The organism is Sphingomonas palmae, assembly GCF_900109565.1.
Lineage (GTDB): Bacteria > Pseudomonadota > Alphaproteobacteria > Sphingomonadales > Sphingomonadaceae > Sphingomonas > Sphingomonas palmae.
This window is the reverse complement of record NZ_FNZZ01000005.1, coordinates 1-57,158: the sequence shown is the minus strand read 5'-3', so window position 1 is coordinate 57,158 and position 57,158 is coordinate 1. Positions and strand designations below refer to the sequence as shown.

Sequence of the window (57,158 nt, the reverse complement as noted above, 5' to 3'; positions counted from 1 at the left end):
CACGTGCTCGAGCACCACATCGTCCTGGATGATCGACACCGGCTGCGACGCGCCGAGGTAGAAATCGATGTTGCCCAGACCGCGGATGTAGAAGCGCGGGAAGATGCGCCCGGTCGTCGTCTCGGCGTAGAGGCCGGGTACGCGGCCGGCGAGCGACAGGATGTCCTCGCCCGCCGACTGGAACGTACGCAGGTCGTCGCCGCCCACCACCGCGACCGACACCGGCACGCGCTGGAGGTTCTCCGACCGACGCTCGGCGGTGACGGTGATCTCCTCCAGGCCATCGCCATTGTCGCCCGGCGTCGCCGTGGCGGCATCGACTGCGGGCGGGGTGGAGGTCTGCACCGTCTGCGCGGCCACGGGCGCGGCGAGCGTCAGCATGCCGGCGGCACCGGCGAGCAGGAGCGACTTGGACGTCACGATGATCTGTTTCCCTTTTGCGTGAACCGCGGGTGTGAAGCGCGCAGCACCGCTGGCCCGTACGACGAGAAGTCGTACGGATTCTGGTCGGTGATTCGCGGCTTCCCCCGCTTCGTTGAAGTGCCTGGCAGCGGATTGTGTCGGACGTGTGAAAGGTGTCGGAAGATTGCTGAACCGCACACATTCCCGCGCGCTGTTGCCGGTCGGGCACAGCGCCGCCGCGAAACTGCCTGATCCCGGTCAATCACCAGTACTGTGCGCTTCTACAGCGCTGGACAGCGCACGCGTCACGACCTAGCCGCGACCTTTGCCTTTCAAGAAAGCGCCCGCGCGCGTGCCATCCGTCAGGCGACATATCGCGATCGTCGCCCCGCCCACCGCGGGACATCTGAACCCGTTGCAGGTGCTGGGCCGCGAACTGTCGGCGCGCGGCCACCGCGTCTCGCTGGTCCACGTCGACGGGGTCGAGCGGTTCGTCTCCGACCCGAGCGTCGGCTTTCACGCGATCCCCGGTACGAGCGCGCCGATGCTCGACGCCTATCTCGACCTGCTCGGACGTCCGACCGGACCGCGCGGACTGCCGCGGATGATCGCGGCGACCGCGCAGATGACGGCGCAGCTGCTCGACGGCGTGCCGGCGGTGCTGGAGCGGATCGGTGCCGAGGCGGTGATCGCCGACACGGCCGAGCCCGCCGGTGCGTTGATCGCCGCGCGGATGCGCCTGCCACTCGTCGCGAGCGTCACCGGGCTGCCGCTGCTGCGCGAGGAGGACGTTCCGCCGCCGTTCCTCGGCTGGCGCTTCCGCCCCGACGCGGTCGGGCGCAATCGGAACAACGGTGGCTATCAGGTCGCCGACCTGCTGCTGCGCCCGATCACGCGCGTGCTGGACGAGACGCGGCGTACGTGGGGCCTCGGGCCTGAGGGCGAGCCACTGGCGTGGGTGGCGCAATGCCCGCGCGCGCTCGACTACCCGCGTGCGCGCTTGCCCGCCACGTTCAGCTACGGCGGACCCTGGCGTGGCCCCGAAGAGGGTGCCGTCGACCTGCCGCACGACGACGAACGCCCGCTGGTATTCTGCTCACTCGGCACGCTGCAGGGTTCACGCCGCGCGCTGTTCGCGGTGATGGCGCGCGCGTGTGCGCTGGCCGGCGCACGCGCGGTGATCGGACACGGCGGCGGGCTCTCGCCGGCGGGCGAGGCCGCGCTGCCGGGCGACCCGCTGGTGCGCGCGTTCTGGCCGCAGGCGGCGGTGCTGCGCCACTGCGCCGCGGCGGTGCTGCACGGCGGGTTCAACACCGTGCTCGACGCGCTGGCGGCAGGGGTGCCGATCGTCGCGCTGCCGATCGCGTTCGAGCAGCCGGGCACGGCCGCGCGCGTCGCCTGGTCGGGTGCGGGGCGGGTCCTGTCGCCCCGTGCCTTGCGTGCCTCGACGCTCGCTGCGGTACTCGGCGCGGTGATCCACGATCCCGGCTACCGCGATGCCGCACGGCGGATCGGTGCCGAGATGGCGCAAAGCGGCGGCGCGACCGCCGCCGCGGCGCGCGTCAGCGCGGCGCTTGCGTGATCCGCGACCGTACACCCGGCAGCCGCCACCACGGCGTGCGCGGGCTCAGGTGATGCTCGTGATGATAGGCACCAAAGTGGAAGCAGGTCGCGACCGACGCCAGCGGTGACAGCGCACTGCTGCGCGCATTGTGGTGATCGGCGAAGGGCGCGTCGTCGTGCCGGTGCGGCAGATAGGTGCCGAAGAAGAACAATTGCGCCAGCGCGAGCAGCGCGGGCACCGCCCAGAACGCGACGATGTTCACAAGCGACGCGCCGAGCAGCAGGTACAGGATCGCCGCCAGCGTGATCCGCGCGATCTGCCCGTGCGTGTAATAGCCCGAGAAGAACCGCACGAACCACCGCAGCGCGTGCCGCGGTGCGCCGGCGTGGAAATCCGGGTCATGCTCGGTTCCCGGTGCGGCATGGTGCGCGTGATGCTTGGGGTGGAGCGCGCGGTACGACAGCGCGGCATACGCGCCGAGACATAGCGTTCCGACCACGCGGTTCGCGCGCGGGTGCCCGGGTGCGAACGAGCCGTGCATGCAATCGTGCGCGACGATGAACAGCCCCGTACTGAGCCACGCCTGCGCGACGACAAGCAGCGCCGCGACCGGCGCCGTGGCAAAGCTCCACGACCAGAAGAAGATGCCGCCGACGTGGATCGCCAGCCACGCCGCGCCGATCGCCCCGGCGAGCAGGGCGCTTGTGCGCGTGTCGCGGCTGGTGGTGCTAGCCGATGCCATGTTCGATCCGGGTTTCAAAGGGTTGCGCCAAGTCGCGCGGCTGCGCAACCCCCGGGCGAACGGCGCTTCGCCGGCGAACCAGCCGCGGCGCGACCGCCAGCGCGAGCGGCGCGAGCGCGAGCCCGCCCAGCACGTCGATGCCGTAATGCCCGCCGAACAGCGGCGTCGCGATGATCGTCACGCCCGCCCACACCGGCGCAACGAAGCGCCACACCGGCGTGTCGCGCTGCGCCCACGACAGGATCACCGGCAGCGTCGCGTGGAAGCTCGGAAAGCTGACGATCCCCATCAGCTGAGTGAGGTCGAGCACGCGCCACGTGCCGTCGCGCAGCCCCGCGATCATTCCTCGCTCGATCCACGCGATCGACGGCCACAATCGCGTGTAATGCGCGGGGTCGAACACATTTCCCATCGCGGGCATCCACCACGAGATCAGGATGGTCGCGAACCCCGACAGGATCGCCGCCGCAATCGCGACGCGCAACCGGTCGAACTGCGCGTAGGCGCTCATCGCCACGATGCAGGTCACCATCTGGAGCGTCAGGCTGTGATAGGCGAACGCGCCGATCCACAGTGCGGCGGGCGCTTGGTCGGCGGCGGTGAACACCGCGGGCCAATCGAAGCCGAGCGCGCGGTCGGCGGCGGCGAGACGCGCGTCCCACAATGCGCCCGCCCGTGCGGCGAGCGCGTAGGCGAGTACGACCCCGAACAGCGTGAACAGCGTCATCTGCAGGAACGCGATCGATCCCGCGGCGAGGCGCGGCCGGTTGCGCCGCCGCCCAAACCACGCCGCACCGCCGAGCAGCGCCAGCCCGACCACGGGCGGCACCGCACGCCACGCATCGATGCGAAAGCCCAGTCTGCTCGCCGCAGCGAGACAGGTCGCCGACATCAGCGCGAGCATCCACCACGCGGCGGTGTCGCTCGTCGTCGCGACGAACGGATCGGTTTTCGGCAATCGCACGGGCGAAACCCTACACCGCGGCGGGCCGCGCGGGAACAGCACGTAGCCTCGCACGCTTCGCAGGGGTGGTCAGGATTTCGCGCCGTTCGTCGACGCCGTTCGATGGCGCCATCCACACCGTCTATCCTGGCGGAACGGTCGCGCTGCCTCACCGTCGCCGGTGTTGAGATATTGCAGAGGGACTGAGATGCCGATTGTCGATACCGATTTCGTGACGATCGCCTACGAGGATCGCGGACCGCACGATGGCCCGCCGGTGCTGCTGATCCACGGCTGGCCCGATGACGCCTCGACCTGGGACACGGTCGTGCCGCGGCTGAACGCGGCGGGGCTGCGCACGATTCAGCCGACACTACGCGGCTTCGGTGCGACGCGGTTGAAGCCCGATGTGCGGCGCACCGGCAACAGCGCTGTGCTCGCGCTCGACATGATCGCGCTGATGGATGCGCTCGGAGTCGACCGCTTCACCGTCGCAGGCCACGACTGGGGATCGAACACCGCGGAGGCATTGGCGGTCGGCTGGCCCGATCGGGTCGAGCGGATGGCGATGCTGTGCACGCCGCCGCGGCTTGGCGGCATGAAGACACCCTCGTTCGCGCAAGCCGAGCGGCAATGGTATCACTGGTTCATGGCGACCACGCGTGGTGCCGACGCGGTGCGTGCTGACCGCCGCGGCTTTGCACGAACGCACTGGAACAACTGGTCGCCGCCCGGCTGGTACGACGAGGAGACGTTCGACCGCGTCGCGCGCGCGTGGGAGAATTCCGACTGGGTGGAGGTGACGCTGCACAGCTACCGCGCACGCTGGGACGAAGCGAAACCCGACCCGCGCAGCCGGTGGCTGGAGGACAAGGTGCGCGCGACGCCTACGCTGTCGCTGCCAACGCTCTACGTTCAGGGCGCGGTCGACGGCGTCAACCCGCCGGAGACGAGCGCCGATGTTGTGAGCAAGTTCACCGGCCCGTTCGCGCGCGTGGTGCTCGCCGGGGTCGGCCATTTCGCGCAGCGCGAGCACCCGCGCGCGGTCGCGCGTCACCTGCTGCACCTGTTCACCGGCGACCCGACCACCTTGGCGAGCACGACCGATCGCAGCCTGTACGTGCGACGAGCCACGCCGCTGCTCGCGTCGATCGGGCTGGCGGCACTCGCCGGAGTGGGCGCGGCTGGCGCCGGGAAGCGCGACCGGCAATAAGGTGGGCCGATGCGGTCCTGCTTGCCGGACGCCGAGCGGCTTGCGATATACCGCGGCGATGTTGAGTGAAGCTGCATGACCGCGATCGGAACACGAATCGATGAGACGGGCACGCTGATCCGCGATGGTGGTGCCTTCTTCCTGCGCCGCGACGCCGGCGGACGGTTCCAGCTGGAGCTGCAGCGCACGCCCGTCGATCTGGTGGAAAAGCGCGTGCGGCTGATCGGCACCCTGGTCGGCCCCGACCTGGTCAGCGCGGACGGCGTCTCGCCGCCTTGAATGATTGCATCGCGCGGGTTGAATTGAGCCGCACTTGCCCGGACAAGGGCTCCCACATGATCCGGGGGTTCCATCCATGCGCGCAGCCGTTCTCGCTCTCTTGCTGACCACCACGCCGGCCTTCGCCGCCCAACTTCCCGCTGCGCCGGACGCGCCGGCCACCACCTACCACCGCGCGCCCGATGCGATCGCGAAGATCCTGGAAACGCCGCCAACCCCCTCCGTCGCGGTCAGCCCGGACCACCAAACGCTCGCGATCCTGGGGCGCGAGAACCTGCCGACGATCGCCAACCTGTCGAAGCCGATACTGCGCCTCGCCGGCTATCGCATCGATCCCGCCACCAACGGCCAGGCGGAGGTGCGCACGCAGTGGCTGAACGCGCTGTCGTTCAAGGACCTGGCATCGGGTCGCGAGGTGAAGGTCGCGCTGCCCGCGGGCACGCGCTTCACCAATCCGGCGTGGTCGCCCGACGGCTCGCGCCTCGCCTTCGTGGTGCAGGAGCCCGCCGGCCTCGCGTTGTGGGTCGCCGATCGCAGCGGTGCGGCGCGTCCGCTCGTTCGCGGGATCAATGCCGCGTTCAGCGGCTCGCCATTCACCTGGACGCCCGACAGCCGCGCGATCGTCGCGCGCACCGTGGTCGCAAACCGTGGCGCCGCGCCGGTGGAGAACGTCACCCCGACGGGCCCGGTGGTGCAGGAAAGCAACGGCCGCCGCTCCGCCGCACGCACCTACGAAGATCTGCTCGCGAACGCGGGCGACGAGGCACTGTTCGACCATTATTTCACCGGCCAGCTGGTCCGCGTCGATGTTGGAACAGGCGCCGCGACGCCGATCGGCGCGCCCGGGCTGTTCACCAGCTTCAGCGTCTCGCCCGACGGCCGTTACCTGCTGACCGAGCGATTGAAGCGGCCTTATTCCTACCTGCTGCCCGCCGGCTATTTCCCGACCGAGATCGCGGTCACGACGATCGACGGACAGCCGGTTAAGACGCTGGTCGATCGCCCGCTCGCCGACGACCTGCCGGTCGACTTCGACGCGACCGTGAAGGGCCCGCGCGAGGCGGAGTGGCGCTCCGACGCGCCCTCGACGCTCGTCTGGGCGGAGGCGCTCGACAGCGGCGATCCGAAGGCGAACGTGCCGTTCCACGACCGCGTGATGATGCAGGCGGCGCCCTTCTCCGCCGCGCCCGTCGAGCTTGCCAAGACCGCCAATCGCTACGCGACGACGATGTGGGGCGACGGCGGCTTCGCGATGGTGGTCGACCGCGCGTGGAAGACCCGCACCGAGCAGCGCTACGCCGTCAGCCCCGACGCGCCCGGCACCGCGCGCGTGCTGCTGACGCGCAATTACCAGGACCAGTACGGCGATCCCGGCTTCCCGACGCTGGAGCGGAACGCCGCAGGCAAGCAGGTGATGCGCTTCACCCCCGACCGCCGCGCCGTCTTCGTCGAGGGCGACGGCGCGACCAAGGCCGGCGCCTTCCCGTTCTTCGCAACGATGCCGATAGCGGGCGGCGCGCAGACACGGCTGTGGACTGCCAAGGCACCTTATTACGAGAGCGTTGTCTCGATGCTCGACGACACGGGCGCGCGCATCCTGACGCGGCGTGAAAGCGCGAAGCTCGCGCCCAATTACGTCATCCGTACCGTAAAGGGCGACAAGGCGAAGCTCGTCACCGATTTCGCCGATCCCGCGCCGTCGCTTGCGGGCGTGACGCAGCGCACGATCACCTACAAGCGCGCGGATGGCCTGCCCTTGTCGGGCACGCTCTATCTGCCCGCGGGCTATGATGCGGAGCGCGACGGGCCGCTGCCGACGCTGCTCTGGGCATACCCGGCCGAGTACACCGACCCCAAGGTCGCGGGGCAGACGGTCGATCAGGGCAACCGCTTCACCCGCCCGCGCGGGATCAGCCACCTGTTTCTCTTGACGCAAGGCTATGCCGTGCTCGACGACCCCGCGATGCCGATCGTCGGCGAGGGCGGCGCGGAGGCGAACGACACCTACGTCAAGCAATTGCAGGCCGACGCGCAGGCTGCGGTCGACGCGGTGGTGGCGACGGGCGCGGCCGACCGCAACCGGATCGCGGTCGGCGGGCACAGCTACGGCGCGTTCATGACGGCCAATCTGCTCGCGCATACGAACTTGTTCCGCGCCGGCATCGCGCGCTCGGGCGCGTACAACCGCACGCTGACGCCGTTCGGTTTCCAGGCGGAGCAGCGCACCTACTGGCAGGCGACCCCGACCTATACCGAGATGTCACCCTTCACCTACGCCGACCGGATCAAGGCGCCGATCCTGCTGATCCACGGCGGCGCGGACGACAATTCGGGCACCTTCCCGATCCAGTCGGAGCGGATGTACGCGGCGTTGAAGGGCAATGCCGCGACCGTCCGCTACGTCGTGCTGCCGAACGAACCGCACGGCTACCGCGCACTTGAATCGACCGAGGAGACGCTGTGGCAGATGACCGACTGGCTCGATCGCTACGTCAAGCCGGCACCCGCGACGCCGGCGGGGAAGGCCAAAGCGAAGTAAGGCGGCATCGATCGCCGGTGGCCGCCCTGCGGTAACCGGCGGTGGAGTGCGGGGGCGTCGCGCCTATATGGGGGCGATCAGTTCAAGGAGCCCCTGCATGACCGCCTACGATCCGCGCCTCGGCCTCTACATCGCCGGCGAATGGCTGACCGGCGCGGGGCGCGACGCGCACGACGTGCTCAATCCCGCGACCGGACAGGCGCAGGGCGCGCTGCCGCTCGCGACCGCGGAGGATCTCGACCGCGGGCTTGACGCCGCCGACCGCGGGTTCAAGGCGTGGCGAAAGGTCGATCCGGCGCAGCGCGCGCAGGTGCTGACCCGCACCGCGGCGATCCTTCGCGAGCGCGCCGAGCATCTCGCCCGCATCGCGACGCTCGAACAGGGCAAGCCGCTGGTCGAGGCGAAGGGCGAGGTCGCTTTTGCCGCCGCGCTGCTCGAGTTCCATGCCGGCGAGGCGCAGCGCATCTACGGCCGCGTCCTGCCGCGTCCGGCGGGGACGCGCAGCCTGGTGCTGCAGCAGCCGGTCGGCCCGGTGGCGGCGTTCTGCGCCTGGAACTTCCCGATCATGAACGTGGTCAGGAAGCTCGGCCCCGCGATCGCGGCGGGCTGCTCGATCATCATCAAGCCAAGCGAGGAGACCGCAGGCTCGGCGGTCGAGGTGCTGCGCTGCTTTCAGGACGCGGGGCTGCCCGGCGACGTCGCGCAATGCGTCTTCGGCGTGCCCGATCAGGTCTCGCGCCACCTGCTCGCCTCGCCGGTCACGCGCAAGCTGAGCTTCACCGGCTCGGTCCCGGTCGGCAAGCATCTAGCGAAGCTCGCCGCCGAGACGATGATGAAGACGACGATGGAGCTCGGCGGGCATGGCCCCGTGCTCGTCTTCGACGATTGCGACCTCGAAAAGACGCTCGACACGCTCGTCGCGCACAAGTTCAGGAACGCGGGCCAGGTGTGCGTCGCGCCGACCCGCTTCCACGTGCAGGCGGGTATCTACGACCGCTTCGCGGAAGGCTTCGCCGAGCGCACGAAGAAGCTGAAGCTCGGTAGTGGGTTGGAGGCCGACACGCAGATGGGACCGATGGCGAATGCGCGCCGCCCGTCGGCGATACAGGAGATGGTGGAGGATGCGCGCAGCGTCGGCGCGCGCGTGCTGGCGGGTGGCACCCGCGGGGAGGGCGACGGCTTCTTCTTCACGCCCACCGTGCTCGCCGACGTGCCGCTGGAGGCGCGCGCGATGAACGACGAGCCGTTCGGCCCGCTGGCACTGCTGACTCCGTTCGAGACGGTGGAGGACGCGATCGCGCAGGCGAACCGGCTGCCGTTCGGGCTGGCGGCTTATTGCTTCACCGAGAACGGGCGGCGTCAGAACCTGCTCGGCGACGAGATCGAGGCCGGGATGGTCGCGATCAACAGCGTGCGGCTGAGCTGGCCCGACAGCCCGTTCGGTGGCGTGAAGGACAGCGGTTTCGGTTCGGAAGACGGACCCGAAGGCGTAGCCGCGCACATGGTGACCAAAACCGTCCACATGATGTGAGCGAAGGCGCGCCTAAACCTCACGTGAATGTCGCATTCCGCCTGTGTTCAGTGCGAATCGCCTATGGCGTGAAACACGCTCGCAAGACTTGCGTTCAACCAATCGTGCGAACCGAGCGTAACTCTGTAAGGAGGTTCGAGATGAATGGTTTTCTGACCAAGGCGGGGATGGGCATCGCGCTCGCCGCCACTGCAATCACCGCTGCCGCACCCGCGGACGCGCAGCGCTGGCGTGGGTATCGCGGCCATCGCGGTGGCGACACCGCGGCGGCCGCGATCCTGGGCGGCGTCGTCGGTCTGGGTGTCGGCGCGGCGATCGCGTCGAGCAACCGCGACCGCTACTACGACCGCGGTTATTACGGCTACAACGGCTATTACGGCCCGCGTTATCGACCGGTGCCGCGCGGTTACTACCGCGATTATTACGCGCCGCCGCCCCGCATGGTGTACCGCGAATATTACCGTGATCCCTACCGCGGCTATTATGGACCGCGCGGGTATTACGGTTGGTAAGCACCAACTAGCAGCTGGTTCGCCTGAGCGGCGCGAGGGTAGCACCCCCTCGCGCCGCTTTTTTGTTGGCACGTCGCGCATGAGCGGGGTAGGCGCGCGCGATGACCGATACGCCCCCCGACCATCTCTCGATCGATCCCCGCAGCCCGCATTTCGACCGCGACGCGCTGGAGCGCGGCGTCGGCATCCGCTTCAAGGGCAATGAGCGTACCGACGTCGAGGAATACAGCATCTCCGAGGGCTGGATCCGCGTCGCGCTCGGCAAGAAGATGGACCGCCACGGCCGTCCGCTGACGATCAAGCTGATGGGCCCGGTCGAGGCGTGGTATCAGAGTGGCGGCGAGGCGGGCGAGGGTGATGCAGGCGAGCAGGTCGACGCGGACGATTAATCGAGAGAGCCGACGTATAGGGCCGCCGCCTCTAAGGCGTGACCAGCCCGTCCAACTCGGCAAGCAGCGCCGGCTGGTTCCCCATCGTGACCCAGCGCTGCGAACACTGCGGCGTCACCACGTCAATCTGTCGTGACATTAGGCCGCGTGGTGGGGGTCCGTCGTAGGTGCGGGGTATCAAGCGCTGCCGCCAGAATTCCGGCCGTTCGAGCAAAGTATCGATCTTCCGGCTGTCCTCGGCGGACAACGTGCGCGTCACGCGTGACATATCGCTCGGCGTCGCGCTCTCCACCCAAATCTTGCTGCGACCGATCGCGTTACTGTGCCATCGGCCATCGGCCATCGGGCGCGCGGGTCGCGACGATGCTGATCCGCGTCGTCTCAAGGTGTCCGCCCTCCGCGTAGATCGTGATATGCTCCGGAGCGGTCGGCATCGGCACGCCCATCTCGTCGCGGAGCGCACGATGCGCATTCTCGTCGGCAAGGTAATCAGCAGCGGGCGCTTGCGGCGCACCCTTGCACACCGCCGCGGCCGGCCCCGTCAGCGCGAGCAGGGCCGCCACCGAGATCAATGGACGAACCGCGCCACCACGTCGCGGTAGGACCGCGATACCTTCACGCTCGACCCAGAATCGAGTACCAGGAAACACTCGCCGTTGGTGTGCGGCTTGACCTGCTTGACGAGGTCGAGGTTGACGATCGTCGAGCGATGGATGCGCTGGAACCGGCGGGGGTCGAGGCGTTTTTCCAAGTCCTTCATCGTTTCGCGCAGGATCAGCGTGTTGGCCGCGGTCTTGATGACCATGTAATCGCCCGCCGCCTCGATCAGCTCGATCGTGTCGACGTCGACGCGGAAGATCTGCCCCTGATCCTTCACGTTGATCATCTTCTCGTAGCGATTGGCCGCGACCTGATCACCGCCGTCGCTCTCCGCCGCGATCTCGGCCGCCGCCTCGGGCGCGTGCTCGGCGAGGGCCTCCTTCAGCTTGGCAGCCTCTTCGACGCTGCCGCGCTCGGACAATCGCTGCCGCACGCGGTCGAGAGTCTCGGCCAGACGCGCTTCCTCGACCGGCTTCATCAGATAGTCGGTCGCCTGCGCCTCGAACGCGCGGATCGCATGGTCGGAATAAGCGGTCACGAACACAAACAGCGGCGGCTCGACATCCATCAATCCCTGCACGACCGAGAAGCCGTCGAACCCCGGCATCTGGATGTCGAGAAAGACGAGGTCGGGCTTGTGCGTCTTGATCGCGCTGATCGCCTCGCGCCCGTTCTGGCACTTGGCGATGATCTCCACGTCGTCGTGCGCCTGCAGCCGCAGCTCGAGCCCCTGGATCGCGAGCGGCTCGTCATCGACGAGAATGGTCCTGATCGTCATTTACTCTACACACTCCATCACGCGCACCGGTGGCGGGGGGAGGGGCGGGCCTCAGCGCCCGGGTTCCTCCAGCTGATAGGGGATCTCGATCTCGATCCCGAACCCGCCCGCCGGCATCGCCCGGACCGCGAAGCGGTGGTCGCCGGGATATGCCTGCGCCAGTCGCTCCCTGATATTGGCGATGCCGACGCCGGTTGAAAGGCTCGGCCGGTTTTTGTTCGGCAGCAATCCCGGACCGGTGTCGGATACGCCGAGCAGCACGCGATCCCCGACGAGCCGCGCTGAGACGCAGATTTCCGCGCCGTCCTCCTGCGGGGTAACCGCATATTTGATCGCATTCTCGACCAGTGGCTGGAGCAGCAGCGACGGCAGCCGCGCCTTTTCGACCGCGGGGTCGATGTCGAACTTCGGCCGAAGCCGGTCCTCGAACCGCATCTTCTCGATCTCGAGATAGAGCTTCAATGTCTCGACCTCCTGCGCGACCGTGACGTGCGCGGTGGGTTCGTTGGCGAGCGTGTAGCGCAGGAACGACGACAGCCGCGACAGCATCGCGTTCGCGCGCTCGGTCTGTTTCAACAGCACCAAAGTCGAGATCGAGTTGAGCGTGTTGAACAGGAAATGCGGATTGAGCTGATAGCGCAACATCGCCAGCTGCGCCGACGAGGCCTGAATCTCCAGATGCTCCATCTGGTCGATCTGGTCCTCGACCAGCAGGTAGAAGTTGATCCCGAAATAGAGCGCCGACCAGCCCGCCAGCACGGTGAAGTTGAGGAACAGCGTGCCGAGCAGCAGCGACAGGTCGACGCCGGGCGCCGACAGCTTGATGAAGCTGAACGAGAAGGCGTCGAGCGTCGCGTAGAGGAACGTGCCCGCGCCGAGCGTGAAGATCGACAAGAGGATACCCGTCACGCGCGGCAGTCGGCGATAGTAACCGTAGAGCACCGACAGCAGCAATGTGATGCAATAGCCGACGATCGATTCAACTATGACGGGCACGATCTGCTGCAGCGTGAAGCTGGTCGACAGCGATGAGACCGAGCGCAGCACCAGGTAGCCGGTCCAGCCCGCCGCCTGCAATTTCCAGAACGCCGCCGACTTGTCTTCGAAGAACGGGCGGATCGACAGCGGGCGATTACCCGCCAGCGCCGTGGGGACGGGCGCAACGGCCGCGGTCGTGCCGGGCAGCGCGTGGTCGAGCGAAGCGGGAGTGGTCGCCATCGCGCCTACACCTACACGCGCGACGCGGACCGCGCAAAAAAGAAGGGCCGCCACCCGCGAAGGTGACGGCCCGAAAAGGCGCCGAGGCCGGCGTCCTTAGAAGGTGAAGCGCGCGCCCAGACGGATCTGGTAGAGCGACTGCGTGAAGTTGACCGAGCCGGTGTTCGGCGAGTTGAACGCGGAGTAGCGGTACTGCGCGCACTGCTGGTTCGACGCGGTGTTCACCGTGCCACCCGCCGTCACGCACTGCACGGTCACGAGTGCCGCACCGTACGGGAAGCCGAACTGGCGCAGGCCGCCCCACTTGCTGTTGAGCAGGTTGGGCACATTGTTGATGTCGGCGAAGATCGACAGCCGCGATCCACCCACGAAGGTCGGAATTTCCTGCTCGAGGTGGAGATCGATGCGGGTGAAGGCACGGCTGCGCGCCGTGTTCTTGTCGATGATCGTACCGCGCGCCTTCGACAGATCTGAGTGCGAGTTAATATACGCGTCGAGTGCAGCGGCCGTGTTCGGCGAGTCATACTGGATCAGCGGATCGGCCGTGCCAGTCGGCACGTACAGCAGGTTGGTCGGCGCATTGCCGTTCAACACCGTGCCAAACACCGTCGAACGTGTGTTGACGTTGTCGAGCATCGTGTAGCTGAACGGGCGTCCCGCGCGGGTTTCGCCGAACAGCTGAACGACCGTGCGATAATCACCGAAGAAGGCGTGATCGTAGCCGACCGAATACTTGAACTGCCATTTGATCTGGTCGTTCGACGTTCCGTACGCAGGGCTGTTCGGATCGGCGAACAGCTGGTTCTGGTAGTTCGAGTTGATCGTCGACGAGGTCGCGCTGCCGACATCCTTGACCCACTGGCGGGTGTAGCTGCCGCCCAGCGTCAGACCCCAGTCGAAGTCCTTGTTCACGCGCGCCACGATGATGTGGCTGTGTCCGCGCGAGCTGTTGGTCGTCAGGATGTCGTAATTGGCATCGCCGAAGGCGGTCACGGCACCGTAGCGCGGGCGACCGTCCGGCAACACGCCGATCGGCACCGAGCGCAGGTCGGTGAAGATCACGCCGTCGATGTTCTTCGAGTAATAATAATCGGCGCCGAGATTGAAGCCCATGAAGCGGTAATCGCCCGATAGCGTCGCCTTGAGCGAACGCGGCAGGTGAAAATCGCGGTCGAGCGCGCCGGTGCGGGTGCGCTGCAACGTCGTCGGGTTGGTGGTGTTGGCAGCGTAAGCGGCAACCGAGGCCGGCACGTTGCCGGTCACGTTGTTGAGCGCCGCGGTGCAGATCGCGGCCGGCACGGACGCGCCACACGTGTTCAAGCCGGCGCCATCACGCGTGATATTGATCGCGCTGGTCGTCACCGTGTTCGAGAAGCTGTTCGACAGATAGATGTCGGGCGAACCGCCACCGAAGATACCGGCGCCACCGCGCAGTTTCAGACCGCCGAGGAAGTTGGTCGGCTTCCAGTCGAAGCTGAAGCGCGGCTCGAACTGATCGAGACCGTTGTAGGTCTGCAGGTTGCTGAAGCCGTAACGCTGCGTGAAATACTGGTTGAAGGTCGGCTGCTCCTTCATCGCGTACATGCTGTAGCGCGCGCCGTACGTCACCGCGAGCGTGTCAGTGACCTGCCACTCGTCCTGCAGGCCGAAAGTGAACTGGGTATAGCGGAAATCGGCCGCTGCACTGATGCCCGGCAGCTGCGCGGTATATTGCAGCTGGTTGGCGTTGCCGGCGCGGAAATCAGCCAGCGAATCGAAGTAATAGGTGCCGATGCTGTTCTGGATGAAGTTGTTGAACGTGCGGTTCTGCGTCACGTCGACCAGCGCCTGCACCTGGTGCGCACCCGCGGTATAGCGCGCGAGCAGCGAGCCTTCCCACGTGTCGAAGAACAGCTGGTTCGTCTGGCGCGAGACGTCGGGGCCGAAGTAGATGCGCGGCACGTTGGTCGAGCAGCCGGTCGTGCTGCCGATCGAGGTCGCGTCGTCGCAAACGCCGAACTGACCGATGCTGCGGCCGTTGAGCGGCTCCTGACCACGCTTGTTGTACTTGTAGATACCGCGTGCTTCGGTTGAGAAGTTGTCGGTCCAGTCCGAGTTCAGCTGGACAATACCCGCCTTCAGCAACTCGGTCAGCGCATAGGCGTTCGAGCCGAGACCATACTGAACGTTGCCGACCGACGTGTTGTTCTGGCTGACCAGCGCGTCGTAAGCGTTGATGTACGACAACGACAGTCGCTGGCCGTCCACGATGTTCCAGTCGATACGACCGGTGATCTTCTCGTCCTTGCGCGGGTTGATCGTCAGGACGGTACCGGCGGCGTCGGCGAGGCCGCGCGTGCTGGCGATACCCAGCACATCGTTAACCGCCTTCGACACGGCAGCCGAATTTGCGCCGTACGAGGCGATCTGGGTCGAGAACGGACGCGGGTCGGTGTTACGCTCGGCCGAGACCATAAAGAACAGCTTGTCGGCGATCAGCGGGCCGCGGAACGTCGCGCCATAGGTCTCCGACTTGTACTTCGGCGTGTTCTGAACGGTGCCACCAATCGTGTCGCCCGACAGGCCATCGGTGTTCTGCGAATAGAAACCGGTGCCGTGAAAATCATTGGTGCCCGACAGGAGCACGGTGTCGATCGCGCCGCCCTGGAAGCCCGACTGGCGGAAGTCATAAGGTGCGATCGAGACCGAGACCTGCGCGATCGCGTCGAACGGCACCGGGCCACGGTTGGTCGGGCTGGCATCCTGGTTGAGGCCGAACGTGTCGCCGACGGTCACGCCGTTGATGGTGAAGCGGTTGTAGCGCGGATTGACGCCCGCGAAGCTGACCGCACCGCCGCGGTCGCCCGCGTTCGACAGATCGAGCGTGGCGAACGGGTCGCGGCGCTGGATGTCGCGGATGTCGCGGTTGACCGATGCAACCTTTGACACGTCGGCCTGCGTCAGCACCGTCTGCGGACCGTCCGAGGTGACGCCCGCGCCGCGGATCGACGAAGCGGTGACGACGATGTCCTCGCCCGCGCCAGCGTCCGCGCCCTCCGCCGCTGCTGGGGCGAGGTCGACCGGCAGCGTGAACGGCTGCTGCACCACCGTGTAGATGTCGGTAACGGTGCGGCTTCCCTGCGGACTGGTGATCGCAACCGTGTATGGGCCGCCGACGGGCAGGCCGTTGGCGTTGAACGTGCCATCAGCGCCGGTCGCGGTGTTGACGCGCGCGTTGGTGGTCGTGTTGGTGATCGTCACGTTGGCGCCGGCAACCGGGGTTCCGCCCGCGGTCACGGTGCCGCGGATCGCCGAGGTCGTTTCCTGCGCCATCGCGCTCATCGGTGCGACGAGCGCAACCGCCGCCACGCCCCACAACAGGTTGTTCCGCATCGTCAATGTTCCCCTTGAGAGCCCTGGCCCTGCAACCTTCGGCGAGCCACGCCGTTGGTGCGCCCCTGCCGGAGGAATATTGCGCTTCGGTTACAGCCGCGAGTCTATTCGCGCGCTGGATTCACGTGCGTCGTGGTGCGTTGCAAAAAGGTAACATCTGCTTCCCGGCGGTAGGGTGACCGGCTTCAATCCGCCGCTGCGACGATCGCCTGCCAGCCGGCTTCGTCGACGACCCGAACGCCGAGTTCGGCCGCCTTTTTCGCCTTCGATCCCGCGCCCGGTCCTGCCACCACCAGGTCGGTCTTCGCCGACACCGATCCGGCGACTCGCGCGCCGAGCTTTTCCGCCTGGGCCTTTGCCTCGTCGCGCGACATCGTCTCCAGCGTGCCGGTGAAGACGACGGTCTTGCCGCTCACTTCCGAGGCGCGTGTCTCGATCAGGAACGGCGGCGCCGCGACCTCGCCGAGGAGATCGTCCCACACCGCACGGTTGTGGGGTTCGTGGAAGAAGTCGGCGAGCGCGTGGCCGACCGCGGCACCAACGTTCTCCACCCCGATCAGCGCGGCGATCGCCTTGTCGACGCGCGCGGCGTGGCGCGCCTCGTTCTCGCCGACAACGGGCGGCGTGGAGTCGCGCAGTGCGATCGCCTCGTCAGCCAGAGCAGCAATCGCGGGCAGGGTGACGTAATGCTTCAACAGGTCGCGCGCGGTGATGATGCCGGTGTGGCGGATGCCGAGCCCGAACAGCAGCCGCGCGGCGTCGGGTGTGCGGCGCGCCTCGATCGCAGCGAGCAGCGCGTCGACCGACTTCGCCTGCCAGCCGTCGCGTTCCGTCAGTTCGTCGCGATGCTCGCGCAGGCGGAAGATGTCGGCCGGCTCCGCGATCCAGCCGAGATCGATCAGCTCGACCAGCGTCTTCTCACCCAGCCCGTCGATGTCGAGCGCGCCGCGGCTGACGAAATGCTTCAATCGCTCCAGCCGCTGCGCCGGGCAGATCAGCCCGCCGGTGCAGCGCACATCGACTTCGCCCTCCTCAGCCACCGCCTCGCTGCCGCAGATCGGGCAATGCGTGGGGAAAGGCCAGGGCGCGCGCGCGTCATCGCGCGACAGGTTCTCTACGATCTGCGGGATCACGTCGCCCGCGCGTTGCAGCACGACGCGGTCGCCCGGGTGGACACCCAAACGCGCGATCTCGTCGGCGTTGTGGAGCGTTGCGTTGGTGACGACGACGCCGCCGACGGTGACCGGCTCCAGCCGCGCGACAGGGGTCAGCTTGCCGGTGCGACCGACCTGAATGTCGATCGCGTTGAGTGTGGTCTGCGCGCGCTCGGCCGGAAACTTGTGCGCGATCGCCCAGCGTGGCGCGCGCCCGACACTGCCCAGCCGCTCCTGCCAGTCGAGCCGGTCGAGCTTGTAGACGACACCGTCGATGTCGAACGGCAGATCGGCGCGCTCGGCCTCGATCGCGCGGTAGACCGACAGCGCACCCTCTGTCGTGTCAACGCGCGCGAAGGCGGCGGCGATCGGGAAGCCCCAGTCGCGTAGAGCATCGACCAGCCCGCTCTGTGTGGTCCCGGGCAGCGCGCTCGCCTCGCCCCAGCCGTGCGCGAGGAAGCGCAACGGGCGCGTGGCGGTGATCGCGGCATCCTTCTGCCGGAGCGAGCCCGCAGCGGCGTTGCGCGGGTTAGCGAACTGGCGCGCTTCCTTGCCCGCGGCCCCAGCCTCGGCGAGCAGGCGTGCGTTCAATGCGGCGAACGCGGCTTTCTCCATGTACACTTCGCCGCGCACCTCGAACACATCGGGCGCATCGGCGGGAAGCGTCTGGGGGATGTCGGCGATCGTGGCGACGTTGGCGGTCACATCTTCCCCGACCGCGCCGTCGCCGCGGGTCAGCGCTTGGACGAGGCGGCGATGCTCGTAGCGCAGCGAGCATGACAGGCCGTCGATCTTCGGCTCGGCGGTGAGCGCGACGGCTTCGTCGTCGGCGAGGCGAAGGAAGCGGCGCACACGGGCGACGAAATCGGCCACATCCTCGTCGGAAAAGGCATTGTCGAGGCTCATCATCGGGCGCGCGTGCGCGACCTTGGCGAGGTGCCCGGCAGGCGCCGCACCGACCTGCCGGCTGGGCGTGTCGGCGCGCACCAGCGCGGGAAAGGCCGCCTCGATCGCGCGGTTACGCCGCACCAGTGCGTCGTAATCCGCGTCACTGATCTCGGGCGCGTCGTCGGTGTGGTAGAGCGTGTTGTGGCGCGCGATCTCGCCGGCCAACCGTTCCAGCTCGGCAGCGGCATCGTGCTCGGTCGTGGGCAGCGCAGGCTCGGTCATGCGCGCCGGGTTAAGCGGCGCGGTGGCGAGCGTCCAGCCGGTTCGGGGCCGGCCGGGCGACACGCTCGCTCAAGCGGCGACGAGCTTGTCCGCAGTGGCGTCCGCCAGGCTGGTGCCGTCGAGGATACGTGCGGTCTCATCGCGCACGCGCATCATCGCGGCGCGTATCTCGCAATCGATCTCGCTCTTGCAATCCTTGCAGGGACGATAGGCGGTGCGGCTCACGCAGGGAACGAGCGCCAGCGGCCCCTCGATCACGCGGATGATCTCGCCGAGCGAAATCAGATGCGCCGGGCGCGACAGCACGTAACCGCCCATCTTGCCGCGATAGCTGTGCAGCAGTTGCGCGTCGCGCAGGTCGGCCAAAATCAGCTCGAGGAACTTGCGCGGTACGGTCGCTTCCGCGGCGATGCGCGTCATCGGGATCGGCGGCGAGCCGGCAGGCGCGCGCGCGAGGAACAGCATCGAACGAAGGGCGTAGCGCGAACGCTGGGTGAGCATATCCCACTATATCCACGGACAATGTGGCATGCACGTGGCACCGGGCGGCAACGGCGATGCATCAACCCGTACGTACGGGCTTTCACAACCGCGCGACCGTGCCTATATCGATCGTGCCGGGTTCTACCCGGATATGGCGATAAAGTGCGGCGTAGAATAGACGCAGCGGACCCGGGGGCGGTACCCGGCGGCTCCACCACTTGTGCCGCAACGTCGACATGCGTGAAGCGTGTTGGCTAAGCGGCTCAGCTGATGGGGCCGAACTAGGATCGACGTGTGTTGAAAGGCGCTGTTTTCGCTCGGAATGGGACCACCGCAACGGCCCATTACACAAGTGCCAACGATAACGAAGCACTCGCGATTGCGGCGTAACTGAAGACCTAACGGTCTGACGTTACACCAAAATAGCGCGGTTCGGACCCCACCGGGCAACAGAAGGGGAAACCAGCGGTTCGGAGGGCACCGGGCAACAGAAGCCCCTCCACCTTCACTACGATGACCTGAGATCGTGCACCCGATCGGTCACGTGGAAAGGCGCGTGCCGATAAGCGGGCAGCGCTTCAATCCTCGATCCCCGCCAGATCGCGCGCGGCGCTCTGGAGCAGTTCCTCGATCGTCGGATGGTACCACGCCTGATTGGCGAATGTAGCGGCATCCATGTCGCGGTCGAGCGCGAGTGCGACGAGGTGGCCGAGGTGTTCGCCCTCCGGCACGACGATGCTCGCGCCCATCAGCTTGCCGTCCGCGTCGCCGTACAGGCGGACCACGCCCTGGTCGTGCCCGTCCGCGGTAGCACGGCCATTATCGCATACCTTGGCGCAGCCGATCCGCGCATCCTCGGGCAGGTCGGTGAAGCCGGTGCCGACCTGAACGATGTTGGGCTCGGTAAAGGCGATCGCCAGCGACGGAAGCGTGCGCCGCGGCGCACCGCCCGCAGCGACATCGCCCGCGATCTGCCCGCCACGCGCCGCCTCGTGCAGCACCGGTCGCCAGGCATTCGCGTCGCCGGCGATGAAGATGCGACTGTCGCCGCAGCGGCGGCTGGCTTCGTCGAACAGCGGCGTGCCGTGATCGTCGAGCGCGATCCCGGTTGTCGCGAGGTCGAGCGTGTCGAGCGCCGGCTTGCGCCCCGTCGCGGCGAGGATCAGGTCGACCTCGATCTCGCCGCCGTCCCAGGTCAAACGCGCCGCGTTGCCGGCGCGTTCGGCCTTGGCCTCGACGCCGAGGTGCAGGTCGATCTCCGAACTTATCGCATCGATCGCGGCGTCGTTGGCGACCGGATCGGACAGGCCACCCAGTGTGTCGCCGGGATCGAACACGCTGACCGCGACGCCCAGCCGCGCGAAGGCCTGCGCGAGTTCGAGGCCGAGCGGCCCGGCGCCGAGCACCGCCAGCCGCCTGGGCAGTGTGTCGAGTTCGAAGATCGTCTCGTGCGTGTGGACGAGGTCGCGGACGGGATCGAGGCTGTCGGGCACGACCGGGCGCGCGCCCGTCGCGATGACGATTCCGCCGCGCGCGACGATGCGAGTTTCGCCGACGCGGACCGCATCTGGACCGTCGAACCGCGCGGTGCCGTGGACGACCTGCGAGGCCGGGATGGCGTGATAGTCGTCGAGAACCGAGTCGACGAACCGGTCGCGCTCGCGCCGCAGCCGCGCCCACATTGCGGGCACGTCGATCTCGACCGCGCCCGTCTTCACGCCGAACGGGTTGGCGCCGCGTGCTTCGTGTGCGGTGCGTGCCGCGGCGATCAGCAGCTTGGACGGCATGCAGCCGACGCGCGTGCACGTCGATCCGCCGGGGCCGCATTCGATGATGACGGTGTCGGCGCCGCGCGCGGTTGCGGCCTTGTACGCCTTCAACCCGGCGGTGCCGGCACCGATCACGATCACGTCGCATGTTCTGTCGGTCACTGCTCGTCTCCGCGGACGTCGTGTCCGATTATATCCTGCATCAAGATATTGAACCCACGCCGGTTCCGCCGACAGGGACAAATAGCCGGTGGATCACGCGGGAAAGCCGGCGCGTTGCGATGACGAAAGGAGACGTGCGCGAATGCCGGAGAATGAGGATTACGCGCGCGGCCGCCGCGATGGATTGCGGCTCGCGCTGGCGACCCTCGCTGCGGAAGAGGCGAAATGGGCCGCGCTGCTGGGCGAGAGTCCATCGTGGCGCACCAACGCGACGCGCGAGGTTCGGCACAAGACGTTGCAGGTGGCGCAGAAGCGTGTGCAGACATTGCTCAACCGCCTGATCCCGCGTCAGGGCGAGGAGGTCAGCGAGGAAGTGGCTGCGGCACTGTCGCGGCTCGGACTGTAGCGCCGCCTCCCATCCCCAGTCGGCGCAGCTGCTCACCCCTGTCGCAGGGGCGAGCCGCTGCCCGGCAGATCAGGCGATACCCGCGCCGCCGGTGACGCCGTACACCTCACCGTTGATGTAGCTCGCCTCCTGGCTGGCGAGCAGGACGTAGACGGGCGCGATCTCGACCGGCTGACCGGGGCGACCATAGGCGCTCTTCTCGCCGAAGTGCATCACCGCCTTGGGTGGCTGGCCACCCGACGATTGCAGCGGCGTCCAGAACGGTCCCGGCGCGACGACATTGGCGCGGATGCCTTTCTCCAGCAGCTGCGCGGCCAGCGCCTTGGTATAGGCGACGATCCCCGCCTTGGTGGTCGCGTAATCGAGCAGCGTCGCAGAGGGATCATACGCCTGGACCGAGGCGGTGGTGATAATCGCCGCGCCCGCGGGCAGGTGCGGCACCGCCGCCTGCGTGATCCAGTGCATCGCGTACAGGTTGGTCTTCATCGTCTCGTCGAAATCCTTCGACGACACCTCGAACAGGTTCTCGCGGCTCTGCTGATGGCCTGCGTTGATGACCAGCACGTCGAGCCCGCCGAGCTTGTCGACCGCCTGCGACACCAGGTCGCGGCACCAATCCTCATTCGTGATGTCGCCTGGCAGCGCGACCGCGGTGCGACCCTCCGCCTCGATCAGCTTCACCACCTCGGCCGCGTCGGCTTCCTCGGCGGGAAGGTAGGAGATGGCGACATCGGCACCCTCGCGCGCGAACGCGATCGCGGCGGCGCGGCCGATTCCGCTGTCGGCACCGGTGACGAGCGCTTTGCGTCCGGTCAGCTTGCCCGCGCCCTTGTAGCTCGTCTCGCCGTGGTCGGGCACCGGGTCCATCTTGCGCGCCTCGCCCGGCACGGGCTGCGGCTGGCGCGGGAACGGCGGCTTGGGATATTGCGCGCGCGGATCCTGCATCGTCATGCGATCGGTCATGTATCTACTCCTGTGGGGGGGACGGGGTGCGAACGCGCGAGCGCGCGATCAGTCGCAGTCCGCTTTCTCATCCAGTGCGGCGAGTGCCATGACGTGCGCCAGATGGCTCAACCCCTGCGGCAGGTTGCCCAGAAAGGCGCCGCTCTCCGGATCGATCATCTCCGACAGGATGCCGTTGCCGTGCGACAAGGCCTGCGTGAGCCGTTCGAGCCGCGCGCGTGCCTCGTCGCGGTGACCCAGTTCGGACAGCGCCTCGATCATCCAGAACGAGCAGGCGACGAAACAGCCTTCCTCCTTCTCCATCCCCGAGTAGCGATAGTGGAACGCGCCCGCGCCCAGCTCGCGGTCGATCGCGTCGAGCGTCAGCTTCAATCGCTCGCGCCCGTCGAAGCCGAAACGGACCGCCAGCGCCAGCGACGCGTCGAGCTTGTCGCTGCCGGGATACATGACGAAGGCCTGCTTCGTCTCCGACCAGCACTCGTCCTCGATCCAGCGCGCGATCCGGTCGCGCTCGCGGCTCCAGCGTTCGCGGCAGGTGGTCGGCAATTGCCCCTGGTCCGCCAGCTCGACCGCGCGGGCGAGTGCCTGCCAGCAGCTGATTTTGGACATGGTGTAATGCTGCTCGTCCTGCAGCTCCCACATGCCTGCGTCGGGCGTGCGCCAGCGATCGGCGCATTCGTCCGCCAGATGCGCGAGCAATTCGGCGCTCGCGCTGTCGAGGATGTTGCCGCACGCGACGAAACAGGCTGCCGTCTCGAAGATGTCGCCGTACACGCCGTGCTGCTGCTGATCGGTGGCGAGGTTGCCGGTCACGACGGGTGTCGACCCGCGATAGCCCGGCATCGCCCATTCGGACACGTCCGGCACCACCCCGCCGCCGAGCGTGTAGCAGACCCGCGTTCCCGTCTCGCGCAGCTGGTTCAGCAGCCAGGTGAACGCCGCCTTCGCCTCGGCCTCCGCGCCCGCGGCCAGGAATGCCTTGATCGTATAGCCTGCGTCGCGGATCCAGGCGTAGCGATAGTCCCAGTTCTTCTCGTCCCCGATCCCTTCGGGTACCGAGGTCGTCGCCGCCGCCGCGATCGCACCCGACGGCGAGTAGAGCAGCAGCTTCAATGCCAGCGCGCTGCGCAGGAACGCGTCGCGGTCCGCGCCCGAGTAGGACACGCGCGCGCACCAGTCGCGCCATTCCTGGTCGGACACGTCGATCCGCTCATCGATCTGGCGGATGTCGGGTGCGACCAGCGGCTCGTCACGGCCGGCGACGATCGCGACGGTGCAGCGTTCACCCGCAGCGACGCTCAGCGTGCCGGTGATCCCCTCGTCCGCCCAATCGCACACCACGGCATCGTCGTGGACGAACAGCCCCAGCACGCGCTCGACGTGGAAGACGGTGTGCTCGCCGATGGTGGAATGATACGGGTTGACCGTGTCGCCGCGCCGTCCGGGACGCATGACGAGGTCGAACGCGACCTGCCCCTCGATCCCCTCGACCCGGCGTGCCAGTTCCGCCCACGGCAGGCGCCCGGCGGTGCCGCTGTTCATTGATTCGGTCAGTCGCGCACGGCCCGAGGCGGTCGTGAACACGGTTTCCAGCACGTTGCTCTCGTCGCGGTAGCGCCGCTCGACCGTGAACGATTCGGTCGGTTGCAGCACGAAGCGCCCGCCATTCTCCGCGTCGAGCAGACGGTCGAACAGCGGGGCTGAATCCATGTTGGGCACGCACCACCAGTCGATCGACCCGTCGCTGCCCGACAGCGCGACCGAGCGTCCGTCGCCGAGCGCTCCGTAACGTTCGAGCGGCAAATAGCCGTCGATCCGTGCCGCCTGGTCGGCCGAAGCATGCGCGCGCGACAGCAGATGGGAGAGCAGGTTCATCGGATCACCCGCGCCACGCGCGGCTGCTCGCCGGAAAGGATGAAGTGGGGCACGCGCGTTCCTTGACCGTGGTTCACGCATCAGAATGTTTGTGACCTGGGTTAGTTCGCACGCGCCGCACGAAAGCGTCGCGGTCGGATGCGGAGCGGAACGCGCGCTCGGCCGTTTCTTGGGGGAGGCTGCACCAAAGAAATGGCCGAGCGCACAGGAGACGGACGATGAAGTGGGACGAGACCGAGACGCTGGTGACGCGTACCGGCTTCCGCTTCTTCCTCCGACCGGTCACGCGCCGCGACGAGGAGACGCTCGCCGAGCTGTTCCGGCAGGTATCGGCAGAGGATCTGCGCTTCCGCTTCCTGTCGGGCGGGCGAGAGCTGAGCCAGGAACGCTTCGCCGAGCTTTTGTCCGACCCGCGCGCGCGCCACACCAGCTTCCTCGCCTTCGACGAGCGCCGCGAGGTGATCGCGTCGGCGACGTTGAAGGGCGATGCCGATGGCGAGCAATGCGAGGTCGCGATCATGATCCGCGCCGCTTCGAAGGGGCGCGGCGTCGGGTGGACGTTGCTCGACTACCTCGTCGGCTACGCGATCAACGCGGGCTACGCGACCATGCTGTCGATCGAAGACCGCGAGAATCACGAATCGATCATGCTGCAACGCCAGATGGGCTTCGCGACCGAGCCGGTTCCCGACGAGCCTTCACTGGTGCGCGTCAGGCGGCGTCTGCGCTGATCGATCCACTTACAGGCCGAGCGCGTAGGTGATGACGAAACAGGCGGCGGTCAGCAGCATCGCGGTGATGAAGGTCGCGTCGGCCACCCGCTCCATCGCGTGCAGCCGGCGATGATCGAGACTGCGCAGCGAGAAATAGGACGCGAGCGTCGCGACGAGGAACAGCAATGCATCGACCGCGAGCAGATCGTCGGCGATGCCGGCGCGCCGCCCGATCGCGATCGATACGTGGAGCAGCCCGATGCCGGTCAGGCACACGCCGACCATCGCCGAGGCGATCGGACAGATCAGCCGGCAGATCCGCTCGTCGAGCTGGCGTCGGCGCTGCCGCGCCGCATCGGTGATCGTGGAACCTTCCATCGCCGGCGTGCATGCGGTCGCAGGCATGACGCCGCGCTGACCCGCACCTGACGGATCGATCATCTACGCGGGGCCCGGGATCGACCGGGCGTTTAGCGATCGTTTCTGGCCGGGGCGTCGCGCAGCACCGCCAGCCGGTCGCGCATCCACTCGCGCTTGAACCGCGTGTAATTGCTTTCGCCCACGTGGATGTCGCGGTCCTCAATCCACAATTGCAATTCGGTCAGCGCCTCGCGCTCGTCGGCGTCGAGCGTGGCGGGATCGGGCACGCCGGCGCGCAGATCATCCGCCACGACGTCGCCGCCCTCTGCCACGCGCAACAGCGTCAGCATCAGAAAGGCGCGTTGGTCCGGCACGTGCGCATGTTGAGCAAGTGCAGCATTGCGGCAACCGCAGAGGCTTACATTTTGCTCGAACGGCGGTGCTGTCGCGAAACGATGCTGTTCGGTGCGCGACCTTGTCCCGCCCGCGCGTCGCCGCCAGCTTGGAGCGCATGAAAAGCATCGGTTTTCTGTCGTTCGGGCACTGGTCCGCTTCCGCACAATCGGCGACGCGTTCGGCGCGCGACGTGCTGCTGCAATCGATCGACTTAGCGGTCGCCGCCGAGCAGCTTGGCGCGGACGGCGCCTATTTCCGCGTCCACCATTTCGCGCAGCAGCTCGCGTCGCCGTTCCCGCTGCTCGCCGCGGTCGGCGCGAAGACGAGCCGGATCGAGATCGGCACCGGCGTGATCGACATGCGCTATGAAAATCCCTTCTACATGGCGGAGGACGCAGGGTCGGCCGACCTGATCGGCGGCGGGCGGCTGCAACTTGGATTAAGCCGCGGCTCGCCCGAGCAGGTGATCGATGGCTGGCGCTATTTCGGCTACGCGCCCGCCGAGGGGCAGAGCGATGCCGACATGGGGCGCCGCCACGCCGAGGTGTTCCTCGAGCTGCTGAAAGGCGAGGGTTTCGCGCAGCCCAACCCGCGCCCGATGTTCGCCAATCCGCCCGGGCTGCTACGGCTCGAGCCGCATTCACCGGGTCTGCGCGATCGTATCTGGTGGGGATCGGGTGCCAATGCGACCGCGGTATGGGCGGCGCAGATGGGCATGAACCTGCAGAGCTCGACGCTGAAGGCAGATGAGACCGGCGAGCCGTTCCACGTTCAGCAGGCGAAACAGATTCGCCTCTACCGCGACGCGTGGGACAAGGCCGGACACCAGCGCCGCCCGCGTGTGTCGGTGTCGCGATCGATCTTCGCGATCACCAACGACCTCGACCGCGCCTATTTCGGGCGCGACGGCGAGGGTGGCGATCAGGTCGGGATCATCGACAACATGCGCGCCGTGTTCGGGCGCTCCTACGCCGCCGAACCCGATCGCCTGATCGAGCAGCTACGCGGCGACGAGGCGATCGCGGAGGCCGACACGTTGCTGCTGACCGTGCCCAACCAGCTCGGCGTCGACTATAACGCGCACGTGATCGAGAGCATTCTGACGCATGTCGCGCCCGCGCTCGGCTGGCGTTGATCTGTCTAGGCGTGGCAGGGATCAGCCGATCACGTTGCCCGCGATCAGCAGCATCGTCAGCGTCGCGACGAGCAGGAAGGCGAGATAGTATAGCCCGTAGCTGATCGGCACTTCCGATTGTTCGTGGAATGCCTCGCTCTCGATGTGCTCGCTCATCTTCCTCGTACCTTGCTGCTCGATGGAGCGTGTAACCACGCGGGCACGCCGATCGATCCCGCTCACCTCGCATGTGACGGGACACAGGCGCGGTGCCGCTCGTTGATGCGCGATGGCGACAGCGGCACCAGTGGATCAGCAAGCGTCGGGCGCGCGGGCGCCGCGTGCATGGCGGCCCAGGCGCGTGCTGGTGACGCGATCGGCGATGACCTTCGCGCACGGCCGCCAGATCGCCGAGCGGGCGGCGGCGCAGGGGATCAAGGTGGTCGCGCTCGCGGGCGACCGGCTCAACCTCGCCTTTCCCGACGATCCGCGCCGTGCCTATGCCGAGGCGAAGAACACGCTCGCGGTCACGGTCGCGCCGCCGTCGAAACGCCGGTTGCAACCGATCGCGCCTAGCGCCGACTGGCGCGTCGATCTGGCGGAAGGCTGCCCGGCGCATTGCAGCTACTGCTATCTCGCCGGGTCGCTCAAAGGTCCGCCGATCACGCGCGTCTACGCCAATCTCGACGAGATATTGGGCACGTTGCCCGACTATCTGGGGCGGGGGACGATCACTTCGCGCTCGGACGCGCGCGCACACGAGGGCACGACGTTCGAGGCGTCGTGCTACACCGATCCGCTCGCACTAGAGCCGCTGACAGGGTCGCTGTCCGCCGCGATCGCGTGGTTCGGAGCGTGGCAGGCGGACGCGCAGCTGCGGTTCACCACCAAGTTCGCCGACGTTACCCCGCTGCTCGCACTCGATCACGGCGGACGCACGCGGATGCGCGCCTCGCTCAACCCGCCGGCGTTCGCGCGGTTCGAGGGCGGCACCGCGCGCGTCCACGACCGACTGGCGGCGCTCGCGCGAATGGCTACGGCGGGTTACCCGGTCGGGCTGACGATCGCGCCGATCATCGCGGCGGCGGGATGGGAGGAGGCGTACGGCGCGCTGATCGCCGACGCGGCCGCGGCGCTCGCGGGACTGCCCGACCTCGACCTGACGGTGGAGCTGATCACCCATCGCTTCAACACGGGCTCGAAGGCGGTGCTCGACAGCTGGTATCCCGGCTCCGCGCTCGACATGAGCGAAACCAATCGCGTCACCAAGCGGACCAAGTTCGGTGCGGAGAAGCAGGTGTACGACGCCGCGACGATGCGCAGCCTGCGCGGCTTCTTCGAACGTCAGATCGCCGACGCGCTGCCGGCCGCACGCATCCTCTACTCGACCTGAGCGCCTGAACGTTTTGCACCGGACACGTGGTGCAACTGCGTCATTTACCGCTCGCCGGTGACGGGCGACACCATCGGTGTATGCGCTGGACGGGGTACGTGTCAGCTATGACGAGCGCGGGGATCGACGGGCAACGTTGAACACGAAACGGCCGACCGCGGCGTCCGGGAAGGACGCCGGCGATCGGCCGAACGGATTGGTCGCGCGCGTACGCGCTAGCTGATCAGGCCTTCTTGGCGGTCAGGTGCGCGCTCAGGAACTTGTTCATCTCGAACATGCTCGCCGACTTCTTGCCGAAGATCTTCTCCAGCTTGGCGTCCGCGTTGATCTGGCGGCGATCCTTGGCGTCCTGCAGGTCGTGCTTCTTGATGTATTCCCACACCTTGCTGACGACTTCGCTGCGCGGCAGGTCGTCCTTGCCGACGATCTCGGCCAGGTCGTCGGACGGGGTCACGGGGGCGGTGATGCCGCCGCGTGCGCCGCTGGCGGGCTTGCCGGTCGCCTTGACCTTCTTCTCCGCGGCTGCGGTTTCGTCCTTGCCGCGCTTCTCTGCCGAACGTGCCATCATCTACTCCCTTTGAGCCTGCGGCGCCCGGCATGGGCGCGCCGCCGTGAACCGTTATCGTCGGGGCAAGCGTGAGAAACGCTGCCGTAATGACATGTCGTCGTACCGTTTGCCGAGCAGGTCAACATCCAGCGTAGGCGCGTGTTCCGCTTTTCGGCGCCGGGACTGTGTGGAAAGATGGCTAACGCGCGTGTCCGGCGGCGAGCGCGATGCCGGCAAGGTTCTGAGATCGCCCGATATGTCGCACGCGCATCGGCATGCCCGCGGCCTTGAGCGCCAGGAACGTCGCCAGGTGTTCCTCGTGCGCCGCCGGCACCTTGGCGCGCCCGTTCGCCTGCGCGACGACCGCTGCGGCGTCGCCCAGCAGCACGACCGGCCCGAGTCCCTGCGCCACGACCCGGCGCGCGGCGTCGATCAGGGCGAGCCACTCGGCCTCCATGCTGGTGCCGGCGCCCAGCCCGCGCGCGACGAAGGGCTGCCCGGCAATTACCACCGCGGTCTCCATGCCGCCGGGTAGTGGGCGAAGGCCACCGTCGAAAAACACCTTCACGCGCGCGCCCACGTGCCCGGCGCGATCCCGTCGAGCGTCCAGGCGCCGATCTGCCAGCGCACCAGCCTGAGCGTCGGCAATCCGACCGCCGCGGTCATGCGCCGCACCTGTCGGTTGCGGCCTTCGCGGATCGTCAGCCGCAGCCAGTGATCGGGCACGCTCGCGCGGTAGCGGACCGGCGGATTGCGCGGCCACAGGTCCGGCGGATCGATCGCCTCCACCTCGGCGGGCCGTGTCGGACCGTCGTTGAGCATCACGCCGCTGCGCAGGGCGGCGAGCGCCGCTTCGTCCATCGCGCCCTCGACCTGCACCAGATAGGTCTTGGCGAGCTTGAACTTCGGATCGGCGATGCGCGCCTGCAACCGCCCGTCGTCGGTCAGCAGCAGCAGCCCCTCGCTGTCGCGGTCGAGCCGCCCGGCGGGGTAGACGCCGGGCACCGCGACGAAATCGGACAAGGTCTGACGCGGGGTGGGTGATTTCGCGTCGGTGAACTGGCTCAGCACTCCGAACGGCTTGTTGAACGCGATCAGCGTCACGCCGCGACGCGCACCGCGGCCTGTCCGGCGTGACTGCGCGCCATGTCGAGTGCGACCGCTTCCGCCACCTTGATCCCGTCGACCCCCGCCGACAGGATGCCGCCGGCGTAGCCCGCGCCCTCGCCTGCGGGAAACAGCCCGGCGGTGTTGAGGCTCTGGAGGTCGTCGCCGCGCGTGAAACGGACGGGGGAGGAGGTGCGTGTCTCGACCCCGGTCATTACCACGTCCGGGTGGTCGTACCCCTTGATCTGGCGCCCGAACACCGGGATCGCCTCACGCATCGCGGCGACCGCGAAATCGGGCAGGCATTGCGCGAGGTCGGTCGGTGTCACGCCGGGCTTGTACGACGGCACCACCGACCCGAGCGAGGTCGACGCGCGGCCGGCGAGGAAGTCGCCGACACGCTGCGCGGGTGCGTGATAATTGCGGCCGCCGGCCACGAACGCCTGCTCCTCCAGCCGCCGCTGGAGCGCGATGCCGGCGAGCGGATCGCCCGGATAGTCGCGCGCGGGATCGATCGCGACGACGAAGCCCGAGTTCGCATTGCGCTCGTTGCGCGAATATTGGCTCATCCCGTTGGTCGCGACGCGGCCCTCTTCCGACGTCGCCGCCACCACCGTGCCGCCCGGGCACATGCAGAAGCTGTAGACGGTGCGCCCGTTCGAGCAGTGATGCGAGATATGGTATTCCGCCGCGCCCAGGATCGGGTTGCCCGCGTCGGCGCCGAAGCGCGCCTGGTCGATCCACGACTGCGGGTGCTCGATGCGCACGCCGACCGAGAAGGGCTTGGCCTCGGCGTGGACACCGGCGGCGGCGAGCATCTCGAATGTGTCGCGCGCGCTGTGGCCGATCGCCATCACGACGTGGCTCGCCTCCAGGTAGCCGCCGCCCGCCAGGTGAAGCCCGCGCACGCGGCGCTCGCCCCGTGCGTCGTGCTCGATGTGCAACCCGTCGACCCGCGTCGAGAAGCGATATTCGCCGCCCAGTGCCTCGATCTTGGCGCGCATACTTTCCACCATCGTGACGAGGCGGAACGTGCCGATATGCGGGTGCGCCTCGGTCAGGATTTCCTCCGGCGCGCCCGCCGCGACGAACTCGGTCAGCACCTTGCGCGCCAGGTGCCGCGGGTCCTTGATCCGGCTGTAGAGCTTGCCGTCGGAGAAGGTGCCGGCACCCCCTTCGCCGTATTGCACGTTCGATTCAGGGTTCAGCACGCTGCGGCGCCACAGCCCCCAGGTATCCTTGGTCCGCTCGCGCACCACCTTGCCGCGTTCGAGCACGATCGGGCGGAAACCCTGTTCGGCGAGGATCAGCGCGGCGAACAGCCCGCACGGTCCTGCGCCGATCACGACGGGGCGCATCGCGCCCTCCGGAGCGGTGGCGACGGGCTTGTAGCGCTGGTCCGGGGTCAGGCCCACATCGCGGTCGCGGCGCAGCTTGGCGAGCACCGTGCCCTCGTTCTTCACCGCCACGTCGAGCGTGTAGACGAGCGCGATGTTGCTGCGGTCGCGCGCGTCATGCCCCCGCCGCGCGACCGTGAAGCGGATAAGGTCGCGCGGGGTGATCTTCAGCCGCTTCAGAATCGCGGCGGGCAGCGCCTCGTCGGCGTGGTGGAGCGGCAGCTTCAGGTCGTTGACGCGGATCATTTCAAACCCTTACACGGTCCCGTCGCGGCCGGAAACCGGCCTAGCCGCGCCGCCGAGCGGTCGGCCGCGCGCCCATTTGGTCGAGCGCGTCGGCATTGTCGCGTCCCCAGCCGTACAGAAGCTCCACCGGCTCGACGAAGCGCTGCCCGAGCGGCGTCAGCCGGTATTCCACCGCCGGCGGTATCGTGCCCCGGGCATGACGCGAGACGAAACCGCTCGCCTCCATGTCGCGCAAGGTCTGCGTCAGCATCTTCTTGGAGATGCCCGGCAGGCTGCGCTGGAGCACACCGGTCCGCGCCGCGCCGTCGTGGCGCGCGTCGAGCGTGTGGAGGATCATGCTGGTCCACTTGGTCGCGAACAGGTCGAGCACGCGGCGCGGCGCGCAATCCTCGCGCCACTCGTCCTCGGCGGTGCTGGTCGTCACTGGTTACCTCATGGTGCCTATGTCCCCTAACGGTGCCGTCTAGAAGCCCGCGCCGCCGCTGCCTAGCTCGGGTGCCGGCAAACGGGAGTTGAATAATGGCGAAGACGGCATTGGTGGTGGGTGCGAGCGGCATCATCGGCAGCGCGACCGCGGCGTTGCTGGTGAGAGAGGGATGGAGCGTTCACGGTCTCGCCAGGCGGCCGGTGGAGCAGGACGGCGTGGCGCCGGTCGCTGCCGATCTCCAGGATGCCGAAGCGACGCGCGCGGCGCTCGCGGATTTCAACCCCGACGCGATATTCATCACCACCTGGCTGCGGCAAAACAGCGAGGCAGAGAACATTCGCGTCAACGCCGGCATGGTGCGCAACCTGCTGAACGGCCTGCCCAAACCCGCCGGCCCGCGCCACGTCGCGCTCGTCACCGGGTTGAAGCACTATCTCGGGCCTTTCGAGGCGTACGGCAAGGGCACGCTGCCGCAGACGCCGTTCCGCGAGGAACAGGGCCGGCTCGACATCGAGAATTTCTACTACGCGCAGGAGGACGAGCTGTTCGCCGCCGCCCAGCGCGACGGCTTCAGCTGGAGCGTGCATCGCCCGCACACCGTAATCGGCAAGGCGGTCGGCAATGCGATGAACATGGGCACCACGCTGGCGGTCTACGCCACGATCTGCCGCGAGACGGGGCGGCCGTTCACCTTTCCCGGCTCGGCGGCGCAGTGGAACGGCTTGACCGACATGACCGACGCACGCCAGCTCGCGCGCCAGTTGCTGTGGGCGACGGAAACCGAGGCGGCGCACGACCAGGCGTTCAACATCGTCAACGGCGACGTGTTTCGGTGGAGCTGGATGTGGGGCCGGATCGCCGATTGGTTCGGCATCGAGGCGGTGCCGTTCGATGGCACGGTTCGCCCATTGGAACAGCAGATGGCCGAGGACGCAGGAATATGGCGCGAGATCGCGGCGCGCGAGGGATTGGCCGAGCCGAACCTCGATCGACTCGCCTCGCCGTGGCACACCGACGCCGACCTCGGTCGCCCGATCGAGGTGGTGACCGACATGGGCAAGAGCCGCCGACTGGGCTTCACCGCCTATCAGGCGACCAACGACGCATTCTTCGACCTGTTCGCCGACTTGCGCGCCGAGCGGCTGATCCCGTGAGGCGCAGCACTTTGACTTGAGGCGTCTTCCGCTCCTAGGGCATGTGCACCAGTGAAGGGGATGCGATGCCGGGCGAGTGGCAGTTCTGGATCGATCGCGGCGGCACCTTCACCGACGTGGTCGCGGTCGATCCGGCGGGCACGCTCTCCACGATCAAGCTGTTGTCGGAGGACCCCGGCCGCTACGACGATGCCGCGGTGCACGCGATCCGACAGCTGACCGGGGTGGCACAGGGTGATCTGCCGCCGGCCGACATCCGGCTCGGCACGACGGTCGCGACCAACGCCCTGCTCGAGCGCAAGGGCGTGCCGACTTTGCTCGCGATCACGCGCGGTTTCCGCGACGCGCTGGTGATCGGCTATCAGGACCGGCCCGACATCTTCGCGCGCCATATCCGCCGCGCGGCGCCGCTCTACGCGCGGGTGATTGAGGTCGACGAGCGCGTCGACGCCGACGGCGGGTCCGTCCGCGCGCTCGATCACGAGGCCGCGACCGCTGCGTTTCAGGCCGCCTACGACGAAGGGCTGCGTGCGGTCGCAATCGTCCTGGTCCACGGCTACCGCTATCCCGCGCACGAAGCGGCACTGGCGAAGGTCGCGCACGACATCGGGTTCACGCAGGTGTCGGTCAGCCACCGCGTCGCGCCGCTGATCAAGCTGGTCGCGCGCGGCGACACCGCGTTGGTCGACGCTTATCTCTCGCCCGTGCTCGGCGACTATGTCGACGGCTTCGCGCAGGCACTCGGCGGCGGACAGGCGCCGCTGTTCATGCAGTCGAGCGGTGGGCTGATCGACGGCGCGGCGTTCAGCGGCAAGGACGCGCTGCTGTCGGGCCCAGCAGGCGGGATCGTCGGCATGGCGCGCACCGCTGAGGCCGCGGGGTTCGACCGCGTGATCGGTTTCGACATGGGCGGTACCTCGACCGACGTGTCGCTCTACGCCGGCCGCTACGAACGTCGCAACGACGCGGTGATCGCGGGCGTGCGGGTGGCAGCGCCGACGATGCGGATCGACACGGTCGCGGCGGGCGGCGGTTCGATCTGCGCGCTGGTCGGCGGACGTCTGGTGGTGGGGCCGGAGTCGGCGGGCGCGGTGCCGGGGCCGGCCTGCTACCGCCGCGGCGGGCCTTTGACCGTCACCGACTGCAACCTGATCCTCGGCAAGCTCCAGCCCGATCATTTCCCCAGCCTGTTCGGTCCCGCGGGCGACCAGCCGCTCGACCGCTCCGCGTCAAACGCGCGGCTCGACGCGCTGCTGGACGAGGTGGAGGCGACGACGGGCGCCCGACCCGATCGGATGCAAGCGGCCGAAGGACTGGTCGCAATCGCGGTCGCCAACATGGCGAAGGCGATCAAGGCGATCTCGGTCGCGCGCGGGCACGATCCGGCCGATTACGTGCTTGCCTGCTTCGGCGGCGCGGGCGGGCAGCACGCCTGCCTCGTCGCCGATGCACTGGGCATGGAGCGGGTGGTGATCCACCCGCTCGCCGGCGTGCTGTCGGCCTATGGCATGGGGCTGGCGGATCGGCGCGTGCTGCGCGAGGCGACATTGTCGGCACCACTCGCGAATCGCGCCGCACTCGACGCCGCGGTGGCGGCGCTGGAGCAGGAGGCGATCGACGCGCTCGTCGCGCAGGGGGTCGAGGCGCGCGCAGTCCGGACCGAGGTGCGCGTCGACCTGCGTCACGCACGCGCCGATTACGGCATCGAGGTTGCGCTATCCGCGTCCGAGGCGATGGCGGAAGACTTTCAAACCCAGCACCGCCGGCAGTTCGGTTACGCGCGCGAGGGTGATCTGGTCGCCGAGCTGGTGCGGGTGGAGGCGATTGCGGACAGCAGCGCACACCCCAATGCGGTGGTCACGCTGCCGCCGGAAAGCGCGCCCGCGACCGCGCAGGTCAAGGTGCACCTCGCGGGCGAGACGCGCGACGCTGTGCTTCACGACCGCGCTCATCTCGCCGCCCACGCTACGATCAAAGGGTCCGCGCTGATCGTCGATGCCGTGTCGACGACCGTGGTGGAACCCGGCTGGACCGCTCGCGTCGACGAGCTGGGTAACCTGATCCTCTCGCGCCACGCGAGGCGCGAAGCCGTCGAGCAGGACGATCGGGTCGATCCGCTCCGCCTCGAGATTTTCGCCGGCCTGTTCATGGGATTGGCCGAGGAAATGGGCGCCGCGCTCCAGCGCAGCGCCTCGTCGGTCAACATTCGCGAGCGGCTCGATTTCTCCTGCGCGATCTTCGATGCCTCCGGTAATCTCGTCGCCAACGCGCCGCATATCCCGGTGCATCTCGGCTCGATGGGCGAGAGCATCCGCACCGTGATCGCTCGGCGCTCGGTGGCGGCGGACGGACGCGGGATGCGCGCGGGCGACGTCTATGCGCTCAATGCGCCGTATCAGGGCGGCACGCACCTGCCCGACATCACCGTGATCATGCCGGTGTTCGCAGGGCAAGCCACGGAGCCCGCCTTCTTCGTCGCCGCGCGCGGGCACCACGCCGATGTCGGCGGGACCAGCCCCGGCTCGATGCCGCCCGACAGCACCAGCATCGAAGAGGAGGGCGTCATCCTCGACAATGTCCTGCTGGTCGAAGACGGCGCGATGCGCAGCGACGACGTGCGCGCGCTGCTGTCGTCGGGGCGATGGCCGTCGCGCAACGTCGAGCAGAATCTTGCCGACCTCGCCGCGCAGGTCGCCGCCTGCGCACGTGGTGCCGATGGGCTTTCGGGCATGGTGGAGAGCTACGGCCACGCGAGCGTCGCGGCCTATATGGAGCATTTGCAGGCACACGCCGACGATGCGGTGCGCGACTTGCTGCCGACGCTGCCCGACGGTGACTTCGCCTACGAACTGGACAACGGGGCCGTTGTCCGCGTTGCCTTCCGCGTCGATCGTACGGCGCGCACTGCGACGGTCGATTTCACCGGCACGAGTGCGCAATTGCCGAGCAACTTCAACGCGCCCGTCTCGGTGGTACGCGCGGCGGTACTCTACGTCATGCGCACGCTGATTGACGCGGCGATCCCGCTGAACGACGGCTTCTTGCGCTCGGTCGAGATCAACGTGCCTGCGGGCTCGATGCTCAACCCGCAATCCCCCGCCGCCGTCGTCGCGGGCAATGTCGAGACGAGCCAGGTCGTTACCGACGCGCTGCTCGGCGCGCTCGGCGCACAAGCGGCGTCGCAGGGGACGATGAACAACTTCACCTTCGGTGACGAACGCCACCAATATTACGAGACGATCGCGGGCGGCACCGGCGCGGGTGCGGACTTCCCCGGCACGGCCGTGGTGCAGAGCCACATGACCAACAGCCGGCTTACCGATCCCGAGGTGCTGGAAACGCGCTTTCCCGTGCTGGTGGAGGAGTTCTCGATCCGGCCGGGCTCGGGCGGGTCGGGGGCGCACGCGGGCGGCAACGGCGCGATCCGCCGCGTCCGATTTCGCACCGCGATGCGCGCGGCGGTCCTGTCCAACCGCCGCCGCATCGCGCCGTTCGGATTGGCGGGCGGAGGCGATGGCGTGGCGGGTGCGAACCGCGTCGAGCGTGTCGACGGCCAAGTCGAGCAGCTCGGATCGACCGCCGCGGTCGACATGCGCGCGGGCGACGTGTTCGTGATCGAGACGCCGGGCGGCGGCGGCTACGGCCCTGACGACGGCGCGCCGGCGCGCGAGGATGCGCGCTGATGCTCGTGCTCGCCGGCATCGCGGTGATCGCAATGGGCTTCCTGCTGCGCTTCAACCCGATGCTGGTGGTGGTCGTCTCCGCGCTGGTGACGGGGCTCGCCGCCGGGCTCGATCCCGTTCGTATCCTCGCCACGTTCGGGAAGGCGTTCAACGACAGCCGCTACGTGTCGGCGATCTATATCGTGCTGCCCGTCATCGGCGTGCTCGAACGCTACGGATTGCAGGCCCGCGCCCGCGCACTGATCGGGCGGATGCGCGGGGTGACCGCGGGGCGGCTGCTCGTCGGCTATCTGCTGTTCCGGCAATTGTTCGCCGCGCTCGGGCTTACCTCGGTCGCGGGCCACCCGCAGACCGTTCGCCCGCTCGTCGCGCCGATGGCGGAGGCGGCGGCCGAGGTGCAGGCGGGCGGCGTCGGCGAGGCTGAACACGTCAAGGCGATGGCGGCGGCGACCGACAATGTCGGGCTGTTCTTCGGCGAGGACATCTTCCTCGCGATCGGATCGATCCTGCTGATGAAGGGCGTGCTGCAAGGCTATGGCATCGAGCTTGAGCCGTTCCAGCTCTCGGTCTGGGCGATCCCGACCGCGGTGGCGGCGTTCCTGATCCACGGCGCGCGGCTGTTGCTGCTCGACAGGCAACTGGCACGTCGGAGGCAGTCGGCGGCGTGATCGGGCTCAACTTCGTCTACGCGGTCGCGGGCGCGGCCTTTGCCGGGTTCGCGCTGCTCGCCGTGGTGGAGCGACCGCGCCGGCTTGCCAACGCAAGCTTTTACGCGCTGATCGCGACGAGTTTCTGGTTCGGCGACCGGCTGGGCGATGTGGGCAACGGTTTGCTCGTCCTGGCGCTCGTCGCGGTGGCAGCGTCGGGGCGGATGACGCGCGGCCACGCGAGTGGCGATCTACCGCGTCCGCGCGGAAACGGGCTGTTTGTGCCCGCGCTGATGATCCCCGCCGCGGCGCTCGCCGGCACGATCGCGTTCAAGCAGCTGCCGACGCTGATCGACCCGAAGCAGGCGACGCTTGTCGCGCTGACGGTCGGCGTCCTCGCGGCAATTGCGACGTGTCTTGCCTGGCTGCGTCCCGGCCTGACCGCACCCTTGCGCGAGGGACGTCGGCTGATGGACGATGTCGGCTGGGCCGCAGTGCTGCCGCAGATGCTGGCGAGCCTGGGTGCCGTGTTCGCGTTATCGGGGGTGGGCGAAGTCGTCGGGCGCCTCGCGGCCTACGCGATCCCGAGTGGAAGCCTGTTCGGCGCAGTCGCCGCTTACGGGCTCGGCATGGCGCTGTTCACGATGGTGATGGGCAATGCATTCGCCGCGTTTCCGGTGATGGCGGCGGCGATCGGCGTGCCGATCCTGCTGCATGGTACAGGCGGGGGCGGGGTGGGCAACGCCGCGCCGATCGCCGCGATCGGGATGCTCGCGGGCTTCTGCGGCACGTTGATGACGCCGATGGCGGCGAACTTCAATCTCGTGCCTGCCGCGCTGCTCGAGCTTCGCGACCGCAGCGGCGTTATCCGCGCGCAGGTGCCGACCGCGTTGCCGCTGCTCGCGTTCAACATATTGCTGCTCTACGCGGTGCTGCGATGACCAAGCTCGACCCCGCCCGCGCTGCGACCTTTGCCCGGCTGACGCTCGGCCATGTCGGCCAGGAATATCCGCACAAGCTCGATCAGGTCCTGGTGAGCGACGACGATCTGCTGCCCCCGCGCGTGCTCCACCCAATCTTCTACGGCAGCTTCGACTGGCACAGCTGCGTCCACGGCTGGTGGCAGCTGCTGACGCTGTTGCGGCTCCATCCTAATATGGCCGAGGTCGGCAACATTCGCGCCCGCGCCGGCGCCATGTTCACGCCGGCGAATGTCGCAGGCGAACGCGCCTTTCTCGACCGACCATACAGCGGCGGGTTCGAGCGGCCGTACGGCTGGGCGTGGCTGCTCGCGCTCCACGGCGAGGCGATGCGGCACGATGCCGGCTGGGGCGAGACGCTCGATCCGCTCGCGCGTGCCTTCGCCGACCGCTTCGCGGCGTTTCTGCCCAAGCTGACCTACCCCTTGCGCGTCGGCACGCACTTCAATACCGCCTTTGCCCTCACGCTCGCGCACGACTGGGCCCGCGCGCACGACCAGGCGCTGGCCGCGCTGATCGAGCAGCGCGCGCGCGATTGGTTCGCACGCGACCGCGGGTGTCAGGCGTGGGAGCCGGGCGGGGACGAGTTCCTGTCGCCGGCGCTCTGCGAGGCATTGCTGATGAGCCGCGTGCTGCCCGGGCCCGCGTTCCGCGACTGGTTCGACGCGTTTCTGCCTGACCTGACGCATGGCGAGCCCGCGACGCTGTTCACGCCCGCGACCGTGTCCGATCGCGGCGATGGCAAGATCGCGCACCTGGACGGGCTGAACCTCAGCCGCGCGTGGTGCTGGCGCTCGCTGGCAAAGGCGCTCGGGCCCGACCATCCGGTCGCACCGGCGGCGCTGAACGCTGCCGAGCGGCACCTGGCCGCAAGCCTGCCGCACCTCGCCGACGATTACATGGGAACGCACTGGCTGGCGAGCTTCGCGCTGCTCGCGCTCCTCGCCTGAGCGGCGGAACGATCGGGGTACTGCGCGTTGAGCGTGGCTGATGTGCTGCGATACGGGGGTGACATGACAAGGTGGATGTGGGGCGCGGTTGCGTCAGCGTTGGCGACCGTCGCGGCGGTCGGTTCTGCCACGGCGCAGCGCAGTGTCACGCCACCGCCGGTCGCCTCAACGCGCGCGACACGCACGATCCTGTTCATCGGCAACAGCTTTACCTTCGGCGCCAACTCGCCGGTGCGCAACTGGCGCGCGGACACGGTCACCGACCTGAACGGCGCGCGCTATGGCGGGGTGCCTGCCCTGTTCAAGGCGTTCACGCTGCAGGCCGGGCTCGACTATCAGGTCAGCCTGGAAGTGCAGGGTGGCAGGACGCTCGGCTTCCACTACGAGAAGCGCCGGCGGCTGTTCGACCGCGCGTGGGACGTGGTTGTGCTGCAGGAATATAGCACGCTCGATCCCGATCGGCCCGGCGATCCGCGCGCCTATATCAACGATGTCGCGCGGCTGTCGCGACTGTTCGCGCGTGCGAACCCGCAGGTACAGATACAGCTGACCGCGACCTGGTCGCGCGCCGATCAGGTGTATCGCACGCCGGGTGGTCCGTGGTCGAACAAGCCGATCACGCTGATGGCACTCGACCTGCGCGCCGCCGCCGACCGGGCGCGCGCGGTCAATCCGCTCGTCACGGGCGTGCTGCCGGTCGGGCAGGCGTGGAACCGCGCCTTCACAACCGGCGTCGCCGATCCGAATCCCTATGACGGAGTAAACTACGGTCAGATCGATCTGTGGAGTTTCGACCAGTATCACGCCAGCACCGCGGGCTATTATCTGGAGGCGCTGGTGGTGTTCGGCCGCGTCACCGGCCTCGATCCGACGACGCTTGGCCCCGGCGAGCAGGCCGCCGACACGCTCGGCCTGTCACGCGAACAGGCGAGCGCGCTGCAACGTATCGCGCGCGACCAGCTCGCGGCGGGGTAGGGGCGGTTTAGCGGAAGGGTCGTCGGGGAGGCACGGCACCTCCCCGCTGTTCATCACGCCACCGCGGGCAGTTTATCCAGATGCTTGTCGAGCGTGATCGGGTAATCGCGCACGCGCACGCCCGTCGCGTTGTAGATCGCGTTGGCGACCGCCGCACCGACGCCGCATAGTCCCAGTTCGCCGACGCCCTTCGCTTTCATCGGATTGGCCTTGTCGTCCACCTCGGGCAGGAACACGACCTCCTGATGCGGAATGTCGGCGTGGACCGGCACTTCGTAGAGCGCGAGGTCGTGGTTGATGAACAGGCCGAAGCGCGTGTCGACCGCGAGCTCCTCCATCAGCGCCGAGCCGACGCCCATCGTCATCGCGCCGATCACCTGGCTGCGCGCCGACTTCGGGTTGATGATCCGCCCGGCCGCGCACACCGCCAGCATCCGCCGGAGCCGCGTCGCGCCGGTATAGGCGTCGACGCCGACCTCGACGAAATGCGCGCCGAAGGTGGAGAGCTGGTACTCCTTGCCCAGCTTGCCGAACTCGATCTTGTCCTCGCCGACCAGCTCGCCGCCCTGCGCCGCCTGCTTGAGGTCGGCCGCGCGATTGCCGCTGGTGACCTTGCTGCCCTGGAACACTGCGTCGGCGGAGTTGAACCCGAGCCGCTGCGCCACCTGCTCGCGCAGCTTGACGCAGGCGGCGTAGACGCCCGCGGTCGAATTCGCCGCGCCGAACTGCCCGCCCGAGCCCGCCGAGACGGGATAGGCCGAGCTGCCCAGCTTCACGACGACGGCCTCCACGGGCACGCCCATCATTTCGGCCGCGGTCTGCGCGATGATCGTGTAGCTGCCGGTGCCGATATCGGTCATGTCGGTTTCCACCGTCACGACGCCGTCCTGCCCGAGGCGCACACGCGCGGCCGAGGGCATGTTCATGTGGTTGCGGAACGCCGACGCCACGCCCATGCCGACCAGCCACTTGCCGTCGCGCACCTGACCCGGCTTGGCGTTGCGGCGCGACCAGCCGAAGCGTTGCGCGCCCTCGTTCAAACAGCGCACCAGCTCGCGCTGCGAGAAGCGCCGCTCGGGCTTCTCGGGATCGACCTGGGTGTCGTTCTTAATGCGGAACGCGATCGGGTCCATGCCCAGCTTCTCGGCCATTTCGTCCATCGCGATCTCGAGCGCCATCATGCCGGGCGCCTCGCCCGGCGCGCGCATCGCATTGCCTTCGGGCAGGTTGAGCACCGCGAGCCGCATTGAGATCATGCGATTGGCGCCCGCGTAGAGCAACTTAGTCTGGTTGACCGCGGTTTCCGGGCTGCCGCCGGGCTGGTCGCCCGACCCGCTCTCGTGCGCGATCGCGGTGATCGTGCCGTCTTTCTGTGCCCCGATGCGGATGCGCTGGCGCGTCGCCGGTCGGTGCGTCGTGTTATTGGCGATCACGGGGCGCGACAGCGCCAGCTTGACCGGACGCCCCGCTGCCTTGGCACCGAGCGCAGCCATCACTGCGTCGGTGCGCAGGAACAGCTTTCCGCCGAACCCGCCGCCGACGTAGGGCGACATGAAGCGGATTTTCTCCTTTGGCATCCCCAGCGTTTTGGCGAGGTCCTCGTGTCCCCAGTTGATCATCTGGTTCGAGGTCCACAGTGTCAGTTCGTCGCCGTTCCACGCCGCGATCGAGGCGAACGGCTCCATCATCGCGTGGCTGTGGTCGGGGGTCGAGTAGGTTTGGTCGAGCGTCACGGCTGCGGCGGCGAACGCCTGTTCGAACTTGCCGACGCGGTCGACCGCCGGCGCGCCGCTGCCTTCGCCGCTTGACCCGCCGGTCAGCGGCGCAGTTTTCAGCGCCTGATCGAGGTCGAACTGCGCCGCGCCGCGCGCGTAATCGACGCGAACCAGCCCGGCGGCCGCGCGCGCCTGTTCGAACGTCTCGGCGACGACGACCGCGACGGCCTGGTGATAATGATCGACGTCGGGGCCGGCGAGCAATTTGACGGTGTTCTTGTCGCCCTTGCCGAGCGGCCCGGCATTCTGGGCGGTGACGATCGCGAGAACCCCCGGCGCCGCCTTTGCCGCGCGCGTGTCGATGCTCGCGATCCGACCCTTCGCGATCGCGGCGGGGACGAGATAGCCGTAGGCGGCGTTCGGCACCTCGGCATGATGTTCGTAGGCGTAGGGTGCGGTGCCAGTGGTCTTTAGCGGGCCGTCGATGCGGTTCATCGCGCGGCCGACGACTTGCATCCGATCGATCGGGTTCTGCCCGGCGGGTGTGTCGAACTTCATGACTTTATGCCTTGGATTGCGCGATGACGGAAGCGAGCGCGCGGGTCGCTAGCGGCAGCTTGAAGGCGTTGTCCTTCGTCGGGGTCGCGCCCTGGAACGCGCGCGCGGTGACCGCGGCGGCACCTTGCGGCAGAAGCGCTTCGGCTGCCTCGACCCGCCACGGACGCGGTGCGACGCCGCCGAAGGCGACGCGGCCCGTGCCATCAGGCTGGATCACCGCCGCCACCGAGACGAGCGCATAGGCGTAGGAGGCGCGGTCGCGCACCTTTTCGTAGAAATGCTTGCCGCCGATCGGCTTCGGCAGCGTTACCGCGGTGATCAGCTCACCGGATTTCAGCACCGTGTCCTGCTCGGGATGGTCGCCCCACAAACGGTGGAAGTCGGCCATCGGGATCGCGCGGCGCTGTCCGGCCGGGTCGATCGTCTCGACATAGGCGTCGAGCACGCGCATCGCGACCGCCATGTCGCCGGGGAAGGTCGCGATGCACTTGTCCGACACGCCGATCAGTCCAAGCTGGCGCGAATAGCCGCCGATCGCGGCGCAGCCCGACCCCGGCTTGCGCTTGTTACACGCCATGTTGGTGTCGTAGAAATACGGGCAGCGCGTCCGCTGGAGCAGATTGCCCGCGGTCGACGCCTTGTTGCGCAATTGTCCGCTGGCGCCAGCGACGATCGCGCGCGTCAGCACACTATAGTCGCGCCGTACCCGCTCGTCGGCGGCGAGGTCGGTGTTGGTGACGAGCGCACCGATCCGCAGCCCGCCTTCCGCCGTCTTCTCGATCTTGTCGAAGCCCAGGTCCTGCACGTCGATCAGATGCGTCGGCGTTTCGACCTCGATCTTCATCAGGTCGAGCAGGTTGGTTCCGCCCGCTAGGAACTTCGCGCCCGGCCGCGCCGCTGCCTGCGCCGCTCCTCGCGCATCCTTCGCGCGCTCGTAGGTGAACGCCTTCATGCCCGCACCCCCGCGACTTCGCCCATTGCCTCGGCGATGTTGGAATAAGCGCCGCAGCGACAAATGTTACCACTCATCCGCTCGCGCAGCTCCATGTTGGTCGCCTGCGGGCGCGCCGACACGTCCGCCTGGACGTGGCTGGGAACGCCGCGCTTGATCTCGTCGAGCACCGCGACCGCAGAGCAGATTTGCCCCGGCGTGCAGTAACCGCATTGATAGCCGTCATGCTTGATGAAGGCGGCCTGCATCGGGTGGAGCTTGTCGGGCGTGCCGAGTCCCTCGATGGTCGTCACCTTATCGCCTTGGTGCTGCACCGCGAGGGAGAGGCAGGAATTGATCCGCACGCCATTGACCATCACGGTGCAGGCGCCGCACTGGCCGTGGTCGCAACCCTTCTTGGTGCCGGTCATATGCAGATGCTCGCGCAACGCGTCGAGCAGCGTGGTGCGCGTGTCGAGCGTCAGGTCCTCGCGCTGGCCGTTGACCTCGAACGACACCGGCATCATCGGCGCGGGCTCGGCCGGTGTCATCGGTGACGACGCCGCTGCCTGCGCGATCGCAGCAGGCGCGCTCGTCATCGCGGCAGTGGCAGCGCCGCCGGCCAGCACGCCGCGGCGCGACAGCGAGAGCGCGCCCAAATCGGATTTCGACATGTTTTCTTTCATCTGACTGTTCGTCACGCAGCGCCATAACCGGTTGGCCATGCAGAAACACTGCTACCCCAAAGCAGAGAACCTCCGGCACGGGATTTCGTTTCCTAATCCATGTAAGTTTACGTGGCTGGCGTGATTTCGAGCGGCACCGCACTCACGGCAGTCGATGGCGCTCTTGGATGCGAAGCCGATCTCTGCCGTCGATGTGCGACCTTGACCCGCTTGTGACCGTCCGGAGCGCCGATTAGGGCTCGTCCAAACGAGGTCGCGCGTGGCGCATGGGGAGGAAGCATGAGGACGATCAGGATCGGCGTCGCGGCGGCGTTGCTGGCAAGTGCGGCGGGATTGTCGGCGCAGGGAGCGGGTCCGGCGGTCAGCGCGTCGGCGACCGCGCACCCCGATCAATGGCCCGCGCTCGCGATGAAGCGTCAGCGCGACCCCAAGGTCGAGGCACGCGTCGACGCCATGCTGCGGCGCATGAGCGTGGAGGACAAGGTCGGGCAGCTGCTGCAGGTCGACATCGCCTCGATCAGCCCCAAGGATCTGGAGACGTACAAGCTCGGCTCGATCCTGAACGGCGGCAATTCGGCCCCCAATAACGACGAGTTCGCGCCCGCGCCCGAGTGGTTGAAGCTGTTCGACGCCTTCTACGATGCGTCGGTGAAGCGGAGCGACGGGCGGCCGGTCGTGCCGGTCATCTGGGGCACCGACGCGGTGCACGGCGACAACAACATCGTCGGCGCGACGCTTTTTCCGCATAACATCGGCCTGGGCGCGATGCGCGATCCCGAGCTCGTCCGCCGCATCGGTGCCGCGACCGCGGCGGAGACCGCGGCGACCGGCATCGACTGGAGCTTCGCGCCGACCGTCGCTGTGGTGCAGGACGATCGCTGGGGGCGCACTTACGAGAGCTATTCGGAAGACCCGTCGCTCGTCGCCTCCTACGCCGGCGCGATGGTTGAGGGTATTCAGGGCCGGGTGGGAGGCGACTTCATGCGCCCGGGCCACGTCATCTCCTCGGTGAAGCATTTCCTCGGCGACGGCGGTACCGGCGGGCGCGATCAGGGCGACACGCGCGTCAGCGAGCAAACGCTGCGCGACGTCCATGCCGCGGGCTACATGACCGCGCTGCCCGCGGGTGCGTTGACCGTGATGCCCAGCTTCTCGAGCTGGAACGGCACCAAGCTGACGGGCAACAAGTCGCTGCTGACCGGCGTGCTCAAGGAACGTTGGGGGTTCGACGGCTTCGCGGTCGGCGACTGGAACGCGCACGGGCAGGTGCCGGGCTGCACCAACGAGGATTGCGCGGCGGCAATCAACGCCGGGCTCGACATGTTCATGTACTCGGGTCCGAAGTGGAAGGAGCTGTACGCCAACACGCTGCGCGAGGCGAAGGCGGGGATTATCCCGGCGGCACGCCTCAACGACGCGGTGCGCCGCATCCTGCGCGTCAAGGTGCTCGCCGGTACGTTCGAGGCGGGGCGCCCTTCGTCACGACCGTTCGCGGGCAAGTTCGACCTGCTCGGCAGCGCCGAGCACCGCGCGCTGGCACGTCAGGCCGTGCGCGAGTCGCTCGTGCTGCTCAAGAACAACGGCGTGCTGCCGATCAAGGCCGGCGCGAACGTGCTGGTCGCGGGCGCGGGTGCCGACAACATAGGGCAGCAGGCGGGCGGCTGGTCGATCACGTGGCAGGGCACCGGCGTCACCAACGCCAACTTCCCCAATGCGCAATCGATCTGGGGCGGGCTGTCGGAGGCCGTGCGCGCGGCGGGGGGCACCGCCATCTTGTCCGCGGATGGCAAGTACACCGCCAAACCCGATGTCGCGATCGTCGTGTTTGGCGAAACGCCTTATGCCGAATTCTCCGGCGACCGCCCGACGCTGGAATTCAGCCCCGACGACAAGTCGAGCCTGCAACTGCTGCGTCGCTTGAAGGCCGCGGGCGTGCCGACGGTGTCGGTGTTCCTGTCGGGCCGGCCGTTGTGGGTGAACCCGGAGCTGAACGCGTCCGACGCCTTCGTCGCTGCCTGGCTGCCAGGGACCGAGGGCGGCGGCGTCGCCGACCTGCTGGTGGCGGGGCGCGACGGCAAGCCCCGCGCCGATTTCCGCGGAACGCTGTCGTTCTCTTGGCCGAAGCGGCTCGACCAGTACGTGCTTAATAGGCGCGATCCGAATTACGACCCGCTGTTCGCGTTCGGCTACGGCCTGTCCTACGCGAAGGGCGGGCAGGTATCCAAGCTCGACGAAGCGCGGCCGGCGAACGCGGGCGGCGACCAGAACGCGCTGTTCGTACGCGGGCGGCTCGCCCCCGGCGCGTCGTTCCGGACCAGCGGCGCGGTGACGCAGGCGCGCGTCGATCGCCAGGCGCAGGAGGACAGCGTGCGACTGACCTTTGCCGGCGCCGGCGAACTCGCGGTCGAGCAGGCGCAGCCGATCGACCTGTCGCGCGAGTCGAATGGGCAGTTGAGCCTGATCCTCGACTATCGCGTCACCCGTGCACCGACGGGGACCGTTACGCTCGGCATGGCCGGCGGACGCAGTGCCACCGTTCCGATTACCGGCGTGCTCCGCAACGCCGGCAGTGACTGGACTGAACTGGCGGTGCCGCTACGCTGCTTCGCCGATCAGGGGGTCGACATGGCGCGGATTACGCGTTCGGCGGTGATCGCGGCGACCGGCGCGGCGGGCATCGACGTATCGGGCATTCGCGTCGCCAGCGCGCCGCCCGGCCCGGTTATCTGCGGGCAGCGCTGATAAACACGTGAGGGGCGACGCGCGCGGCGTCGCCCCGCTCATTTGCGATACAGCGCCCGCGCGTCGTTCTTGAACGCTGCACCGCTGTCGTTGCGGCTGTAGAACATGTGCCCGCCCGGATAGACCTTCAGCGCGACGCGCTCGGCCTGCCCGAAGGCGGGCATCTGATCGACGATCAGGCGGGAGGCGAAGAACGGGCATGACAGGTCGTCCCAGCCGTGGACGATCATGACGCGCATCTTGGGATCGTTGGCGATCGCCTTGCGCAGGTCGGTGACGGGCGTATCGGCGGGCTTGCCGCGGTTCCACGCCGCATTCACCGCGTAGGACAGCGCATTGTAGCGCGCGTCGGTCTTCCAGCCGACCTCGCGCGTGACGAAATCGACCATCGCGCTCGTTGTCGGCGCGATCAGCGCGTCGAGGATCGGATCGTTCGACTGCTGACTCGGCGACCAGGGGAAGGGGTCGAACGCGGTGACGTTTGAATCGTAGACGCTGCCGATCGTGCCCTCGCTCCTGTGCACTTCGCGCAGATACGTGCGGCTGTCGACACGCCCGCCCAGCCGCTGGACCAGCGCGGGATCGAGCCCGGTCAATTGCGTGACACGGCTCACGATGCGTCCCGTCGCCTGCGGGTCCGACCGCCCGCGCAGCAGGTCGCGCGCGAAGTCGCCGCGGGTGTAATCCTCCACCGCCTGCATTGCCGCCGGGGTCAGCCGGCCCTGCCGCTCCAGGTTCGCCGCCGCCATCGACGGCAGGTCAATCATCCACGGCAACGGCGACAGCGCGGTCGCGTCGTCGCCCGACGCCGGGTCGAGATACGGCGACACCATGATGAGGCCGTTGATTCCGACGCCGATCTGCGATTGCAGTTCATAGGCGATGCGCGGCGCGCGGTATCCGCCGTAACTCTCACCCATCACGTACTTCGGACTGCGCAGCCGGCCTTCCTTGACCAGCCAGTCGTAGACGACCTTGGACAGGTATTTGATGTCGGGATCGTTGGCGTAGAACGCCTTTTTCGTCTCGTCCTCGCCTACCAGGCTGCGGCTGAACCCGGTGCCGATGGGGTCGATGAAGACCAGGTCGGTGAAATCGAGCCAGGTGTTGGGATTGTCGCTGGCGATCGGCGCGTCCGAGGGCGCGTCTCCCTGCGCGCCGAACTGCACCCGCTTGGGGCCGACCGCGCCCATGTTGAGGTACACCGATGCCGCGCCCGGCCCGCCGTTGAACGCGAAGGTGACGGGGCGCGCCGGATCGCGCCCGGGCACCGTGTACGCGGTGTAGACGACCTGTCCGATCTCCTTGCCGCTCTCGTCGCGCACCGGCAGCGTGCCGACGGTCGCACGGTAATTCAGCACGCGCCCGCCGACACGCACGCTCTGCGCGATCGTGCGGTCGGCCGGCAGCGGCGGCAGCTTGGTGCCGTCGTCGGTCTTCTTCTCGACCGTGGTGGTCGTCTTCTCCTGCGCGAGCGCGGGAGTGACTGTCGCGAGCATCAGGCCTGCGGCGAGCAGGCGGGTCAGTTTACGGCTTGGCTGTGGCAAGTGATATTCCCTCTCTCGCCAGCAACTTACCGTCTGCACCGCACGGCGCAATCCGGCTGCGCGGGAAAAGCGGCGTCACCCGACCGAGAGATACTCCTCCGCGCCGTCGGCCTTTTGCGCGAGACCCGGGACTTCGTTCAGCTGCCTCAGCTCCGTGAAGCCGCCGCGTTCCTCGCGGTAGCGGACGATCTCCGCGCCGTGCCCGGCGAGCATCGGCACGGTGTCGAGTTCGTCGGCGCTGGCGGTGTTCAGATCGATCATGCGTGTCGCTCCTGCGGGATAGGAGCGGTGAACACCCAGCGCGCGGGTCCGATCCGCCCCCTACTGCGTTGAAGGCGCCATGCTGGCATTTATCGATTTCGAAGCCTCCTCGCTGTCCAAGCGGAGTTACCCGATCGAGGTCGCCTGGGTGTTCGAGGACGGCCGCAGCGAGGCTCACCTGATCCGCCCCGCGCCCGCCTGGGACGATTGGGACGATGCGGCGGAGGCGATCCACGGCATCGCGCGTGCCGAACTCGAGCAGCAGGGCCAGGATCACGCGGCGGTCGCGCGGCGCATGGTTGCCGAACTCTCCGGACACGACCTGCTGGCGAGCGCGCCGTCGTGGGACGGCAAGTGGTTGAGCGCGCTGCTGCGCGCGGCCAAGCTGCCGCGCCACAGCCTGCGGCTGCGCGACAGCGACGACGCGCACCGCGAACGCGCGCACGCGATCCTCTCGCAGGCCTTGTCGGGCAACGCACTGGCGTCCGCCGTCGCCGAGGTGCTCGAACAGAGCGAACCGCGAGGGAAGGATGAGCCGCCCGCGCACCGCGCACTCGCCGATGCGCAGGAGGAGCACGCGCGCTGGCTGGCGATTGGCCGCTTGGCGCGCAAACGTCTGGCCTAGTCGACCTCTCCGCGCGCGAACGCGGCGGCGTGGGCGATGTCGTCGTCGCCGGGGCGCACGCCGGTGTAGAGCACGAATTGCTCCAGCGCCTGCAGCACCGCAATGTCGGCGCCCGCGATCGTCACCTTTCCCGCTGCCCGCGCCGCCCGCAGGAACGGCGTTTCGGCCGGCAGCGCCACTACTTCGATCGCGACCGCGCTGCGCGCGATCACGTGGGGAGTAAAGGCGAGCGCGGTTTCATCGCCGCCGCTCATGCCAATCGGCGTCGCGTTGACGAGCACCGCGGCGCCGTCGCCAACCTCAACCTGCCAGTCGAAGCCGTAGGTGTTGGCAAGCGCGCGGCCCTTGTCCGCATTGCGCGCTACGACCGTGCCGCGCCGATGCCCACGATCACGCAGCGCCGCCGCGACCGCTTTCGCCATGCCGCCCGATCCACGCAGGCTGAACGGCAGCTCGGGGGCGACGCCGGCGCGATCGAGCAGGTCGCGCATCGCGCTGTAGTCAGTGTTGTACCCGGTCAGCCGTCCGTCGTCGTTGACGATCGTGTTGACGCTGTCGATCGTCGCGGCGGAGCCTGCGAGGCTATCGAGCAGCGGGATCACCGCTTCCTTGAACGGCATCGACACTGCGCATCCGCGTATGCCGAGCGCGCGTATACCACGCATTGCGCCGTCCAGATCATTGGTGGTGAACGCCTTGTAGGCATAGTCGAGCCCGAGCCGCTCGTAGAGCCGGTTGTGAAACCGCGAGCCGAAGTTGCCCGGTCGCGCGGCGAGCGACATGCACAGCCGCGTGTCGCGCCCGATCGGCGGCTTCACGCGCACGCGGCAACCGTGGCTTCGTCGTCGCACAAGGCGTCGATCTGCGCGTCGATGCACGCGAGCAGCGGCGCGAATACCGCACGGTCGGCCTGCCCGGGCCACAGCACGCGGCGCTGCATGACGCCTGACGAAACCGTCAAAATCATGTTGGCGACGGTGACCAGCCGTTCGTCGTCGACGTGCGCGGCGGCGATGATCCGCAGCGCGAGCACCAGTTGCTGGCGGAGTCGCTGATCGATCATGTGGAAGATCGCGGCGATGCGCTCGTTGCGCGCCGCCTCCGCAGTGATCTCGGCGAAGATGCGCGCGTCCTCGACCTCTTCGCAGGTGACGAAATCGGCGATCCACGCGCGCACCGCGGCGTGGTCACCCGTCGCGCACGCGTTACAGAGCACGCCGTCGTACAGGAACTCGTCGAGGTCCTGCTCGACCATCGCCGCGACGATCGCCTCCTTGTTGGCGAAATCGCGGTAGATCTGCCCGACGAGCACGCCCGACTCCTTCGAGATCTGCGCCATGCCGGTGTTGTGGAACCCGGCCTCCGCGAACAATTTTCGCGCGGCCTGGATCACCTGCGATCGGCGTGCGTTTGCTTTCTCGTTGCGGGGCAACGGCGCGCACGCCGCTTCGGTCCTGCTCATCATCTCCTTCCCATATTGACGCTGGCGCTCGTTCGCAGTAGCAGCATTCGTGAGTGATCGTTCATTCACACATTTTTTCCGGGAAGTCCATGCTGATCAATCGTTTCGCGGCCGCCGCGATGCTGGTGGCGCCGCTCGCCGCGTGCGGGGGTGGCAAGGAGCAGGCGCAGCAGCAGCCCGCCGGACCGCCGCAGGTCGGCGTGGTCGCGGTCAAGAGCGAGGCGGTGACGCTCACCACCGTGCTGCCCGGCCGCACGGTGGCCTATGAAACCTCGGAAGTGCGTCCGCAGGTCAACGGCCTGATCCTCGCGCGGCTGTTCACCGAGGGTGACCAAGTGACCAAGGGCCAGCCGCTCTATCGCATCGATCCGCAGCCTTACGTGACGCAGGTCGCCAGCGCGCGCGCCGCGCTCGCCCGCGCGCAATCGGCGATCGCCTCGAGCGCGGCACTCCAGCGTCGCTACGGCGAGCTGGTCAAGATCAACGCGATAGCGAAGCAGGATTACGAGAACGCGATCACCTCGGCGGCGCAGGCGCGCGCCGACGTGGCGGCGCAGCAGGCCGCATTGCGTTCGGCGCAGATCGACCTGTCGCGCACCACCGTGCGCGCGCCGATCTCGGGCCGGATCGGCCGCTCGATCGCGACCACGGGTGCGCTGGTGACCGCGGGGCAGACCGATCCGCTCACCACGATCCAGCGGCTCGACCCAATCTACGTCGACGTGCCGCAGTCGAGCGCGGATTTGCTCGCGCTCCGTCAGAAGATCGCGGCGGGCGACCTGTCGCGCGGCGGTCAAGCGGCGCGCGTGCAGCTGCGGCTCGAGGACGGCTCGGTCTACCCGATCGAGGGAACGCTCCAGTTCACCGACGTGAGCGTCGATCCTGCCACCGGCACGCAGACGATCCGCGCGCGCTTTCCCAACCCGCGTGGGCTGCTGCTGCCGGGCATGTACGTCCGCGCCGAGCTGATCGAGGGTACGCAGGGCGACGCATTGTTGGTCCCGCAACGCGCGGTGCAGCGTGACGAGAAGGGCAATCCGACCGTGATGGTCGTGGGTGCCGACAACAAGGTGCAGATGCGCAAGCTGACTGCGCCGCGTACGATCGGCGACAACTGGCTGGTCACTGCCGGATTGAAGTCGGGCGAGAAGGTGATCGTCGAGGGCGGCATGATGCTGCGCCCCGGCATGCCGGTGAAGGCGGTCGCGTGGAACCCGAACGCGAAGTCCGCGGGTCAGCCCAGCGGCGCGCAAGGTAGTGGTCAGGGCGGTGGGAATGCCGGCCAGCCGCAGCAGGAAGCGAAGTAACCGCTCATGTCACGCTATTTCATCGATCGGCCCATCTTCGCGTGGGTGATCGCGATCGTGCTGATGCTCGCGGGCGTGCTCGCGATCCGCAGCCTGCCGGTCGCGCAGTTTCCCGAGATCGCGCCGCCCGCGGTCGCGATCGCCGCGACCTATCCGGGTGCAGATGCCGAAACGCTGGAACGCACGACGACGCAGGTCATCGAGCAGCAGCTGAAGGGCATCGACAACCTGCGCTATTTCTCGTCCTCGTCGTCGTCGGCGGGCACGGTGACGATCACGCTGACCTTCGAGCAGGGCACCGACCCCGACATCGCGCAGGTGCAGGTACAGAACAAGCTGCAGGCGGCGACCCCGCTGCTGCCGCAGGAAGTCCAGCGCCAGGGTATCCAGGTCACCAAGTCCGCGGCGAGCTTCCTGGTGGTCGTCGGTCTGGTGTCCGAGGACGGTTCGCACAGCGCGAACGACCTGGCCGACATGATCAACTCGAAGATCCAGGACCCGATCAGCCGCGTCAGCGGCGTCGGTGAGCTCCAGATCTTCGGCGCGCAGTACGCGATGCGCATCTGGCTCGATCCATTAAAGCTCAACAGCTACCAGCTGACCATCGCCGACGTGACGAGCGCGGTCGAGGCGCAGAACGCGCAGGTCTCCGCCGGGCAATTGGGTGCGCAGCCCGCGCCCAAGGACCAGATGCTGAACGCGACCGTCTCGGTCCAGTCGCGGCTCCAGACGCCCGAGCAGTTCGGCAACATCCGCCTGAAGACCAACCAGGACGGTGCGATCGTGCGCCTGCGCGACGTCGCGCGTGTCGAGCTCGGGGCCGAGAATTACGGCTTCGACGTCAGGTATAACGGCAAGCCCGCGTCGGGCTTCGGCGTGCGCCTCGCCGCCGGTGCGAACGCGCTCGACACTGTTCAGGCGGTCAAGGAGCGCACGGCGGAGATCGCCAAGACGCTGCCCGCCGACGTCAAGGTCATCTACCCTTACGACACCACGCCGTTCGTGCGCCTTTCGGTCGAGCAGGTGATCCACACGCTCGTTGAGGCGGTGGTGCTCGTCTTCCTCGTCATGTTCCTGTTCCTGCAGAACTGGCGCGCGACGATCATCCCGACGATCGCGGTGCCGGTGGTGCTGCTCGGCACCTTCGGCGTGCTGGCACTCGCGGGATACACGATCAACACACTGACGCTGTTCGGCACGGTGCTCGCGATCGGCCTGCTGGTCGACGATGCGATCGTGGTGGTGGAGAACGTCGAGCGCCTGATCGTCGACGAGCATCTCTCGCCCAAGGATGCCGCGCGCAAGTCGATGGACGAGATCTCGGGCGCGCTGATCGGCATTGGCATGGTGCTGTCGGCGGTGTTCCTGCCGATGGCGTTCTTCGGCGGCTCGACCGGCGTGATCTATCGACAGTTCTCGATCACGATCGTCTCGGCGATGGTGCTGTCGGTGCTGGTCGCGCTGATCCTGACCCCCGCGCTCTGCGCCACGATCCTGAAGCCGCACGATCCCAAGAAGCAGGAAGGCAACGGCCCGCTCGCGCGCTTCTTCCGCTGGTTCAACGACAAGTTCGAGCGCGGGCAGAACAAGTACGAGAATGGCGTCAAGCGGACGGTGCGTAGCTGGAAGCGCTCGATGGTCGTGTTCGCGGTCATCGTGCTCGGCGTCGGTGGCCTGTTCGCGACCTTGCCCTCGGGCTTCCTGCCCGACGAGGACCAGGGAACGGTTCTGGCGCTCGTTCAGGGTCCCGCTGGTGCGACAACGGCGCGCACCGACAAGGGCCTCGACCTCGTCCGCGACCACTTCCTCAAGGACGAGGCTGCAAACGTGGCGGGCATCTTCACCGTCAACGGGTTCAGCTTCGCGGGGCAGGGGCAGAATGCGGGCCTCGCCTTCGTCAACCTGAAACCGTGGGAGGATCGCCCGGGCGCCGAGAACCGCGCGCAGGCGATCGTCGGCCGCGCGATGGGAACGTTCTCGCAGTACAAGGACGGGATGATCTTCGCGCTGATCCCCCCCCGCGGTGCAGGAACTGGGCAACGCGACCGGCTTCGACGCGCAGCTGGTCGATACCGGCGGGGTCGGGCACGCGAAGCTGCTCGAAATTCGCAACATGATGCTGGGCATGGCGGCGCAAAACCCCGCGCTGGCGCAGGTCCGCCCGCTCAGCCTCGACGACGCGCCGCAGCTGAAGGTCGTGGTAGACGAGGACAAGGCGCGCGCGCTCAACCTCGATCTGGCGACGGTCAACAGCACGATTGCGACCGCCTGGGGTGGCGGCTACGTCAACGACTTCATCGACCGCGGTCGCGTGAAGCGCGTCTACGTGCAGAACGATGCGCCGTACCGGTTGAAGCCGGAGGACATCGGTGCGCTCTACGTGCGCAGCACGACCGGCCAGATGGTGCCCTTCAACGCCTTCACGACGCAGGAATGGTCGAATGCGCCGGTGCAGCTGACGCGCTACAATGGTCAGCCCGCGATGCAGATCCAGGGTTCGCCAGCGCCCGGCAAGAGCACGGGCGCGGCGATGGAGGCGTTGCAGGAAATCCACGCCAAGCTGCCGCCGGGCACGACGCTCGAGTGGACCGGCCTGTCGTACGAGGAACAGCTGTCGGGCGGGCAAGCGCCGGCGCTCTACGGCCTGTCGCTGCTGATCGTCTTCCTGTGCCTCGCAGCGCTCTACGAAAGCTGGTCGGTGCCAATTTCGGTGCTGCTGGTCGTGCCGCTCGGCATCATCGGCGCGCTGTTCGCCGCCTGGATCACGGGTCTGAATAACGACATCTACCTGCAGGTCGGCCTGATCACCACGATCGGCGTGTCGGCGAAGAACGCGATCCTGATCGTCGAGTTTGCGGAGGAACGGATCGCGGAGGGGATGAAGCCGTTCGATGCCGCAGTGCAGGCGGCCAAGCTGCGTCTGCGTCCCATTCTGATGACCAGTCTCGCGTTCATCTTCGGCGTGTTGCCGCTGGCGATCTCCACCGGCGCGGGCGCAGGCGGGCAGAATGCGATCGGCCGTGCGGTGGTCGGCGGCATGTTGACTGCGACGGTCTTCGCGATCTTCCTGGTGCCGATGTTCTTCGTCGTCGTGCTGCGCCTGTTCGGGCACGGCGACGACGCTGAACCTGCCGCACCCGACAATCCCGATCGCGGGCGCGAGGACGACCGACGCCGCGACCATGACTCGAACCAGGGCCGCCCCGCGGTCGAGGGAGCCTGAACGACGTGACCCGCTCCGCCATCTTAGCCGCGCTCGCGTTGTCGACCGCGCTCGCCGGGTGCAATCTCGCGCCGAAGTACGAACGTCCGACCGGCGCCGTTCCGGCCGCCTTCCCGCAGGGCGGTGTCTACCCGCGCGCCGCGACCGATGCCGTCGATGTGTCCGCGATCGGCTGGCGCGACTTCTTCCTCGATCCGCGTCTGCGGCAGGTGATCGAGACGGGGCTCGCCAACAACCGCGACCTTAGGATTGCGGCCGGCAACGTGCTCCAGGCGCGCGCGCAATATCGGATCCAGCGCTCCGACCTAGTGCCGACGACGGCGCTGTCGGGCTCCGCGACCTATACCAACAACATCTTCGGAGCGACCGGCGCCAATGCCGGTGCAGGCGCAGGCGCGGGCGGCGCGACGGGCGGAGGCTCCGGCGGCGGTGGCACTGGGACCGGCATGGGCGGCGGTGTCGGTGGTAGTGGTGCCGGCGCGGGCGTCGGCGGCGCCGGGGTCGGCTCCTCCTCGTCGAATATCGAGTTCTACTCGGTCAACGCCGGCTTCTCGGCCTTCGAGCTCGACCTGTTCGGGCGTGTCCGCAACCTCAGCCGCGCCGCGCTTGAGCAGTATTTCGCGACTGAAGAGGCGCAGCGTTCGACCCGAATCAGCCTGATCGCGGAGATCGCGACTGCGTGGCTGACGCTCGCCTCCGACCAGGAACAGCTCCAGCTCTCGCGCCGCACGCTGCAGACCTTCGGCGAGACGCTGCGGCTGACCCAGGCACAGTTCCGGATCGGTGTCGCGTCCGAGCTCGAGGCGCGACAGGCCGAGACGAACTACCAGTCGGCGCGCAACGACATCGCGACGCTGACGACTCGTGTCACGCAGGACCAGAACGCGCTCAACCTGCTGGTCGGAACGACCGTGCCGAGCGAGCAACTGCCCGCGGGTCTGGGGAAGACCGCCTACACGCGTGACGCGCTGCCGGGTAACGTGTCGTCCGAGGTGCTGCTGCGACGTCCCGACGTGCTCCAGGCCGAGCACCAGCTGATCGCGCAGAACGCCAATATCGGCGCTGCGCGCGCCGCCTTCTTCCCACGGATCTCGCTCACGGCGACGATCGGGACGATCTCGACGGCGTTGTCCGGCCTCTTCGGTGGTGGCAGTTTCACCTACACGGGTACGCCCTCGGTTGGCCTGCCGCTGTTCGATGGTGGCGCGAGAAAGGGCAATCTCGATTATGCGCGCGCATCGCAGCAGGTGGCGGTGTCGACCTATGAGCGTGCGATCCAGACGGCGTTCCGTGAGGTCGCCGACGCGCTGGCGCAGCGCGGGACGATCGGGGAGCAGGTGTCGGCGCAGTCGGCGCGTGCGAACGCGGCGCAGGTCGCCGCCCGTCTTTCCGAGGCGCGTTACCGTGCGGGAGTGGATTCGTTCCTCGTGTCGCTTGACGCGCAGCGTGTGTCGTATGCGGCGGAGCAGCAGCTGGTGACGACGCGTTTGACGGGTGCGAGTAACCTGGTGGAGTTGTACCGATCGCTGGGTGGTGGGATCAACTGAGTGGGGGGGGGTTGCCCGTGAGGTGCCCTTGCGAGGCGCTCACGGGGCTTGTGACGCGGGTTTGAGCGAAAACTGCAACTTTTCTGCAAAAACCGTTTGACGGTATTCGTTGGCCCGCCTAGATGGGTGTCACCGCAGCGGCGGGGCGCTAGGCGCTACTGACGCTAGCTGGTGTGATCGGAAACGGTGGCGCGGCGGTCTGGCTCTTTACCGGAGGGTAGGGGGATGGACTGAGCGCTGTGTTTTTGTCGCTCTTTGACATTGTTGGTTTAGATGAAGGGACATGCGGGCGGCGGCTTTTGCGGGTTCTGGCACATTCAAGGTGTGTTGGGGGTCGTTAGAAGTTAAGCTGAAGCTTGTATGTCTCTTACGTTACACATGTAAGATTTGTGCAGGTTTTG

48 protein-coding genes, 1 other RNA gene and 1 pseudogene (1 of these 50 running past the window's edge) are annotated in these 57,158 nt (G+C 67.9%); 23 read left to right on the top strand and 27 right to left on the bottom strand.

Annotated elements, in window-relative coordinates:
* Positions 1 to 381, bottom strand: the beginning of a protein-coding gene (locus tag BMW51_RS12625; protein WP_093007275.1) for a TonB-dependent receptor. It extends 1,938 nt beyond the left edge of the window; the window shows 381 of its 2,319 coding nt (coding positions 1-381); the start codon lies at positions 379 to 381; its stop codon lies off the left edge, out of view.
* A gap of 373 nt (positions 382 to 754) precedes the next feature.
* Between BMW51_RS12625 and BMW51_RS12620 the strand changes: the two genes are divergently transcribed.
* Positions 755 to 1,984, top strand: coding sequence for a glycosyltransferase (locus tag BMW51_RS12620; RefSeq protein WP_093007273.1), 1,230 nt, complete (start codon positions 755 to 757; stop codon positions 1,982 to 1,984).
* Here the strand turns inward: BMW51_RS12620 and BMW51_RS12615 are convergent.
* Together BMW51_RS12615 and BMW51_RS12610 are read right to left on the bottom strand one after the other, a co-directional pair.
* Positions 1,965 to 2,708 (bottom strand): fatty acid desaturase, encoded by a 744-nt coding sequence (locus BMW51_RS12615; RefSeq protein WP_093006993.1) that lies wholly within the window; start codon positions 2,706 to 2,708, stop codon positions 1,965 to 1,967. The two genes, BMW51_RS12620 and BMW51_RS12615, sit on opposite strands and share 20 nt — an antisense overlap.
* Entirely contained in the window at positions 2,695 to 3,672 is a 978-nt protein-coding gene (locus tag BMW51_RS12610; protein WP_093006991.1) for a phosphatase PAP2 family protein, read from the bottom strand. Before BMW51_RS12610 ends, BMW51_RS12615 begins: the two co-directional genes overlap by 14 nt.
* A gap of 187 nt (positions 3,673 to 3,859) precedes the next feature.
* Between BMW51_RS12610 and BMW51_RS12605 the strand changes: the two genes are divergently transcribed.
* The 6 genes from BMW51_RS12605 to BMW51_RS12580 all read left to right on the top strand — a co-directional run bounded on the left by BMW51_RS12605 (position 3,860) and on the right by BMW51_RS12580 (position 10,114).
* Complete coding sequence (locus tag BMW51_RS12605) at positions 3,860 to 4,864, top strand: alpha/beta fold hydrolase (protein ID WP_093006989.1); 1,005 nt, start codon at positions 3,860 to 3,862, stop codon at positions 4,862 to 4,864.
* Between the two features lie 75 nt (positions 4,865 to 4,939).
* The gene (locus BMW51_RS12600) at positions 4,940 to 5,143 is read left to right on the top strand and encodes a DUF5818 domain-containing protein (protein WP_093006987.1); all 204 of its coding nucleotides are present in this window, start codon (positions 4,940 to 4,942) and stop codon (positions 5,141 to 5,143) included.
* 76 nt (positions 5,144 to 5,219) lie between these two features.
* On the top strand, positions 5,220 to 7,682 hold the full coding sequence (locus BMW51_RS12595; RefSeq protein ID WP_093006985.1) for a S9 family peptidase: 2,463 nt from the start codon (positions 5,220 to 5,222) through the stop codon (positions 7,680 to 7,682).
* Positions 7,683 to 7,779: 97 nt separating this feature from the next.
* Positions 7,780 to 9,213, top strand: coding sequence for an NAD-dependent succinate-semialdehyde dehydrogenase (locus tag BMW51_RS12590; RefSeq protein WP_093006983.1), 1,434 nt, complete (start codon positions 7,780 to 7,782; stop codon positions 9,211 to 9,213).
* Positions 9,214 to 9,353: 140 nt separating this feature from the next.
* Positions 9,354 to 9,725 carry a hypothetical protein gene (locus tag BMW51_RS12585; RefSeq protein ID WP_093006981.1) on the top strand — a complete coding sequence of 124 codons (372 nt, stop codon included), beginning with the start codon at positions 9,354 to 9,356 and terminating at the stop codon, positions 9,723 to 9,725.
* Between the two features lie 101 nt (positions 9,726 to 9,826).
* Positions 9,827 to 10,114 carry a DUF3297 family protein gene (locus BMW51_RS12580; RefSeq protein WP_093006979.1) on the top strand — a complete coding sequence of 96 codons (288 nt, stop codon included), beginning with the start codon at positions 9,827 to 9,829 and terminating at the stop codon, positions 10,112 to 10,114.
* Between the two features lie 317 nt (positions 10,115 to 10,431).
* On the opposite strand, the gene BMW51_RS12570 is transcribed toward BMW51_RS12580, so the two are convergent.
* The 6 genes from BMW51_RS12570 to BMW51_RS12545 form a co-directional block, all read right to left on the bottom strand.
* On the bottom strand, positions 10,432 to 10,677 hold the full coding sequence (locus BMW51_RS12570) for a hypothetical protein (RefSeq protein ID WP_143051859.1): 246 nt from the start codon (positions 10,675 to 10,677) through the stop codon (positions 10,432 to 10,434).
* A 5-nt stretch (positions 10,678 to 10,682) separates the two neighbouring features.
* Entirely contained in the window at positions 10,683 to 11,492 is an 810-nt protein-coding gene (locus BMW51_RS12565; RefSeq protein WP_093006973.1) for a LytR/AlgR family response regulator transcription factor, read from the bottom strand.
* Between the two features lie 51 nt (positions 11,493 to 11,543).
* Complete coding sequence (locus BMW51_RS12560; RefSeq protein WP_245708497.1) at positions 11,544 to 12,710, bottom strand: sensor histidine kinase; 1,167 nt, start codon at positions 12,708 to 12,710, stop codon at positions 11,544 to 11,546.
* A gap of 96 nt (positions 12,711 to 12,806) precedes the next feature.
* Positions 12,807 to 16,082: a TonB-dependent receptor gene (locus tag BMW51_RS12555; protein WP_093006971.1), complete on the bottom strand. Its 3,276-nt coding sequence runs from the start codon at positions 16,080 to 16,082 to the stop codon at positions 12,807 to 12,809.
* Between the two features lie 185 nt (positions 16,083 to 16,267).
* Complete coding sequence (gene ligA / locus BMW51_RS12550; RefSeq protein WP_093006969.1) at positions 16,268 to 18,406, bottom strand: NAD-dependent DNA ligase LigA; 2,139 nt, start codon at positions 18,404 to 18,406, stop codon at positions 16,268 to 16,270.
* A 69-nt stretch (positions 18,407 to 18,475) separates the two neighbouring features.
* Positions 18,476 to 18,907: an Rrf2 family transcriptional regulator gene (locus tag BMW51_RS12545; protein ID WP_093006967.1), complete on the bottom strand. Its 432-nt coding sequence runs from the start codon at positions 18,905 to 18,907 to the stop codon at positions 18,476 to 18,478.
* A gap of 76 nt (positions 18,908 to 18,983) precedes the next feature.
* Between BMW51_RS12545 and ssrA the strand changes: the two genes are divergently transcribed.
* Positions 18,984 to 19,353, top strand: a transfer-messenger RNA (tmRNA) gene (gene ssrA / locus BMW51_RS12540).
* A 114-nt stretch (positions 19,354 to 19,467) separates the two neighbouring features.
* Here the strand turns inward: ssrA and BMW51_RS12535 are convergent.
* Positions 19,468 to 20,820 (bottom strand): dihydrolipoyl dehydrogenase, encoded by a 1,353-nt coding sequence (locus BMW51_RS12535; protein WP_093006965.1) that lies wholly within the window; start codon positions 20,818 to 20,820, stop codon positions 19,468 to 19,470.
* Positions 20,821 to 20,962: 142 nt separating this feature from the next.
* Between BMW51_RS12535 and BMW51_RS12530 the strand changes: the two genes are divergently transcribed.
* Positions 20,963 to 21,226, top strand: coding sequence for a hypothetical protein (locus tag BMW51_RS12530; protein WP_093006964.1), 264 nt, complete (start codon positions 20,963 to 20,965; stop codon positions 21,224 to 21,226).
* Between the two features lie 69 nt (positions 21,227 to 21,295).
* On the opposite strand, the gene BMW51_RS12525 is transcribed toward BMW51_RS12530, so the two are convergent.
* A complete protein-coding gene (locus tag BMW51_RS12525; RefSeq protein ID WP_093006962.1) occupies positions 21,296 to 22,189 on the bottom strand; it encodes an SDR family oxidoreductase in 894 nt (297 codons plus the stop codon).
* Positions 22,190 to 22,237: 48 nt separating this feature from the next.
* Positions 22,238 to 24,064, bottom strand: coding sequence for a glycoside hydrolase family 15 protein (locus BMW51_RS12520; protein WP_177171664.1), 1,827 nt, complete (start codon positions 24,062 to 24,064; stop codon positions 22,238 to 22,240).
* Between the two features lie 218 nt (positions 24,065 to 24,282).
* Between BMW51_RS12520 and BMW51_RS12515 the strand changes: the two genes are divergently transcribed.
* On the top strand, positions 24,283 to 24,795 hold the full coding sequence (locus BMW51_RS12515; RefSeq protein ID WP_093006960.1) for a GNAT family N-acetyltransferase: 513 nt from the start codon (positions 24,283 to 24,285) through the stop codon (positions 24,793 to 24,795).
* 9 nt (positions 24,796 to 24,804) lie between these two features.
* On the opposite strand, the gene BMW51_RS12510 is transcribed toward BMW51_RS12515, so the two are convergent.
* Both BMW51_RS12510 and BMW51_RS12505 read right to left on the bottom strand, forming a co-directional pair.
* Positions 24,805 to 25,182, bottom strand: coding sequence for a hypothetical protein (locus BMW51_RS12510; protein WP_245708490.1), 378 nt, complete (start codon positions 25,180 to 25,182; stop codon positions 24,805 to 24,807).
* A gap of 65 nt (positions 25,183 to 25,247) precedes the next feature.
* On the bottom strand, positions 25,248 to 25,487 hold the full coding sequence (locus BMW51_RS12505; RefSeq protein WP_143051858.1) for a hypothetical protein: 240 nt from the start codon (positions 25,485 to 25,487) through the stop codon (positions 25,248 to 25,250).
* Positions 25,488 to 25,648: 161 nt separating this feature from the next.
* Between BMW51_RS12505 and BMW51_RS12500 the strand changes: the two genes are divergently transcribed.
* Positions 25,649 to 26,668: an LLM class flavin-dependent oxidoreductase gene (locus BMW51_RS12500; RefSeq protein ID WP_093006956.1), complete on the top strand. Its 1,020-nt coding sequence runs from the start codon at positions 25,649 to 25,651 to the stop codon at positions 26,666 to 26,668.
* A gap of 21 nt (positions 26,669 to 26,689) precedes the next feature.
* Here the strand turns inward: BMW51_RS12500 and BMW51_RS16370 are convergent, their stop codons facing one another.
* Entirely contained in the window at positions 26,690 to 26,824 is a 135-nt protein-coding gene (locus BMW51_RS16370; RefSeq protein ID WP_281243249.1) for a hypothetical protein, read from the bottom strand.
* A 112-nt stretch (positions 26,825 to 26,936) separates the two neighbouring features.
* On the opposite strand from BMW51_RS16370, the gene BMW51_RS12495 reads away from it, so the two are divergent.
* On the top strand, positions 26,937 to 28,040 hold the full coding sequence (locus BMW51_RS12495) for a spore photoproduct lyase family protein (protein ID WP_093006954.1): 1,104 nt from the start codon (positions 26,937 to 26,939) through the stop codon (positions 28,038 to 28,040).
* A gap of 223 nt (positions 28,041 to 28,263) precedes the next feature.
* On the opposite strand, the gene BMW51_RS12490 is transcribed toward BMW51_RS12495, so the two are convergent.
* The 5 genes from BMW51_RS12490 to BMW51_RS12470 form a co-directional block, all read right to left on the bottom strand.
* The gene (locus BMW51_RS12490; protein WP_177171663.1) at positions 28,264 to 28,605 is read right to left on the bottom strand and encodes an SWIB/MDM2 domain-containing protein; all 342 of its coding nucleotides are present in this window, start codon (positions 28,603 to 28,605) and stop codon (positions 28,264 to 28,266) included.
* A 181-nt stretch (positions 28,606 to 28,786) separates the two neighbouring features.
* Positions 28,787 to 29,155 (bottom strand): reverse transcriptase-like protein, encoded by a 369-nt coding sequence (locus tag BMW51_RS12485; RefSeq protein WP_342724063.1) that lies wholly within the window; start codon positions 29,153 to 29,155, stop codon positions 28,787 to 28,789.
* Positions 29,152 to 29,691, bottom strand: a complete 540-nt coding sequence (locus BMW51_RS12480; protein WP_093006950.1) for a pseudouridine synthase — start codon at positions 29,689 to 29,691, stop codon at positions 29,152 to 29,154. Before BMW51_RS12480 ends, BMW51_RS12485 begins: the two co-directional genes overlap by 4 nt.
* Positions 29,688 to 31,337 (bottom strand): NAD(P)/FAD-dependent oxidoreductase, encoded by a 1,650-nt coding sequence (locus BMW51_RS12475; protein ID WP_093006948.1) that lies wholly within the window; start codon positions 31,335 to 31,337, stop codon positions 29,688 to 29,690. Before BMW51_RS12475 ends, BMW51_RS12480 begins: the two co-directional genes overlap by 4 nt.
* A gap of 40 nt (positions 31,338 to 31,377) precedes the next feature.
* Positions 31,378 to 31,761 (bottom strand): winged helix-turn-helix transcriptional regulator, encoded by a 384-nt coding sequence (locus BMW51_RS12470; protein ID WP_093006946.1) that lies wholly within the window; start codon positions 31,759 to 31,761, stop codon positions 31,378 to 31,380.
* 95 nt (positions 31,762 to 31,856) lie between these two features.
* Between BMW51_RS12470 and BMW51_RS12465 the strand changes: the two genes are divergently transcribed.
* From BMW51_RS12465 to BMW51_RS12440, 6 genes are all read left to right on the top strand, one after another.
* Positions 31,857 to 32,918: an SDR family oxidoreductase gene (locus tag BMW51_RS12465; RefSeq protein ID WP_093006944.1), complete on the top strand. Its 1,062-nt coding sequence runs from the start codon at positions 31,857 to 31,859 to the stop codon at positions 32,916 to 32,918.
* A 65-nt stretch (positions 32,919 to 32,983) separates the two neighbouring features.
* Positions 32,984 to 36,601, top strand: coding sequence for a hydantoinase B/oxoprolinase family protein (locus BMW51_RS12460; RefSeq protein ID WP_093007263.1), 3,618 nt, complete (start codon positions 32,984 to 32,986; stop codon positions 36,599 to 36,601).
* Positions 36,601 to 37,269 (top strand): DUF969 domain-containing protein, encoded by a 669-nt coding sequence (locus tag BMW51_RS12455; protein WP_093006942.1) that lies wholly within the window; start codon positions 36,601 to 36,603, stop codon positions 37,267 to 37,269. The genes BMW51_RS12460 and BMW51_RS12455 overlap by 1 nt, the downstream gene beginning before the upstream one ends.
* The gene (locus BMW51_RS12450; RefSeq protein ID WP_093006940.1) at positions 37,266 to 38,189 is read left to right on the top strand and encodes a DUF979 domain-containing protein; all 924 of its coding nucleotides are present in this window, start codon (positions 37,266 to 37,268) and stop codon (positions 38,187 to 38,189) included. The genes BMW51_RS12455 and BMW51_RS12450 overlap by 4 nt, the downstream gene beginning before the upstream one ends.
* Positions 38,186 to 39,178 (top strand): DUF2891 domain-containing protein, encoded by a 993-nt coding sequence (locus tag BMW51_RS12445; protein ID WP_093006938.1) that lies wholly within the window; start codon positions 38,186 to 38,188, stop codon positions 39,176 to 39,178. Before BMW51_RS12450 ends, BMW51_RS12445 begins: the two co-directional genes overlap by 4 nt.
* A 63-nt stretch (positions 39,179 to 39,241) precedes the next feature.
* Positions 39,242 to 40,153, top strand: coding sequence for a PEP-CTERM sorting domain-containing protein (locus BMW51_RS12440; RefSeq protein ID WP_093006936.1), 912 nt, complete (start codon positions 39,242 to 39,244; stop codon positions 40,151 to 40,153).
* A gap of 53 nt (positions 40,154 to 40,206) precedes the next feature.
* On the opposite strand, the gene paoC is transcribed toward BMW51_RS12440, so the two are convergent.
* From paoC to paoA, 3 genes are read right to left on the bottom strand one after another with little or no spacing between them, the layout of a single operon-like run.
* Positions 40,207 to 42,426, bottom strand: a complete 2,220-nt coding sequence (gene paoC / locus BMW51_RS12435) for an aldehyde oxidoreductase molybdenum-binding subunit PaoC (protein ID WP_093006934.1) — start codon at positions 42,424 to 42,426, stop codon at positions 40,207 to 40,209.
* A 4-nt stretch (positions 42,427 to 42,430) separates the two neighbouring features.
* Positions 42,431 to 43,378, bottom strand: coding sequence for an FAD binding domain-containing protein (locus BMW51_RS12430; RefSeq protein WP_093006932.1), 948 nt, complete (start codon positions 43,376 to 43,378; stop codon positions 42,431 to 42,433).
* Positions 43,375 to 44,031 (bottom strand): aldehyde dehydrogenase iron-sulfur subunit PaoA, encoded by a 657-nt coding sequence (gene paoA, locus BMW51_RS12425; protein ID WP_093007261.1) that lies wholly within the window; start codon positions 44,029 to 44,031, stop codon positions 43,375 to 43,377. The genes BMW51_RS12430 and paoA overlap by 4 nt, the downstream gene beginning before the upstream one ends.
* 291 nt (positions 44,032 to 44,322) lie before the next feature.
* On the opposite strand from paoA, the gene BMW51_RS12420 reads away from it, so the two are divergent.
* Positions 44,323 to 46,785, top strand: a complete 2,463-nt coding sequence (locus tag BMW51_RS12420) for a glycoside hydrolase family 3 protein (protein WP_093006930.1) — start codon at positions 44,323 to 44,325, stop codon at positions 46,783 to 46,785.
* A gap of 38 nt (positions 46,786 to 46,823) precedes the next feature.
* Here the strand turns inward: BMW51_RS12420 and BMW51_RS12415 are convergent, their stop codons facing one another.
* Both BMW51_RS12415 and BMW51_RS12410 read right to left on the bottom strand, forming a co-directional pair.
* The gene (locus BMW51_RS12415; protein ID WP_093006928.1) at positions 46,824 to 48,284 is read right to left on the bottom strand and encodes a S10 family peptidase; all 1,461 of its coding nucleotides are present in this window, start codon (positions 48,282 to 48,284) and stop codon (positions 46,824 to 46,826) included.
* A 123-nt stretch (positions 48,285 to 48,407) separates the two neighbouring features.
* Positions 48,408 to 48,593, bottom strand: a complete 186-nt coding sequence (locus tag BMW51_RS12410; protein ID WP_093006926.1) for a helix-hairpin-helix domain-containing protein — start codon at positions 48,591 to 48,593, stop codon at positions 48,408 to 48,410.
* 79 nt (positions 48,594 to 48,672) lie between these two features.
* Here BMW51_RS12410 and BMW51_RS12405 point away from each other — a divergent pair, with 79 nt between their 5' ends.
* Positions 48,673 to 49,218 carry a 3'-5' exonuclease gene (locus BMW51_RS12405; RefSeq protein ID WP_093006924.1) on the top strand — a complete coding sequence of 182 codons (546 nt, stop codon included), beginning with the start codon at positions 48,673 to 48,675 and terminating at the stop codon, positions 49,216 to 49,218.
* Here BMW51_RS12405 and BMW51_RS12400 read toward each other — a convergent pair.
* On the bottom strand, positions 49,215 to 50,042 hold the full coding sequence (locus BMW51_RS12400) for a shikimate 5-dehydrogenase (protein WP_093006922.1): 828 nt from the start codon (positions 50,040 to 50,042) through the stop codon (positions 49,215 to 49,217). The genes BMW51_RS12405 and BMW51_RS12400 overlap by 4 nt on opposite strands.
* Complete coding sequence (locus BMW51_RS12395; protein ID WP_177171662.1) at positions 50,033 to 50,680, bottom strand: TetR/AcrR family transcriptional regulator; 648 nt, start codon at positions 50,678 to 50,680, stop codon at positions 50,033 to 50,035. Before BMW51_RS12395 ends, BMW51_RS12400 begins: the two co-directional genes overlap by 10 nt.
* An 89-nt stretch (positions 50,681 to 50,769) precedes the next feature.
* On the opposite strand from BMW51_RS12395, the gene BMW51_RS12390 reads away from it, so the two are divergent.
* The 3 genes and pseudogenes from BMW51_RS12390 (at position 50,770) to BMW51_RS12380 (ending at position 56,757) form a co-directional block, all read left to right on the top strand.
* The gene (locus tag BMW51_RS12390) at positions 50,770 to 51,987 is read left to right on the top strand and encodes an efflux RND transporter periplasmic adaptor subunit (protein WP_093006918.1); all 1,218 of its coding nucleotides are present in this window, start codon (positions 50,770 to 50,772) and stop codon (positions 51,985 to 51,987) included.
* Between the two features lie 6 nt (positions 51,988 to 51,993).
* A pseudogene (locus BMW51_RS12385) lies at positions 51,994 to 55,210 on the top strand (efflux RND transporter permease subunit).
* Between the two features lie 5 nt (positions 55,211 to 55,215).
* The gene (locus BMW51_RS12380) at positions 55,216 to 56,757 is read left to right on the top strand and encodes an efflux transporter outer membrane subunit (RefSeq protein ID WP_425440995.1); all 1,542 of its coding nucleotides are present in this window, start codon (positions 55,216 to 55,218) and stop codon (positions 56,755 to 56,757) included.
* Positions 56,758 to 57,158 lie beyond the last annotated feature (401 nt).

Excerpts from the sequence above, each read along its gene's own strand:
- BMW51_RS12615 (WP_093006993.1), bottom strand. The coding sequence starts at position 2,708 with ATGGCATCGGCTAGCACCACCAGCCGCGACACGCGCACAAGCGCCCTG.
- BMW51_RS12500 (WP_093006956.1), top strand. The coding sequence starts at position 25,649 with ATGAAAAGCATCGGTTTTCTGTCGTTCGGGCACTGGTCCGCTTCCGCA.
- BMW51_RS12430 (WP_093006932.1), bottom strand. The coding sequence starts at position 43,378 with ATGAAGGCGTTCACCTACGAGCGCGCGAAGGATGCGCGAGGAGCGGCG.
- BMW51_RS12605 (WP_093006989.1), top strand. The coding sequence starts at position 3,860 with ATGCCGATTGTCGATACCGATTTCGTGACGATCGCCTACGAGGATCGC.
- BMW51_RS12580 (WP_093006979.1), top strand. The coding sequence starts at position 9,827 with ATGACCGATACGCCCCCCGACCATCTCTCGATCGATCCCCGCAGCCCG.
- BMW51_RS12560 (WP_245708497.1), bottom strand. The coding sequence starts at position 12,710 with ATGGCGACCACTCCCGCTTCGCTCGACCACGCGCTGCCCGGCACGACC.
- BMW51_RS12600 (WP_093006987.1), top strand. The coding sequence starts at position 4,940 with ATGACCGCGATCGGAACACGAATCGATGAGACGGGCACGCTGATCCGC.
- ligA (WP_093006969.1), bottom strand. The coding sequence starts at position 18,406 with ATGACCGAGCCTGCGCTGCCCACGACCGAGCACGATGCCGCTGCCGAG.
- BMW51_RS12525 (WP_093006962.1), bottom strand. The coding sequence starts at position 22,189 with ATGACCGATCGCATGACGATGCAGGATCCGCGCGCGCAATATCCCAAG.
- BMW51_RS12505 (WP_143051858.1), bottom strand. The coding sequence starts at position 25,487 with ATGCTGACGCTGTTGCGCGTGGCAGAGGGCGGCGACGTCGTGGCGGAT.
- BMW51_RS12420 (WP_093006930.1), top strand. The coding sequence starts at position 44,323 with ATGAGGACGATCAGGATCGGCGTCGCGGCGGCGTTGCTGGCAAGTGCG.
- BMW51_RS12510 (WP_245708490.1), bottom strand. The coding sequence starts at position 25,182 with ATGCCTGCGACCGCATGCACGCCGGCGATGGAAGGTTCCACGATCACC.
- BMW51_RS16370 (WP_281243249.1), bottom strand. The coding sequence starts at position 26,824 with ATGAGCGAGCACATCGAGAGCGAGGCATTCCACGAACAATCGGAAGTG.
- BMW51_RS12390 (WP_093006918.1), top strand. The coding sequence starts at position 50,770 with ATGCTGATCAATCGTTTCGCGGCCGCCGCGATGCTGGTGGCGCCGCTC.
- paoA (WP_093007261.1), bottom strand. The coding sequence starts at position 44,031 with ATGTCGAAATCCGATTTGGGCGCGCTCTCGCTGTCGCGCCGCGGCGTG.
- BMW51_RS12440 (WP_093006936.1), top strand. The coding sequence starts at position 39,242 with ATGACAAGGTGGATGTGGGGCGCGGTTGCGTCAGCGTTGGCGACCGTC.
- BMW51_RS12405 (WP_093006924.1), top strand. The coding sequence starts at position 48,673 with ATGCTGGCATTTATCGATTTCGAAGCCTCCTCGCTGTCCAAGCGGAGT.
- BMW51_RS12445 (WP_093006938.1), top strand. The coding sequence starts at position 38,186 with ATGACCAAGCTCGACCCCGCCCGCGCTGCGACCTTTGCCCGGCTGACG.
- BMW51_RS12515 (WP_093006960.1), top strand. The coding sequence starts at position 24,283 with ATGAAGTGGGACGAGACCGAGACGCTGGTGACGCGTACCGGCTTCCGC.
- BMW51_RS12395 (WP_177171662.1), bottom strand. The coding sequence starts at position 50,680 with ATGAGCAGGACCGAAGCGGCGTGCGCGCCGTTGCCCCGCAACGAGAAA.
- BMW51_RS12415 (WP_093006928.1), bottom strand. The coding sequence starts at position 48,284 with ATGCTCGCGACAGTCACTCCCGCGCTCGCGCAGGAGAAGACGACCACC.
- BMW51_RS12475 (WP_093006948.1), bottom strand. The coding sequence starts at position 31,337 with ATGATCCGCGTCAACGACCTGAAGCTGCCGCTCCACCACGCCGACGAG.
- BMW51_RS12545 (WP_093006967.1), bottom strand. The coding sequence starts at position 18,907 with ATGCTCACCCAGCGTTCGCGCTACGCCCTTCGTTCGATGCTGTTCCTC.
- BMW51_RS12465 (WP_093006944.1), top strand. The coding sequence starts at position 31,857 with ATGGCGAAGACGGCATTGGTGGTGGGTGCGAGCGGCATCATCGGCAGC.
- BMW51_RS12520 (WP_177171664.1), bottom strand. The coding sequence starts at position 24,064 with ATGAACCTGCTCTCCCATCTGCTGTCGCGCGCGCATGCTTCGGCCGAC.
- BMW51_RS12555 (WP_093006971.1), bottom strand. The coding sequence starts at position 16,082 with ATGCGGAACAACCTGTTGTGGGGCGTGGCGGCGGTTGCGCTCGTCGCA.
- BMW51_RS12495 (WP_093006954.1), top strand. The coding sequence starts at position 26,937 with ATGGCGACAGCGGCACCAGTGGATCAGCAAGCGTCGGGCGCGCGGGCG.
- BMW51_RS12455 (WP_093006942.1), top strand. The coding sequence starts at position 36,601 with ATGCTCGTGCTCGCCGGCATCGCGGTGATCGCAATGGGCTTCCTGCTG.
- paoC (WP_093006934.1), bottom strand. The coding sequence starts at position 42,426 with ATGAAGTTCGACACACCCGCCGGGCAGAACCCGATCGATCGGATGCAA.
- BMW51_RS12460 (WP_093007263.1), top strand. The coding sequence starts at position 32,984 with ATGCCGGGCGAGTGGCAGTTCTGGATCGATCGCGGCGGCACCTTCACC.
- BMW51_RS12585 (WP_093006981.1), top strand. The coding sequence starts at position 9,354 with ATGAATGGTTTTCTGACCAAGGCGGGGATGGGCATCGCGCTCGCCGCC.
- BMW51_RS12490 (WP_177171663.1), bottom strand. The coding sequence starts at position 28,605 with ATGGCACGTTCGGCAGAGAAGCGCGGCAAGGACGAAACCGCAGCCGCG.
- BMW51_RS12565 (WP_093006973.1), bottom strand. The coding sequence starts at position 11,492 with ATGACGATCAGGACCATTCTCGTCGATGACGAGCCGCTCGCGATCCAG.
- BMW51_RS12595 (WP_093006985.1), top strand. The coding sequence starts at position 5,220 with ATGCGCGCAGCCGTTCTCGCTCTCTTGCTGACCACCACGCCGGCCTTC.
- BMW51_RS12590 (WP_093006983.1), top strand. The coding sequence starts at position 7,780 with ATGACCGCCTACGATCCGCGCCTCGGCCTCTACATCGCCGGCGAATGG.
- BMW51_RS12530 (WP_093006964.1), top strand. The coding sequence starts at position 20,963 with ATGCCGGAGAATGAGGATTACGCGCGCGGCCGCCGCGATGGATTGCGG.
- BMW51_RS12410 (WP_093006926.1), bottom strand. The coding sequence starts at position 48,593 with ATGATCGATCTGAACACCGCCAGCGCCGACGAACTCGACACCGTGCCG.